Annotated in this window: 42 protein-coding genes and 1 pseudogene; 34 read left to right on the top strand and 9 right to left on the bottom strand. The window is 45.0% G+C overall.

The annotated features are described in order from the left end of the window. The 8 genes from J7I83_RS06080 to J7I83_RS06045 all read left to right on the top strand — a co-directional run. Positions 1-606: TIGR00282 family metallophosphoesterase (locus J7I83_RS06080; protein WP_215099804.1), on the top strand; the 606-nt coding region annotated here is incomplete at its 5' end. 379 nt (positions 607-985) lie between these two features. After that, entirely contained in the window at positions 986-1,414 is a 429-nt protein-coding gene (locus J7I83_RS06075; RefSeq protein ID WP_215099803.1) for a YlbF/YmcA family competence regulator, read from the top strand. 162 nt (positions 1,415-1,576) lie between these two features. Continuing rightward, positions 1,577-4,102 carry a DNA mismatch repair protein MutS gene (mutS, locus tag J7I83_RS06070; protein WP_251047491.1) on the top strand — a complete coding sequence of 842 codons (2,526 nt, stop codon included), beginning with the start codon at positions 1,577-1,579 and terminating at the stop codon, positions 4,100-4,102. A 4-nt stretch (positions 4,103-4,106) separates the two neighbouring features. After that, a complete protein-coding gene (gene mutL, locus J7I83_RS06065) occupies positions 4,107-5,912 on the top strand; it encodes a DNA mismatch repair endonuclease MutL (RefSeq protein ID WP_215099802.1) in 1,806 nt (601 codons plus the stop codon). Positions 5,913-5,992: 80 nt separating this feature from the next. Continuing rightward, positions 5,993-6,913 (top strand): alpha/beta hydrolase, encoded by a 921-nt coding sequence (locus J7I83_RS06060; RefSeq protein WP_215099801.1) that lies wholly within the window; start codon positions 5,993-5,995, stop codon positions 6,911-6,913. Further along, positions 6,906-7,865 carry a tRNA (adenosine(37)-N6)-dimethylallyltransferase MiaA gene (miaA, locus tag J7I83_RS06055; protein ID WP_215099800.1) on the top strand — a complete coding sequence of 320 codons (960 nt, stop codon included), beginning with the start codon at positions 6,906-6,908 and terminating at the stop codon, positions 7,863-7,865. Before J7I83_RS06060 ends, miaA begins: the two co-directional genes overlap by 8 nt. A gap of 10 nt (positions 7,866-7,875) precedes the next feature. Beyond that, positions 7,876-8,100, top strand: coding sequence for an RNA chaperone Hfq (gene hfq / locus J7I83_RS06050; protein WP_146556690.1), 225 nt, complete (start codon positions 7,876-7,878; stop codon positions 8,098-8,100). A 391-nt stretch (positions 8,101-8,491) separates the two neighbouring features. After that, positions 8,492-8,791, top strand: a complete 300-nt coding sequence (locus J7I83_RS06045; RefSeq protein WP_215099799.1) for a rhodanese-like domain-containing protein — start codon at positions 8,492-8,494, stop codon at positions 8,789-8,791. A 99-nt stretch (positions 8,792-8,890) separates the two neighbouring features. On the opposite strand, the gene J7I83_RS06040 is transcribed toward J7I83_RS06045, so the two are convergent. After that, positions 8,891-9,496, bottom strand: coding sequence for a trimeric intracellular cation channel family protein (locus J7I83_RS06040; RefSeq protein ID WP_215099798.1), 606 nt, complete (start codon positions 9,494-9,496; stop codon positions 8,891-8,893). A gap of 107 nt (positions 9,497-9,603) precedes the next feature. On the opposite strand from J7I83_RS06040, the gene J7I83_RS06035 reads away from it, so the two are divergent. The 7 genes and pseudogenes from J7I83_RS06035 to J7I83_RS06005 all read left to right on the top strand — a co-directional run bounded on the left by J7I83_RS06035 (position 9,604) and on the right by J7I83_RS06005 (position 15,162). Next, positions 9,604-10,836, top strand: a complete 1,233-nt coding sequence (locus J7I83_RS06035; protein WP_215099797.1) for a methionine gamma-lyase family protein — start codon at positions 9,604-9,606, stop codon at positions 10,834-10,836. A 121-nt stretch (positions 10,837-10,957) separates the two neighbouring features. Continuing rightward, positions 10,958-11,344 (top strand): MerR family transcriptional regulator, encoded by a 387-nt coding sequence (locus J7I83_RS06030; protein ID WP_215099796.1) that lies wholly within the window; start codon positions 10,958-10,960, stop codon positions 11,342-11,344. A gap of 41 nt (positions 11,345-11,385) precedes the next feature. After that, entirely contained in the window at positions 11,386-12,720 is a 1,335-nt protein-coding gene (gene glnA / locus J7I83_RS06025) for a type I glutamate--ammonia ligase (protein ID WP_215099795.1), read from the top strand. A 572-nt stretch (positions 12,721-13,292) separates the two neighbouring features. Then, entirely contained in the window at positions 13,293-13,484 is a 192-nt protein-coding gene (locus J7I83_RS06020) for a hypothetical protein (RefSeq protein WP_215099794.1), read from the top strand. Positions 13,485-13,640: 156 nt separating this feature from the next. Beyond that, positions 13,641-14,072 (top strand): hypothetical protein, encoded by a 432-nt coding sequence (locus J7I83_RS06015; protein WP_215099793.1) that lies wholly within the window; start codon positions 13,641-13,643, stop codon positions 14,070-14,072. 62 nt (positions 14,073-14,134) lie between these two features. Further along, the gene (locus J7I83_RS06010; protein WP_215099792.1) at positions 14,135-14,329 is read left to right on the top strand and encodes a hypothetical protein; all 195 of its coding nucleotides are present in this window, start codon (positions 14,135-14,137) and stop codon (positions 14,327-14,329) included. Positions 14,330-14,427: 98 nt separating this feature from the next. After that, positions 14,428-15,162, top strand: a pseudogene (locus tag J7I83_RS06005) (class I SAM-dependent methyltransferase). A 67-nt stretch (positions 15,163-15,229) separates the two neighbouring features. Here J7I83_RS06005 and lexA read toward each other — a convergent pair. Further along, entirely contained in the window at positions 15,230-15,850 is a 621-nt protein-coding gene (gene lexA, locus J7I83_RS06000) for a transcriptional repressor LexA (RefSeq protein ID WP_215099791.1), read from the bottom strand. 165 nt (positions 15,851-16,015) lie between these two features. On the opposite strand from lexA, the gene yneA reads away from it, so the two are divergent. The 6 genes from yneA to J7I83_RS05970 all read left to right on the top strand — a co-directional run bounded on the left by yneA (position 16,016) and on the right by J7I83_RS05970 (position 20,233). Continuing rightward, complete coding sequence (gene yneA / locus J7I83_RS05995; protein ID WP_215099790.1) at positions 16,016-16,333, top strand: cell division suppressor protein YneA; 318 nt, start codon at positions 16,016-16,018, stop codon at positions 16,331-16,333. Further along, positions 16,330-16,983 carry a YneB family resolvase-like protein gene (locus J7I83_RS05990; RefSeq protein ID WP_215099789.1) on the top strand — a complete coding sequence of 218 codons (654 nt, stop codon included), beginning with the start codon at positions 16,330-16,332 and terminating at the stop codon, positions 16,981-16,983. The genes yneA and J7I83_RS05990 overlap by 4 nt, the downstream gene beginning before the upstream one ends. 58 nt (positions 16,984-17,041) lie before the next feature. Further along, the gene (locus J7I83_RS05985) at positions 17,042-17,275 is read left to right on the top strand and encodes a DUF896 domain-containing protein (RefSeq protein ID WP_215100107.1); all 234 of its coding nucleotides are present in this window, start codon (positions 17,042-17,044) and stop codon (positions 17,273-17,275) included. Between the two features lie 87 nt (positions 17,276-17,362). Beyond that, positions 17,363-19,366, top strand: coding sequence for a transketolase (gene tkt / locus J7I83_RS05980; protein WP_215099788.1), 2,004 nt, complete (start codon positions 17,363-17,365; stop codon positions 19,364-19,366). Positions 19,367-19,575: 209 nt separating this feature from the next. Next, a complete protein-coding gene (locus J7I83_RS05975) occupies positions 19,576-19,818 on the top strand; it encodes a YneF family protein (protein WP_058384996.1) in 243 nt (80 codons plus the stop codon). Positions 19,819-19,951: 133 nt separating this feature from the next. Next, complete coding sequence (locus J7I83_RS05970) at positions 19,952-20,233, top strand: hypothetical protein (RefSeq protein WP_215099787.1); 282 nt, start codon at positions 19,952-19,954, stop codon at positions 20,231-20,233. A gap of 25 nt (positions 20,234-20,258) precedes the next feature. On the opposite strand, the gene J7I83_RS05965 is transcribed toward J7I83_RS05970, so the two are convergent. Then, positions 20,259-21,239, bottom strand: a complete 981-nt coding sequence (locus J7I83_RS05965) for an alpha/beta hydrolase (RefSeq protein WP_215099786.1) — start codon at positions 21,237-21,239, stop codon at positions 20,259-20,261. Between the two features lie 12 nt (positions 21,240-21,251). Continuing rightward, the gene (locus J7I83_RS05960; protein WP_215099785.1) at positions 21,252-22,151 is read right to left on the bottom strand and encodes a hydroxymethylglutaryl-CoA lyase; all 900 of its coding nucleotides are present in this window, start codon (positions 22,149-22,151) and stop codon (positions 21,252-21,254) included. Positions 22,152-22,232: 81 nt separating this feature from the next. Here J7I83_RS05960 and J7I83_RS05955 point away from each other — a divergent pair, with 81 nt between their 5' ends. Next, a complete protein-coding gene (locus J7I83_RS05955; RefSeq protein ID WP_215099784.1) occupies positions 22,233-23,417 on the top strand; it encodes an acetyl-CoA C-acetyltransferase in 1,185 nt (394 codons plus the stop codon). A gap of 13 nt (positions 23,418-23,430) precedes the next feature. Further along, positions 23,431-23,640: a DUF3886 domain-containing protein gene (locus tag J7I83_RS05950; RefSeq protein WP_215099783.1), complete on the top strand. Its 210-nt coding sequence runs from the start codon at positions 23,431-23,433 to the stop codon at positions 23,638-23,640. Positions 23,641-23,726: 86 nt separating this feature from the next. Here the strand turns inward: J7I83_RS05950 and J7I83_RS05945 are convergent, their stop codons facing one another. From J7I83_RS05945 to J7I83_RS05935, 3 genes are all read right to left on the bottom strand, one after another. Further along, a complete protein-coding gene (locus J7I83_RS05945; RefSeq protein WP_215099782.1) occupies positions 23,727-23,876 on the bottom strand; it encodes a hypothetical protein in 150 nt (49 codons plus the stop codon). A gap of 32 nt (positions 23,877-23,908) precedes the next feature. After that, positions 23,909-25,105, bottom strand: a complete 1,197-nt coding sequence (locus tag J7I83_RS05940) for an MFS transporter (RefSeq protein WP_215099781.1) — start codon at positions 25,103-25,105, stop codon at positions 23,909-23,911. A gap of 137 nt (positions 25,106-25,242) precedes the next feature. Continuing rightward, a complete protein-coding gene (locus J7I83_RS05935; RefSeq protein WP_215099780.1) occupies positions 25,243-27,564 on the bottom strand; it encodes an S-layer homology domain-containing protein in 2,322 nt (773 codons plus the stop codon). 320 nt (positions 27,565-27,884) lie between these two features. On the opposite strand from J7I83_RS05935, the gene J7I83_RS17785 reads away from it, so the two are divergent. The 3 genes from J7I83_RS17785 (at position 27,885) to J7I83_RS05925 (ending at position 29,231) form a co-directional block, all read left to right on the top strand. Next, positions 27,885-28,487 (top strand): alcohol dehydrogenase catalytic domain-containing protein, encoded by a 603-nt coding sequence (locus J7I83_RS17785; RefSeq protein ID WP_251047490.1) that lies wholly within the window; start codon positions 27,885-27,887, stop codon positions 28,485-28,487. Positions 28,488-28,504: 17 nt separating this feature from the next. Next, complete coding sequence (locus J7I83_RS17780; RefSeq protein WP_483313430.1) at positions 28,505-28,810, top strand: zinc-binding dehydrogenase; 306 nt, start codon at positions 28,505-28,507, stop codon at positions 28,808-28,810. A gap of 178 nt (positions 28,811-28,988) precedes the next feature. Next, positions 28,989-29,231, top strand: a complete 243-nt coding sequence (locus J7I83_RS05925) for a hypothetical protein (RefSeq protein ID WP_215099779.1) — start codon at positions 28,989-28,991, stop codon at positions 29,229-29,231. An 86-nt stretch (positions 29,232-29,317) separates the two neighbouring features. On the opposite strand, the gene J7I83_RS05920 is transcribed toward J7I83_RS05925, so the two are convergent. Beyond that, positions 29,318-31,162 (bottom strand): tetratricopeptide repeat protein, encoded by a 1,845-nt coding sequence (locus J7I83_RS05920; RefSeq protein ID WP_215099778.1) that lies wholly within the window; start codon positions 31,160-31,162, stop codon positions 29,318-29,320. Continuing rightward, positions 31,159-31,584 (bottom strand): hemerythrin domain-containing protein, encoded by a 426-nt coding sequence (locus J7I83_RS05915; protein WP_215100106.1) that lies wholly within the window; start codon positions 31,582-31,584, stop codon positions 31,159-31,161. Before J7I83_RS05915 ends, J7I83_RS05920 begins: the two co-directional genes overlap by 4 nt. A gap of 465 nt (positions 31,585-32,049) precedes the next feature. Between J7I83_RS05915 and J7I83_RS05910 the strand changes: the two genes are divergently transcribed. From J7I83_RS05910 to J7I83_RS05875, 8 genes are read left to right on the top strand one after another with little or no spacing between them, the layout of a single operon-like run. Further along, on the top strand, positions 32,050-35,724 hold the full coding sequence (locus tag J7I83_RS05910; protein WP_215099777.1) for a nitrate reductase subunit alpha: 3,675 nt from the start codon (positions 32,050-32,052) through the stop codon (positions 35,722-35,724). Continuing rightward, positions 35,714-37,300 (top strand): nitrate reductase subunit beta, encoded by a 1,587-nt coding sequence (gene narH / locus J7I83_RS05905; RefSeq protein WP_215099776.1) that lies wholly within the window; start codon positions 35,714-35,716, stop codon positions 37,298-37,300. Before J7I83_RS05910 ends, narH begins: the two co-directional genes overlap by 11 nt. Next, on the top strand, positions 37,293-37,871 hold the full coding sequence (gene narJ / locus J7I83_RS05900) for a nitrate reductase molybdenum cofactor assembly chaperone (RefSeq protein WP_215099775.1): 579 nt from the start codon (positions 37,293-37,295) through the stop codon (positions 37,869-37,871). Before narH ends, narJ begins: the two co-directional genes overlap by 8 nt. Continuing rightward, positions 37,855-38,544, top strand: coding sequence for a respiratory nitrate reductase subunit gamma (gene narI / locus J7I83_RS05895; RefSeq protein ID WP_215099774.1), 690 nt, complete (start codon positions 37,855-37,857; stop codon positions 38,542-38,544). Before narJ ends, narI begins: the two co-directional genes overlap by 17 nt. Positions 38,545-38,582: 38 nt before the next feature. Beyond that, the gene (locus tag J7I83_RS05890; protein WP_215099773.1) at positions 38,583-39,041 is read left to right on the top strand and encodes a GAF domain-containing protein; all 459 of its coding nucleotides are present in this window, start codon (positions 38,583-38,585) and stop codon (positions 39,039-39,041) included. A 32-nt stretch (positions 39,042-39,073) separates the two neighbouring features. Beyond that, entirely contained in the window at positions 39,074-40,108 is a 1,035-nt protein-coding gene (locus J7I83_RS05885; RefSeq protein ID WP_215100105.1) for a sensor histidine kinase, read from the top strand. Then, positions 40,105-40,752 (top strand): response regulator transcription factor, encoded by a 648-nt coding sequence (locus J7I83_RS05880; protein ID WP_191714192.1) that lies wholly within the window; start codon positions 40,105-40,107, stop codon positions 40,750-40,752. Before J7I83_RS05885 ends, J7I83_RS05880 begins: the two co-directional genes overlap by 4 nt. Before the next feature lie 25 nt (positions 40,753-40,777). Continuing rightward, entirely contained in the window at positions 40,778-41,305 is a 528-nt protein-coding gene (locus tag J7I83_RS05875) for a hemerythrin domain-containing protein (protein WP_215099772.1), read from the top strand. Positions 41,306-41,395: the final 90 nt, after the last annotated feature.

The following is a 41,395-nucleotide window of genomic DNA, read 5'->3' as shown; positions in this document are numbered from 1 at the left end:
ATGGGAAATCATACATGGGACCAGAAAGAGATTTTTGATTTTATCGATGAAGTGGATTATTTGATCCGTCCCGCAAACTTTTCGGATGAAGCGCCAGGGCGCGGCATGGCCACTGTGACCAAAAATGACAAAACCTTATCGGTTATTAATCTGCACGGCCGTGTTTTCCTGCCGCCGCATGAGGATCCATTCCAGAAAGCAGACGAGCTTATAGCAGAAGCCAAAGCAATTTCACCATTGGTGTTTGTGGATTTCCATGCGGAAGCCACCAGTGAAAAAATCGCCATGGGCTGGCATTTGGATGGCCGGGCTTCTGTCGTAGTCGGAACCCATACACATGTTCAAACAGCCGATGCGCGTATTTTGCCAAATGGCACAGCGTACATCTCGGACGTCGGAATGACGGGACCTTATGATGAAATTCTCGGAATGAACAAAGAAGCCGTGTTATACCGGTTCAAGACAAATATGCCGACACGTTTTGAAGTGCCTAAGCGTGGCCGTTCTGTGGTCAGTGGGTTTTTCACCGAAGTGGACGACCAAACTGGAAAAGCAATAGCTTTTGAACGGGTTTACATCAATGAGGATTACCCATTCCAAGGTTAAAAGGGAAGCTTTTTGACGAAACTTCGACAATTAGGACTGACGCCTTGTAGAACATGTACGGTTTTCAGTATAATGAAGTATCGTTTGAAAGGTTTTCATGAATGAACTTCAGAGGAATTGATATTCTATGCAACTGATTTATCATCAGCCCGACACAATTATCCGTGGATGGATTGATTCCAGTGCTTGTGCAAGGCGGAAATCTTGTCGATGATATCCATTTACCTGTACAATCAGGTTCGGTAGCAACATGAAACCACGGTGAGCAGCTATTTACGTGTGCACTTTATCGAGCAGTCAGATTTACTGAAACTAAAAAATGGTCGTTGAACGGTGAACTTATAGAAGTCGTCTCAGACCAAGAAGTGGGTGTCGAAAAATGACGTATACAAAACAAGAAATCGTCGCAAAAGCGCGCGAAGTAGCAGATATGATCGCAGCAACAGAAGAAGTGGATTTCTTTAAGCGTGCAGAAGCACAAATTAATGAAAATCAGCAAATCCGCGAAAAAATCGCCAGCTTGAAGAGCCTGCAAAAGCAAGCAGTCAACTTCCAGGCATACGGCAAAGAACGGGCATTAACTTTGATTGAAGGCAAAATCGCCAAAATCGAAGAAGAAATCGACGCTGTTCCGATCGTCCAGGAATTCAAGCAATCCCAGAGCGATGTCAATTCCCTATTGCAGATGGTTTCAACAGCCATTGCCAATCAGGTAACGAACAACATCATCAACGAAACAGGCGGCGACTTGCTGCGCGGCGAAACCGGATCAAAAGTCCGCAACGACAAACCAGGAAGCTGCGGATAAATAGAAAAGCGGAAACGGCCGCTCAGCTGAATAAAAAGCAAAAACTAAAATGTTCCCAACAGCATTAAACTGAAAGAGCCAAAGCTCTTTCAGTTTTTTCTTTTCCGCTTTGATGTTTGGTATAATGGAGAAACGACGAATCGATTTGAAAGAGGTTTTATAATGGCACCGACACCGATGATGCAACAATATTTTCAAGTAAAGTCCGAATACTTGGACGCGTTTCTATTTTTCCGGATGGGCGATTTTTATGAGTTGTTTTATGATGATGCGGTCAACGCATCGCAAATTTTAGAAATTACGTTGACGAGCCGTGGTGGAACTGGGGATGACCGGATTCCAATGTGCGGTGTTCCCCATCATGCAGCGAAAAACTATATCGATCAATTGATCTTAAAAGGCCATAAAGTGGCCATCTGTGAACAAGTAGAAGATCCGAAAACGGCCAAAGGCGTCGTCAAGCGTGAAGTAGTGCGCCTCGTTACTCCAGGGACGCATACGGAAGGCAAAAGCGTCGATTCCAAATCGAATGTATTTTTAGCGGCTGCCGACGAACTAGCAGATGGATTTGGGTTATCCTACATTGATATCAGCACGGGGGAAGCGACAGCGACATACATAATGGGAACGGAAAAGGCCCTGCTGCAGGAGCTGCAATCTTTGAATATCCGAGAGCTGGTAGTTTCGGAGCAATTGTTTTTATTGCTGACTGAAGAAGAACAGGATTTGGTGTTGTCCATCGAAACGATGGAAAATGCCTATCCAGTAGCGCCGGCGCAAGTCGCGGCCTGCCCTGAAGATCTGCAGGTGAGCTGCCAGCGTTTGTTGACGTATATTTCCCGTACACAAAAGCAATCACTGGACCATATCCAGGCCTTTGCCTATAAGGAAAACAATCAGCTATTGAGCATTGATTTCCATTCGAAGCGCAACCTGGAATTGCTGCAGTCGATTCGCGGTGCCGAAACAAAAGGGACGCTACTGTGGCTTTTGGATGAAACCGTAACGGCGATGGGCAGCCGGAAACTAAAGCAATGGCTGCATCAACCCTTGGCGAACAAGCGCATGATCGAAGAACGCCAACAAATGGTGGCGGCTTTGATCGATCAGTATTTCGTGCGTGTGGAGCTTCAAGGGCTGTTGAAGGAAGTCTATGACCTTGAACGCCTATCCGGGCGCATCGCCTTTGGCAGCGCCAGTGGACGCGATTTAGCGCAGCTTCGGAGTTCGCTGTTGAAAGTACCGGTGCTCATTGAAGAACTGGCCAATTCCGGCCATCCGGCATTGCTGGAATTCAGCGGAAAACTGGACCGCTGTATCGAGGTCTGTGAGTTGCTGCAGGCCATCAGTGAAAACCCTCCACTGTCTTCGAAAGAAGGCGGCGTCATCCGTGATGGATTCCATCAGCAGCTGGATGAATACCGGGATGCTTCACGCAACGGCAAAGACTGGATTGCGGAGCTTGAACAGAAAGAGCGCAAATTGACCGGCGTCAAAACCTTGAAAATCGGCTATAACCGCATTTTTGGCTATTATATTGAAATGTCTAAAGCAAACATGCATTTAGCGGATTTAGAGCGCTATGACCGGAAGCAGACTTTGGCCAATGCCGAACGTTATACCACACCGGAGCTGAAGGAAAAAGAAGCGTTGATCTTAACAGCTGAAGAAGAAAGCTTGTCGCTTGAATACGATTTGTTTGTAGCCATCAGGGACGAAGTCAAGCAGTATATTTCTCGTATTCAGCGCCTGGCTTCATCGCTCAGCGGACTGGATGTCTTTTTGAGTTTTGCCAACGTGGCGGAAAAATACCGGTTTGTGAAACCCGAGTTTAACGATCTAAATGAAATAACGATTATAGAAGGACGTCATCCGGTCGTGGAAAAAATGCTCAATAAGCAGCATTACGTACCGAATGACTGTGTCCTCGCGGAAGGCCAGAACATGCTGTTGATCACCGGGCCGAACATGTCCGGTAAAAGTACGTATATGCGGCAAGTGGCGTTGACGATTGTGCTGGCGCAAATCGGCAGTTACGTGCCTGCAGAATCGGCGAACCTGCCGATTGTCGACCAGATATTCACCCGCATCGGAGCAGCCGATGACCTGGTTTCTGGACAAAGTACGTTTATGGTCGAAATGCTCGAGTCGCAGTATGCCATTACCCACGCAACCAAAAACAGCTTATTATTATTTGATGAAATTGGCCGCGGAACTTCGACTTATGACGGCATGGCGCTCGCCCAGTCGATGATCGAATACATCCATAAAGAGATCGGTGCCAACACGCTGTTTTCAACACATTACCATGAGCTGACGGCATTGGAAGGCTCACTCGACAACCTTCACAATGTCCACGTAGCGGCAATGGAACAATCGGGAAAAGTGGTCTTTTTGCATAAAGTGAAAAAAGGCCCAGCTGATAAAAGCTACGGAATACACGTCGCCGAGCTGGCGAATTTGCCGGAACCGATATTGGCGCGTGCGCGTGAATTGCTAAAAACCTTTGAAGAAGATAAAAAGCAGCAGCCTAAAACGATTGAACAGTTATCGTTTTTTGATGAAACAGACACGGAAAAAGATGAAATCCTGCAGGCCATCACGGATGTTGAAGTATCCGCGATGACTCCGCTTCAAGCGTTGCAGATGCTTAACGACCTGCAGCAAAAGCTAACCAATAAGGAGTGAGACCATGGGCATCATTCGATTGATGGACGAACCTCTATCCAATAAAATAGCCGCTGGTGAAGTGGTGGAACGGCCGACGTCAGTCGTCAAAGAATTGGTGGAAAATGCCATCGATGCTGGAAGCACGGCAATCGAAGTGCTGCTGATTGAAGCCGGATTGACATCCATCCAAATCATCGATAATGGTGCTGGCATGGATGCCGACGATGCGTTGTTGTCATTTTCCCGCCACGCCACCAGTAAAATCGCCAATGAACACGATCTGTTCCGGATCCGAACGCTTGGGTTCCGCGGAGAAGCACTGGCCAGTATCGCCTCGGTCTCCAAAGTGACCTTGCACACATCAGATGGGGAGAGTGGCACATTTGTGCAGATGGAAGGCGGGCGCATGACTGAGCATCGTGCCGGATCTCTTAGAAAAGGGACGGATATCAAAATCGATCAATTGTTCTTCAACACACCCGCGCGCTTGAAATACATGAAAACGCTGCAGACGGAGCTTGGCCATACGATTGATCTGTTGAATCGGTTTGCGCTGAGTTATCCTGGCACCGCTTTTAAATTGACCCACGATGGCAGAACCATTCTGCAAACATCCGGCAGCGGAGAAATCAAACGTGTGCTGGCGGATATATACGGAGTGGCGATAGCTAAGAAAATGATCCCTTTTGAAGGGCAGTCGCATGATTATAAGGTTTCGGGTTATGCATCGCTTCCTGAAATCACCCGGGCCAATAAAAACTACATTTCCCTATTCGTCAACGGCCGTTGGGTCAAGCATTATGCCATTGCCAATACGGTGCATAAGGCCTACCATACCTTTTTGCCGCTCGAGCGGCAGCCAATTGTCGTATTGAATATCAAAGGCGATCCCTACTTGACGGACGTTAACGTGCATCCGTCCAAACAGCAGATCCGTTTAAGCAAAGAAAAAGAATTGATGGCATTGATCCATGAGACCATCAGGCAGACCATCAGCACGGTGGTTCGTGCCCCCATCATCGATAAGCCAAAGCCGGTCAAGCAAGCGCCGACCAAACAATTGGATCTGTGGAAAAGCTCGTTCACGGTCCAGGAACCAAAGCAGCCATTGCCAGATGATTCGGCAGAAGACTGGCACGAGCAGCCGGTTGAAAAGGGGCTGGAACCTGGTCAGTCCAATCCAGTGCCATTTGATGAGGGTCTGCCGCGTATTGAACAGCCGGAAAGGGATGACAGTCCGCAATTCCCAGAACTGGAAGTAGTGGGCCAAATTCACGGCACCTATATTGTGGCGCAAAGCAATGATGGCTTTTACCTGGTTGATCAGCACGCAGCACAAGAGCGCATCAAATACGAGTATTTTCGTGAAAAAGTTGGGGACATCGACGGCAATGAACGGCAATCCCTACTCTTGCCATTGACCTTTCATTACAGCCGAGACGAAGCGCTAAGGCTAAAAGATAATCTGGATGTTTTGTCTGACAGCGGCGTATTTCTTGAAGAATTCGGTGATACTTCATTTATTGTCCGGGAATATCCGACTTGGTTTCCAAAAGGCTTTGAACAGGAAGTTGTCGAGGATTTGATCGAGCAAGTTCTGAATGAACGAAAAGTGGATATCAAAAAACTGCGCGAAGATGCGGCCATTATGATGAGCTGCAAGCGGTCGATCAAAGCCAACCATTTCCTGCAGAAGCAGGACATGGAACAGCTGCTGGCGGATTTAAAAAAAGCGGAACAGCCTTTCACTTGTCCGCATGGACGCCCAGTTATCATTCATTTTAAAACTTATGATGTTGAAAAGATGTTCAAACGCGTGATGAATTAACCTTTCGATGGCTTAGCCCAAAGAGTTTTGGGTATTAGTATAGAATAGGTGAATCGACTCAGTAGGGAGGGGTATGGAGAATGCAGGTGAGCAAAGATTATATGCGTGTCTCTGATGGACACAAACTCTATTATGAACGCTACGAGCCGCCAAGCCCGATTGGACATGTCCATATCATCCATGGAATGGCGGAGCATATTGGCCGATATACAGAATTCGTGGAGTATTTGACATCACTCGGCTTTATTGTATCTGCCCATGACCAGCGAGGACATGGCAAAACAGCAGAACGCAACGGTATGCTGGGCTATTTCGCAGATCATGACGGCTTTAAACGGGTGGTCGAGGATGCCCACACAGTCATTACGGAAGCGCAGCAGGCGACCGGCAAACTGCCGCTAATTTTATTCGGCCACAGCATGGGGTCATTCATAGCCCGCCGCTATATGCAATTGCACAGCGAAGACATCAGCCGTGTGGTTTTATCCGGCACAAGCGGAGATCCCGGCACTTCAGGGAAACTTGGTTTGGCTATAGCTGTCGCATCAGCGAAAACGCAGGGCAAGCAGCAAACCAGTAAAACACTTAGACTACTGACTTTTGGCCGCTTTAGCAAATCCTTCATGGAGGAGGGTTCCTCCTATGCCTGGCTGACTAGGGATAAAGAGGAAGTCGCGAAATATGAAGCCGATCCGTGGTGCGGTTTTGAGTCGACTAACCAATTTTACATCGATTTGTTCTCAGGGCTTGCCGTCATCAATAAATCGGCGGAAATCGCCAAAATACGGAAAAACTTGCCGGTCCTGCTGATTAGTGGGTCCATGGATCCTGTTGGCAATAATGGCAAAGGGGTATTCAGTTCTGCTAACCAGTTTGCTGATGCCGGAATGGAACATGTCAAAGTCCATCTTGCAGAACAGGGACGGCACGAATTGTTGAATGAAATCGATCGCCAGTCCCATTTTGAGCGAATCGGCGATTGGATGTGCGGAAATGATTGATGTAGTGGCCATTGTTGGCCCGACTGCCTCCGGCAAAACAGCATTGAGCCTCGAATTAGCCAAACGGTTGGATGGTGAAATCATCAATGGCGATTCCATGCAGATTTACCGGGACATGACAATTGGGACGGCAAAAATCTTGCCGGAAGAAATGGCGGGGATACCCCATCATCTATTGGACATTAAAGAACCGGATGAAAGTTTTTCGGTAGCTGAATACCAGAAGCTGGTACGGGAGAAAATAACCGACATCCGTTCCCGCGGCAAGCTGCCGATCATTGTTGGCGGATCAGGTCTTTATGTCCAGGCAGTGCTGTTCGATTACCGCTTCTCGGTCGAACCTGTTGACCAATATTTGCGTGACAGCTTGCATAAAGAGCTGGATGAATTCGGTCCTGAGCGGATGCACCAAAAATTGATGGAGCTGGATCCAAAATCGGAGATCCACCCCAATAACACGAGGCGGGTCGTACGTGCAGTTGAAATTCTGATGAGCAGCGACCAGGAAAAAGGCGACCGGGAGCTTGCGTTATCGCCAATGTATAATGAAGTGATCATCGGATTGGATATTCCAAGAGGAATTCTATATGAACGCATCAATCAGCGTGTAGATGCCATGATTGAACGCGGTTTGATCGAAGAAGCAGAGGCCTTGCGGCAAAGGGGCATCCGAGAAGTGCAGTCAATCCAGGCCATTGGGTATAGAGAGATTTATGCCTATCTCGATGGATCGGGGAGCCTTGAGGAAGCGGTCGCAAAGCTCAAACAGAACTCGCGGAAATACGCAAAAAGGCAGTTTACCTATTTTAAGAACAAACTGCCGATTTTTTGGATTGATGCACTTGCGGATCCGGAAAAGAATCTCCAGAAAATAACCGACTTCATGCAGGGAAATGACAGAAACTGTCGAATTGGTAAACTGATGGCAAATCAAACACAAGTAGAGAAATAGGGGGATTTATATGAAACCGATCAATATCCAGGATGTCTATTTAAATCAGCTTCGTAAAAATAATATTTATGTTACTGTCTTTTTACTTAATGGCTTCCAACTAAAAGGAACCATTAAATCCTATGATAATTTTACGGTGCTGGTCGAGACTGAAGGCAAGCAGCAATTAATCTATAAGCATGCCATTTCGACATTTTCTCCGGCAAAAGCTGTGGCGATCGAGCACGAAGAATAAACAGGTTCCGGACTGCAAATGCAGTCCGGTTTTTTAAATGGATCTGACCGGAAGCACGGCGCGTCTTATGCCCGTCAAATCTAAACGGGTGCTTGCGCTTTTCTGTGTCCAGCTCCGCCGCCCAATCCCTCGAGTCGCTTCAGCCATTGCCGGCACGGCTTCCAGCGCTTGTCGGGACAAACACGAGCGCTTGCGCTTTTCTGTGTCCAGCTCCAGCAGCCAGATTCTAGGGTCATAAGCCACTCTGGCTGTGCGGCAAAAAATGCCGCTTCGCCAGTGTGTCTTATGCCCGTCAAATCTAAACGGCTGCTTGCGCTTTTCTAGTTGACAGTTGGCTTTGGGCGGTATAGCATTTTCAGGTGAATAGGATTTAAATTCAGGAGGGGTATTCATGAAAACTATTACAGCAGATGAACTGCAAAAACGAGTAGAAGCTGGAGAAGAATTGAACATCATCGACGTTCGCGAGGAGGATGAGGTGGCTGCAGGGATGATTCCTGGAGCTAAACACATCCCTCTTGGTGAAGTGGGAGAACGCATCGGGGAACTGGATGCAGGAAAAGAATATCATATGGTCTGTCGCGCGGGCCGCCGCAGTGAAATGGCCTGTGGTATTTTAGAGTCAAATAGCATCAATACAGTCAATGTCGAGGGTGGCATGACTGCCTGGAACGGCGAAACAATCGCATAAGTATAAAAAAACAGACCACTTGGAAGAAAACTCCGAGTGGTCTGTTTTTAGCTTTAAGGTGTTGACTTTTTAACTATTATTCGAGCTTCAGCGCTCCTCCTAAGATATCTGGATTTTGCGGATCGGCAATCTCCAGTTGAAGGTATAGGATAAAATTCGCAGGATCGTAATCAGAATGAACAAGGAATATAGCATGAAATCGGAGTCAGCTAAATCATAGCTGATAAACAACCCTGCCAGTGCGGCCCAGACAGCATAGATTTCCGATTTCAAAACAAGCGGTTTACGCCCAGCCAGCAGGTCGCGGATGATTCCTCCGCCTGAACCTGTTAATACCGCTGCCACAATAATTGCAAAGAGCGGCAACTCCAATTCAACGGCAAAGATGGCACCTTGGACCGCAAATGCCGACAAACCGATGGCATCAAAAAAGTAGCCCCAGCGATTCCAATGGCCAAGCAATTTATGTGGAAACAGGAAGACGACCGTAATCGAGATGAAGGCAAGCTGAAACATGAATTCTTGTTCCCACAGCGCCGAAACAGGGACTCCAATCAATAAATTTCTTATAGCACCGCCGCCAAAGGCGGTGACAACGCCGAGAAGGTACACGCCAAAAATATCGTATTCTTCTTCCATGGCGATGATCGCGCCAGATACTGCAAAAGCAATCGTACCGATGGCGCTCAGTACTTCCCAAGCCATGGCCTATTCCTCCTTAACATACAACTCTATGAATTGTATCAGAATTTGACGCTATTTCAAGTCATGGCGCATAATAGGAAGAGAAGTTCAAGAGAATGGAGAATTACATGTTTACTACGATAAAAACAATAGAAGAAACCATTCAGGAGCAATTGCAGCTGGCGGATGAAATTGCATATGTAAACCAGAAGAAAGTATTAGATGCTTTCCAAAACCAGCGGGTCAGCGACCACCATTTCAACCCATCGACGGGCTATGGCTATGATGACGAAGGGCGCGATACGCTTGAACGCGTTTATGCTGATGTTTTTAAAGCTGAGGCTGCACTCGTGCGTCCGCAGATCATCTCTGGAACCCACGCAATCACGATTTCTTTGTTTGGTTTGCTGCGCCCGGGGGATGAATTGCTGTACCTTACAGGAAAACCCTATGACACACTCGATTCTATCGTGTCCGGTGGCGAAAAGGATACCGGATCGCTAAAGGATTTCGGCATCAGTTACCAGCACACGGAGTTGAATGCTGATAATAACATCGATTGGCCTGCAGCTGAACAGGCAATCAGCAGCAAAACAAAAGTCATTGCCATTCAGCGCTCAAGAGGCTACGACACACGTCCTTCCTTTACGGTGGCAGAAATCGGAGAGATGGTCACAAAGATTCGCCTCCTGAAACCGGACGCCATCATTTTTGTGGACAATTGCTACGGCGAGTTTGTAGAAAAACAAGAGCCGATCGAAGTGGGGGCAGATCTGATTGCCGGCTCACTTATAAAAAATCCCGGCGGCGGCCTGGCGAAAATCGGCGGCTACATAGCTGGCAGAAAAGATTTAATCGAAAAATGTGGTTACCGCATGACCTCGCCGGGTATAGGAGGAGAAGCAGGAGCTTCGCTTAATGCACTGCCTGATATGTACCAGGGATTTTTTATGGCTCCGCATATTGTTTCTCAAGCATTAAAAGGGGCGATTTTCACTTCGGCACTCCTGGAAGATACCGGAATGGCAACTACTCCTCATTGGAGCGACAAGCGAACAGATTTGATTCAATCCGTGTCGTTTCAAACCGCTGAACAAATGATTGCTTTTTGCCAAACAATACAGGCAAGCTCACCAGTCAATGCACAATTCAAGCCTGAACCCGCATATATGCCTGGCTATGAGGACGATGTCATCATGGCTGCCGGAACATTTGTGCAAGGGTCCAGCATTGAGCTGACAGCTGATGGCCCAATCCGTCCGCCTTACACAGCATTTGTCCAAGGCGGCCTTACGTATGAGCATGTGAAAATTGCTGTACTGAATTCGATTGATACCTTAAAAAAAATGAAATTAATTTAAACTTCTCCCCGCATTTATTGTGCGGGATTTTTTAATGTTAGAAAACTTAACATGTGTTTGACAAAGAACCTGACATTAGATATAATGTAATAGTAGCAATTATTTGAAATGGGTGAAACTTATGACGAACCGGGTGCGACGGACAATGCCGCTTCTTCCAATCAGCATTGTGATGCAGCTGACGGAATTGACTGCAAGACAAATTCGTTATTACGAAGAGCATGATTTAATCAGCCCTGCCCGAACAGAAGGCAATAAGCGTATGTTTTCGTTGAATGATGTCGATACCCTGCTCGAAATCAAGGATTACCTAGATCAAGGGCTCAACATGGCTGGCATTAAGAAAATATACGACTTAAGAGAAACACCAGAAAATGAAAAAGCAGAGCCAAAAAGCTTAAGTGACGCTGAACTGCGCAAGCTGCTCCACGAAGAGTTGAAACACCAGGCCCGTCCACTTGAAAAGGGCGGCTTCAGACAAAGTGATTTATCCCGTTTCTTTAATTGAAATGGGCTTACATACAATTATAATAGGAGAGTGAAGAGAACATGGGCAAGTATTCAAAAGAAGATATTCAACGATTAGTAAAAGAAGAGAACGTAAATTTTATCCGTCTACAGTTTACAGATATTCTTGGGGTCATTAAAAACGTTGAAATACCGACATCCCAGTTGGACAAAGCACTCGATAATAAAATGATGTTTGATGGATCTTCTATCGATGGGTTTGTACGCATCGAAGAATCTGATATGTATTTATTCCCTGACCTTGATACATGGGTTGTATTCCCATGGATTACTGGTAAAGGGAAAGTCGCTCGTTTAATCTGTGATATCTACAGCCCAGATGGTACGCCATTTGCTGGAGATCCACGTACAAACTTGAAGCGTGTATTGAAGGAAATGGAAGAGCTTGGATTTACACATTTCAACCTTGGACCAGAGCCTGAATTCTTCTTGTTCAAACTTGATGAAAGAGGCGAACCGTCTCTAGAGTTGAATGACCACGGCGGCTATTTTGACTTGGCACCGATGGACCTTGGCGAAAACTGCCGACGCGACATCGTACTTGAGTTGGAGGAAATGGGCTTTGAAATCGAAGCTTCCCACCACGAAGTAGCACCAGGACAACACGAAATCGACTTTAAATACGCAGATGCGATCAAAGCATGTGACGATATCCAAACCTTTAAATTGGTTGTTAAAACGATTGCCCGCAAACACGGCCTTCACGCAACCTTCATGCCGAAGCCATTATTCGGCGTCAACGGTTCAGGAATGCACATGAACCTTTCCTTGTTTGACGGAGACCGCAATACATTCCTTGATGAAGACGGCGACATGAAATTGAGTGAAACAGCTTACCAATTCATCGCGGGCATCATTGAGCACGCACAAGGCTTTACAGCTGTTACAAATCCGCTTGTCAACTCGTATAAGCGTTTGGTTCCAGGTTACGAAGCTCCTTGTTACATCGCTTGGTCTGGCCAAAACAGAAGCCCATTGATCCGCATTCCGGCATCACGCGGTTTGTCAACACGTGTTGAAGTGCGTTCTGTCGATCCAGCAGCCAACCCATACTTAGCAATGGCTGTACTACTTGGTGCAGGTCTTGACGGAATCAGAAGAAAATTGACTCCGCCAAATGCTGTAGACCGCAACATCTATGCAATGAAAAGAAAAGAACGCGAAGCAGTCGGCATCAAAGACTTGCCAGGCACTTTGTATTCGGCTCTTCAGGAATTGCAGGAAGATGAAGTGATGACTAAAGCGTTAGGCGAACATATTTTGAACAACTTCGTCGAAGCGAAAGAAATTGAGTGGGACATGTTCCGCACAAGCGTCCACCCTTGGGAACGTGAGCAATACTTGAAAATGTATTAATAGTCAAACCGTTGAAGCTTCTGAGCTTCAACGGTTTTTTAAATGGTCGGAAGAAATGATCAGTGAGAAGCGAAAAAAACTGGAAGAGCGGCAGCCAGTTCTATTTTATAGAATTGTCTTGAGAACAAGAACTCTTGAAATACAAGAGTTAGCTAAGTGGAAGATTTACATAACCTGAATGAGAGAAGATACTGAAATGGCTCGTAAATGAGCTTTATGGTGACTTGCACTTCAGTGAAGATCAAGGATATGCCATTCTGGCTCTGCAAAATAATAAGGATAGACGAAAGCGCCTTTTTAAGAGTGCTTTTTTGATTTGAAAAAAAACAGAAGGGTAGGGAAAAAGAGAATTGTTAATAATGGACTATATATGTGTACTCTACCTGCGTCTCGAGCAATATAATTTCAACCACAGATAATAAGTATCAGCAGTGCAGATTAAAATAATCTGCCGGAAAATGGTTTACAGCAGTAAATTTTGGGTTATAATTAAGTGCAGCCTAAATATTTAATAACTCATACTGAATTTTCCTTTGTATTTTTAAAGGAAGATTTTGTGGGAGGCGATTAAATTGAGGAAAATTCAAGGTCTTGCTAGTCTGATCGATTATTTGGAATCAGTAAATTATCCGTTGGCTGCAGAGCAGATTACAGATTTGATGTCAAGAAGAAAAATTCCGCACCGCAAAGCATATCAGGACATTGTGATCTTTAACTTGGAACACATAGACTGGTGGATTGCTGAGCAGCAGAAACAACGATGAAGTAAATGAATTTACTTAAACAAGGAAGAGCCTCGGCTCCCGTTCTGCAAAGAATTGGGAACGGGGTTTTCTTTTTTTTTTTTTTTTTTTTGGTAACATTATACACATTTATACGTCTACTGTTATACTAATCTGAAAACATAGGAGGGATCGGCTATGCGCTTTTTAATGACAATACTTATCTTCCTCATCCTCTTTTCATTCGTGGGAATTGGTGTATATGTCGTAGGTCCGGATTTTTCGGCAGATCGTTTGGTTGCGGGAGCGACGGAAGAACTGCGGAATAATGGCAAGATGGAAAAAATCGTGGAGTATGTAGAAAATGATCCGCAGATGCTTGAATACATAGAACAAGCCCAGGTTGCGGAACAGGAGAGCGAAGCATTGCCGTTCCAAACAACCGCTGATGCTGCAGGTACAGTGATCAAAAAGGTAGGAATAACGGATTTGGCTAAAATGAAGTCCGGAGTTGAGGACGGTACAATGTCCCCAGAAGAAGTAATTCAAAAACTAGAAGAGGATTTGACAGAAGAAGAACTGCTGGCTCTTAAAGTGATCGCCTATAAGGAATTATACAAACAGCAATAAAGCCTTAAATATGGTAGACTGATTCACGAAGACAAAGCAAATAGAATGAAGGAGGCCATTGCATGAAATCGTTTCAAGTAGAATTTAGTTTTGATCAGGGCAATACCATTATTCATAATGTCCAGGCTGTGGACAAGGAGTCGGCATTAAGCAAAATCCCTTCCAATGGCACATATGAAATTTCCGATACGGAAACAGGCGATATATATCGAATTACAATCAATTTAGTTAAATATATAAAAGTCAGCGAATTGTAGAAGGCTTCTTCTCAATAAGCTGCACGAAAGGTGCTGCTTATGCAGCCCTTTTTTTAGTCCGAATTATTAATTGATAAATCTGACTTTGGAGGGGTTACATGAAATTCACGGGTCCAAGTGCATATAACGAAAAAGATTTTTTGGAGAACTTTCTGCGCAGAAGGAATCGAACTGAAAGCCCCAATAACAGCATTGAAAAGCCGATGATCTATGAACTGCTGGGAGCGTTTTAAAACCAGCGCATACTGGATTTGGGATGTGGAGATGCCCAATTCGGAAAAGAGCTTCTAGAGTCCGGCGCGCTCTATTACCATGGAGTCGAAGGGTCTGAAGGGATGGGCAGGCTGGCAGCTCAAAACCTAGAGGGCTTGGATGGATGCATCACTTTAGCCACGATGGAATCATTCGATTATCCTGAGAAATGCTATGACATGGTTACTTCCTGTTTAGCAATTCATTATTTGCCCGAAGTGGAAGAGCTCTTCAAAAATATCTACAAAACATTAAAGTCCCAAGGAAAGTTCGTCTTCAGTGTTCAGCACCCACTGACGACATCCTCTTTTGAAAGTAAAAAATCCAGGGAGAAAAGGGGCAGCTGGATTGTAGATGATTACTTTGAAGAAGGAGAAAGGCAGGAACCGTGGATCGAGAAAATAGTGGTTAAGTACCACCGGACTATTGAAACCTATTTTACGGCTTTAACCAATGCAGGATTCACTGTCACAGGACTCCAGGAAGGCATGCCGAAACGGCAATATTTCGAGGATGATGAGGAATACAAAAGAAGAAAACGAATTCCGGTAATTTTAGCTTTTAGTTGCAGCAAACAATAACCAAACGATTTTGTTTACATAATAAAAATATAATCAAAAAACACCAGGAAATTTTCCCGGTGTTTTTTTAGTGGATTTGGCGGTAAACTCCAACGACTTTCCCAAGAATGGAAACCTGGTCGACGATGATTGGGTCCATTGATGAGTTTTCAGGCTGCAGACGGAAATAATTTTCTTCACGGAAGAAACGTTTCACCGTTGCTTCATCTTCAGCTGTCATCGCTACAACGATATCACCATTATTAGCGGTTTGCTGCTGTTTAACAATTACATAATCACCGTTTAGAATTCCAGCCTCAATCATACTCTCGCCCATGATCTCCAACATGAAGATATGGTCATCCTCTGTGCCGTAGCTTTGAGGAAGAGGAAAGTATTCTTCTACATTTTCGATTGCGGTAATTGGAATACCGGCAGTTACTTTACCGATCAACGGTACATGTAAAACTGGACTTTTATCAATAAGCGCTTCATCAGTGCTGATTACTTCAATTGCTCTCGGTTTTGTTGGATCGCGGCGGATCAGGCCTTTGCTTTCAAGGCGTGCCAAGTGGCCGTGTACAGTCGAGCTGGATGCAAGACCAACTGCTTCGCCAATTTCACGAACGGACGGTGGATAACCTTTTAAGCGAACTTCTTCTTTTATGAACGTCAGGATATCTTCTTGGCGTTTCGATACTTTTTTCAACAGGTTCACCTCATTTGAGTAATTCTACTTAATTTCTACCAATAGTATACCAACTCGGGCAATGAAATGCAAACATAGGTTCGAATTTTATTCTTGACAAAAACACCTGTTCGCATTAGTATGAGAACATACATTCCGAACACTTATTCTTAGGAGGAGATCTACTTGACAATCATCCGACAAAATTCTTACTTAATCGTGTTTTTTGCCTTAATCGTGGTATTTACTTTTTATGCAATTCTGTCCCATAATACAAAAAGTGCACAGATGAGCCAAGTTGAAATAGAAGAAGGTGACACACTCTGGACTTTAGCTGAATCGTTCAGCGGCACAACCCCCCATCATGAATGGATAGAGGAAATCATGAAAGAGAATAATCTTTCAACTTCTAAAATTATCGCGGGGCAATCCCTTAAGATTCCCAGCGACCAATTAAAATTTGCTCCTGATGAGACGATTAAATTTGCAGGTGATGCCGAATGAAGAAAAATGCATTAATTTATTGCCGTGTCAGCACGACCAAAGATACACAGGAATCTTCTCTTGAGAGACAGGAAGAAGAGCTGATGAAATTTGCGTTTGAACAATCCTATAAAGTGGGCGGCATTTTTGCTGATCAGCACAGTGGTTACGAAATGGACCGCGAAGGGCTGCTTGAAATGCTGAACAGCATCAAGGCAGAAAAAGTCGATGCCGTTTTTATTCAGGATGAAACACGTTTAGGCAGGGGGCATGCCCGGATTGCGCTTTTGCACGTAATGAAGAAATACGGCGTAGAGGTCTATACTTTGTCAGATCGAGGGCCTATCGCGCTGAACGACATGGATGACATGGTCCTTGAAATTTTGGCGATTGTGGAAGAATACCAACGTAAAATACATAATGCCAAAATTAAACGGGGCATGAAACGTGCTGTAGAAAATGGCTACAAACCGGAGAAGAACTTAAAAGGCAAAGGCAATCCGGATGGCCGGGAACGTTTGGATTTGCCCATTGACCAGATTGTGAGCTTGAAGACCAATGGCCTGACTTTCAGCGAAATCGCTGTTACGCTGCAAGGATTCGGCTATCAGGCAAGCAAAGCGACAGTCCATCGTCGGTACAAGGAATATGAAAAGCTGATGAAAGACTAAAACATTGCAGAAACCCGACTTTTTTTGTACCATATGAAAGGAAGAAAGGTGGATGTCTATGTTACCTCCAGACAAATTAAGTCGAATAAATCAGCTGTCACGCAAATCAAAAACTGCTGGTTTATCGAAAGAAGAGGCGAAAGAGCAATCTTCTTTGCGCCAGGAATACTTGCAGACTTTCCGCAAAACAATGCGCGGCACAATTGAAAATGTAAAAGTGATTGATCCCAACGGAAATGATGTAACTCCGGAAAAGGTCAAAAATCTTCGAGAGAATAAGTATTTGAATTAAATACTTATTCTCTTTTTCATTGTATTCTTTTCTATAGTTGACTAAACTAGAAAGGGATTAAATTTTTGTTTGAGAGAGGATGTTACTATGTCAACCCACGCAGATCAACTTGCAGTGACTACAATTCGAACACTTTCTATCGATGCTATTGAAAAAGCAAATTCTGGTCATCCAGGATTGCCAATGGGCGCAGCTCCAATGGCGTATACATTGTGGACTAAACACATGAACCACAACCCGAAAAATCCGGATTGGTTTAACCGCGACCGTTTTGTGTTATCGGCAGGGCATGGTTCCATGCTTCTATACAGCTTGCTTCATTTGAGCGGCTATGGTTTGGAAATGGATGAAATCAAGAATTTCCGCCAATGGGATTCTAAAACACCAGGACATCCGGAATATGGCCACACTACAGGCGTCGAAGCAACAACCGGACCACTCGGCCAAGGAATTGGCATGGCAGTCGGCATGGCAATGGCTGAGCGTCATCTAGCGGCTACATATAATAAAGAAGGCTTGAACGTCGTCGATCACCATACGTTTTCTTTATGCGGTGATGGAGATTTGATGGAAGGCGTTGCTGGAGAAGCTATTTCTCTTGCAGGCCATTTGAAATTAAATAAATTGGTTGTGCTTTATGACAGCAATGACATTTCATTGGACGGGCCATTAGGCAAAAGTTTCTCTGAAAATGTTCAAAAGCGTTTTGAATCATATGGCTGGAACTACCTGCGCGTAGATGACGGCAATGTATTGGACGATTTGTCTGAAAAAATCGCACAAGCTAAAAACTCATCAGACAAACCGACATTGATTGAAGTGAAAACGGTGATCGGTTACGGAGCTCCTAACAAATCCGGTAAAGCGGACGCACACGGAGCACCACTCGGTGAAGATGAAATGAAATTGGTCAAAGAATATTATGAGTGGACTTTCGATACAGATTTTCACGTACCTGAAGAAGTATATGAAACTTTTGAGCAAGCAACGGAAGAGCTTGGTGAAAAAGCTGAATCCCAGTGGAACGAATTGTATGCACAGTACAAATCGGCACATCCGGAATTGGCTGAACAATTGCAAATGGCGATTCGCGGCGACCTTCCAGAAAACTTTGATGCTGAATTCCCAACATATGAATTTGGCAAGAAGCAGGCAACCCGTTCTTCTTCTGGAGATATGATCAATGCAATCGCAAAAACGGTTCCTTCATTCTTCGGCGGCAGTGCTGACCTTGCAGGATCCAATAAAACAAACATCAAAGGCGCTGGCGATTTTGATGCAGAACATCCTGAAGGGCGTAACATTTGGTTCGGCGTTCGTGAATTTGCAATGGGCGCTGCCTTGAACGGTATGGCTTTGCATGGCGGTTTGCATGTCTTCGGTGGAACTTTCTTCGTCTTCAGTGACTATGTCCGTCCGGCGATTCGCTTGGCTGCATTGATGGGGCTTCCTGTAACTTATGTCTTCACGCATGACAGTGTAGCAGTTGGGGAAGATGGTCCGACTCATGAACCGGTTGAACATTTGGCTTCTCTTCGTGCAATGCCGAACTTGAGCGTTGTCCGTCCTGCTGATGCCAACGAAACAAAAGCCGCATGGCGATTGGCTTTAACAGCTAAAACAACACCGACATTATTGGTTCTTTCACGTCAGGACTTGCCAATTTTGGAAAACAGTGCGGAACTTGCTGAAGCGGGAGTAGAGAAAGGTGCTTACGTCGTATCACCTGCTGAAAATCCGCAGGCGCTATTGCTGGCAACTGGCTCTGAAGTAAGCTTGGCTATCACTGCACAAAAACAATTGGCAGAAGAAGGAATTGCAGTTTCTGTTGTTTCTATGCCATCTTGGGACCGTTTCGAGAAACAGGACAAGGAATACAAGCAATCCGTTATTCCAAAAACGGTCAAAAAACGCTTGGCTATTGAAGTGGGTACATCGTTCGGCTGGGATCGCTACACAGGCGACGAAGGCGACATTCTTTCAATCGACCGTTTTGGCGCAAGTGCACCAGGCGATCGCATCATGGAAGAATTCGGTTTTACTGCTGATAACGTAGCAAGCAAAGTGAAAAGCTTGATCAACGAAAACTAAGTTGGAGAATGGAGGCAGCTGATGCCTCCATTTTTTTGTTCTGTTTAAGTGGATAGAACATCAATACCTGCTTGATGGAGTTCGAAAATAAGTTTTTCTAAGTGAAGTTTCTGTTTATTATTTACCTACTTATGGTCACAATTCTTTTTTTATAGTATAATCCATTGTGGTGCATTACTTATTTACGCAACACGAAGGAGGTAACAAGAATGGATACATGGATCTGGATCGTAATCGTTATCGTGGCTTTACTCGCAGGTGTTGCACTTGGATTCTTTATCGCACGTCGATATATGATGAAATATTTGCAAGACAACCCACCAATCAATGAAGAAATGCTGCGAATCATGATGATGCAAATGGGACAAAAACCGTCTCAAAAGAAAATCAATCAAATGATGTCTCAGATGAATAAAGCGTCAACCAAACCTGGCAAACCAGCTAAAAAATAAAAAGTACTCTGAGGAGTGCTTTTTTATTTTGTTTTCAACCAGCAATTAGAATTCCGCATAACGGGTATGATGCCAATAAGATCCCAGTTGTATTGCTCCAACTTCTAGGCAGTAATCAAAGGAGGAATTCTATATGGCGGATAACGAAGAGTTGCTGTTCTACTTGCCGGTTATTGAAGAAGATGAAAAGGAAAAAGGAAAGTTCCATCTGGAGAGCACTAGTTTGAAAAAAGCATTTCCGGTCTCGCTGGACAAAATACAGGAATTGGTAAAGGACATGACCGATTACAATTTGGATACCATCGAACTGCATGTCACTGGCATTGTGAAAAGTGGGCCGATTACCGAATTGTTTATCGGAGCAGAAGGGCAGGCGGGCATGAAGCTGGTTCTCAACAAGAAGAAAACGCCATAAGAAAAAGCACTCCACGGAGTGCTTTTTATTTTATGCCACTCGGCATAGCTTCTGCAGATGCCCGGTGCGTTTCTTGCTGCCCGGCTGTCAGCAGTCCATATTTCATGAGGAATTCGGCGACTGTCTCTTCATATTCCTCAGGATTCCTGTTGAAGGACTGTGCGTGTGCACCTTCGGCAAACAGCTTCAATTCTTTTGGCCCTCGCTTTAAGGCATAGAGCTCCTCACTCATTTTCGGCAGGACAAAATCATCATTGACACTGTGGATAAAAAGAACAGGCTTCTGAATGTTTTTGACGATTTCCCTTGGTGATACAGTAGAGATGAAGTAGCCATCCCGCATTTTCATGAAAAGGCTGGCGAGACGCAGTGCCAACGTGGTGCGCAGCGGCGTTGTCGTTTTCATGACATGGAGAACCTGGTCGTAAATATCGGAATATGCACAATCGGAAATATAGAAGTCTGCAGTATCTTCCATACCGGCGTATAGAAGCGTTGTCGCGGCTCCCATCGATTCACCATGAATACCGTAAAACAAATCCGCTCCGGCATGCAGTTTCAGTGCCTGTACGACAGCCTTGAGATCAATCTTTTCAAAATGGCCGAAACTGGTCGTTTTCCCTCCGGAATCGCCGTGGCGCCGATGGTCGTAGACGACCGTATTAAACCCCATTCGCTCAAACATCCGCGCAAACTTGAAAGAGTTGACTTTAGACTCCGTGACTCCGTGGCAAATGATGACATAGCGGTTGGTTTCATGCGGCTCAAGGAAAATGGCTTTAATTGGATACCCATTTTCCGATTCGATCCATTGTTCGCTTTTCGGTACATTGGCGTACCATACTTCATCATAGCGTTTTGCGCTGGTTTCCCGTTCCAGGATCAGCTGTTCATCTTTTTTCTTTACGTACATCAGCCGGTTGCTGGCGATAAATCCTACAACTGCGGCCGATGCTGTAAGGACACTGGAAACAATGGCGGAAGTCCAGATCAATTTTTTCTTCATGCTGTAAACTCCTTATACCTGATTTTTGTAGAGCGTGTACATGCCGGTCGCAACTGGATTTGTCACATGAGGTTCAATTTTTTCAATCGCCTGGCAAAGAAGGTCCAAGTCAATTCCTGTCTGGACATCCATACGGTGAAGCATGTTGACGACATCCTCTGTCGCAACATTGCCAGTAGCACCAGGTGCAAAAGGACACCCACCCAATCCGCCTGCAGAGGCATCAAAGCGGGTCACACCTGCCTGAAGCGCTGCTGTGATATTGGCTAAGGCCATCCTGCGTGTGTCATGGAAATGGGCGGTCATCAATACCTCTGGAAAGGCTTGGAGCAGCTTAGTGAATAACTCATAGCTTTCCTTCGGGTTCGCCATGCCGATTGTATCGGCGACACTCAATTCGTCAACTCCCCAATCCACGAATTGGCGGCAAAGCGCAATGGTGGCTTCTGGTGATATAGCACCTTCAAAGGGACAGTAGAATGCCGTCGATATGCAGGCGCGGACAAAAACACCTTGGGCTTTCAAGTTAAGGATCAGCGGTTTTAACGCGTCCATACTTTCTTCAGTGGTTTTATTGATGTTTTTCTTATTAAAGCTGTTGGAAACACCGACAAAAACGGCAAGTGATTGCGCGCCTGAATCAAGAGCTGCAGTGATGCCGCGTTCATTTGGCGTCAATACGAACTGGCGCCCGGTCTTGTTCGTCTGAGCCACAATCTCCTTCGCATCAGCCATTTGAGGCACCCATTTTGGCGACACAAAGGACGTTATCTCCATTTCCTGGATTCCGGCTTGCTGTAAAGCAGTTATAAATTGAAGTTTATCTTCGGTTTTGACAAGTTTTCCCTCGTTTTGTAGGCCATCTCGTGGCCCGACCTCGATAATCGTTGCATTTTTTGGTAAACTGAACATAATATCCCCCCTGCTTTCCATTGTATAGAGGGAAGGGATAAAAGAGCAACTGACAAACAATCAACCAAGGGGGAAAAGTACATGTCACAGGCAATCGTTATTGTAAGCGCTGTCCGTACAGCGGTAGGTTCATTCCAGGGAGCGCTCAAGGATGTGCCGGCTACACAATTAGGGGCAATCGTCATCAAAGAGGCAATTGAACGTGCAGGCGTTCAACCGAAACAAGTTTCTGAAGTCATTATGGGGAATGTGCTTCAAGCAGGACTTGGCCAAAATCCAGCGAGGCAGGCATCTATCCATGCTGGACTGCCGGAAACCGTTCCAGCTATGACCATCAATAAAGTATGCGGGTCCGGATTAAAATCCATTCAGTTGGCTTACCAAGCGATTTACGCTGGAGATGCGGAAATCGTCGTGGCAGGCGGAATGGAAAACATGAGCCGGGCACCTTACCTGATGGAGAATGCACGCAGCGGTTTCCGCATGGGTGACCAAAAAGTGGTCGACAGCATGTTGGTGGATGGATTGACTTGCGCATTCAACGATTACCATATGGGTGTTACAGCGGAGAATCTATGCGACCGCTATGACATTACACGCGAAGAACAGGACAAGTTTGCAGCCCGTTCACAGGCTCGTGCGACAGCAGCAATTGAAGCCGGCAGATTTGACGATGAAATTGTGCCAGTGGAGATTCCGCAGCGCAAAGGAGATCCAATCATTTTCAAGGTGGACGAGTACGTCAAAAGTGATTCAAATGAAGAACGGCTAGGGAAGCTGCGTCCAGCTTTTAAAAAAGATGGCAGCGTGACAGCAGGAAACGCCTCAGGAATTAATGACGGGGCAGCGGCAGTTGTTGTCATGTCGAAAGCAAAAGCCGATGAGCTGGGCCTTACACCACTTGCGACAGTAGTAGCAAACGGCAATGCCGGCGTCGATCCGGCTGTCATGGGAATCGGTCCTGTGCAAGCGGTGAAAAATGCCTTGCAGAAAGCTGAGATGTCTCTTGCAGATATTGAACTGATCGAGGCGAACGAAGCTTTTGCGGCTCAATCGATTGCAGTTGACCGTGAATTAGAGTTCAACCATGATATCTTGAATGTCAATGGAGGGGCGATTGCGATCGGCCATCCAATTGGAGCGAGCGGAACACGCATTTTCGTCACTTTGCTGCATGAAATGATCAAACGGGATGCCAAGACCGGTCTTGCGACGCTTTGCATCGGCGGCGGCCAGGGCATTGCGACTGTTATCAAACGTCCTTAAGGAGAGAAAATCTATGGCTAAAAGAAAAGAAGAATCCAACAGTGTGCTGTCAGAAGACATATTGGCGAAACTGAAAGAAACCAAAAAAGACTTGCTGAAAGAAGAGCAGATGAAGGAAGAAGAAAAAGAAGCGCAGCACTTATTCGAACGCAAGGAGCGCGAGAAGAACCTGTCGTTCGCTGAATTGCTGGAGCGCCATGGAGACAAAGGCGATAAGTTTTAATGAAGTATCTGCTGTCAAAGCTAAATAGGCACCTGCATTACTAAATAGCCAGCCCCCTTTCTTGAGGGGACTGGCTATTTATATTTCTATCGATTTATTTTTCTTAAGAATACCGATACTTCCTCTTTCCGAATACAACGATCCGTATCAATCAATAAACCGTTTTCTTGTGCGCTCATAAATGGTGCTAACGTGTTCTTTCCGGTGCCGAACCCGCCGATGATTTGGATTTTCATTCGTCTTTTCCCCTTGAAAGGATGCCATTGCCCTATTCTTTGGCTGCAGCGGGATGGTATCTTGATTTTAGCACCAGCGATAGGGCAAATATAATAAACGCCAAGACAGTGGAAATGATAAGTGCTGTCTGTTCTCCGAAGTGATGGATAATGTAGGTGTAGACGATGGGGGAAATTGCCGACAGCAGGAAACCGGGTACCAACAGCTTTCCCACAAGCGTTCCGTAAGTGTTAGGGTCAAACAAGACGAGCGGCAGCGTTCCCCTTGTAATTGTCATCAGCCCATTGCCTGCTCCGAAGAGAAAGGCGAACAGAAGGGCAGCTGTAAGAAACTGGCCGCTGAAAAGACCGATAGCAAAGCCGAGGGGCAAAAGCATGGATGCCAGAATCGTTAATGAAGTAGGGTGAAGGTGAGCGCCGAACAACACTTCACAGACACGTGCCAAAGATTGTCCGATTCCCCTGAACGTTGAAACCCAAACCGAAAGAGCGGCAGTAAGCCCAAGTCCTGCTAGAAGGGTGATCATGTGGGTGGACATGGCCGAATTCAAAAAGTTCAATAGCGTAAAAACCAATGCATACAAACTGGCGGCGATCCATTGCTCTTTTGTAGTCACTGTAGCAGGGGAAAAGGACGTTACTGTATTATTTCCAACCGCCTTGGCCTGGTCATCAAATCGACCGGTGGGGAGCGACAGGTGAAGAGGGATCGTCAATAGGGCGAAGCCGGCATAAATCAAGAGAGCCGCCCGCCATCCGAAAGTTTCTGCTAAAAAGAACCCAATCGGCCAAAAAATGGTGGAAGCCAATCCTCCTAAAAGAGTGATCTGTGAAATGGGGCGCTTTGCATGAACGCCTCCTATGCGTGCCAATGCAGCAAAAGCGGCGTCATAAAGACAGAGGCGCATGGCCAATCCTAACAGCATCCAAGATGCATAATATACTCCGGTAGAATAGGACAACGCAATCCCCCCGCAGCCCAGCGCGAGCAGCACCGAACCTGCAGTCATCACAACCTTGCCGCCGAACCGGTCGATCAACTGGCCAGTGAGTGGAGATGTAAAGGCCATGATTACCAAAGCGGCTGAAAAGCCTCCATAGACAATGGATTCGCTCCAGGCAAGATCTTCGGCAATTCTTACTCCGAAAGCGGCAATCAAGTAATAGGAGATTCCCCAGCATATTAGCTGAGACACGCCCAGGGAAATGACTGTGTAGCGGGTAATCATGAATTCACCTCCTAGTATGGGCTGGATTCGATTATTAGCTTTTAGTAACTCCATTATAGATTTTTTACAGGATTTAGTGTTGTTTTATGTAAAAAAAGAAAAGGAGACCGCGGCTGCGGTCTCCTCTTCTTTTGGGTTTACTGTTTTTCAGAATACTCGAGTGCTCGGTCCATAAAGACTGCAAATTCAGCTCTCGTTACATCAGCCTTCGGATTGAATTTTCCACCAGACGAACCGACTGTGATTCCAGCGGCATAAAGTGTGTCGATATACTCATCGGCCCAGCCAGTTGTATCGACGTCTGGGAAGTTGTGTGAACCTTCTTCTTCGATTCCAAAGGCTGTTACTAACACTTTAGCCATTTCCTGGCGGGTCAATTTTCCTTTTGGACGGAATTTATTTTGATAACCTTCAACAATTCCGGCTTGCTGAGCTGCCATAATTTCCTCGAAATAAACATGTGTTTCGGGAACATCATCAAACATTTCGTAAGGTGCAGCGCTTTCCAGTTCCGGCAGTGCTCGAGTAAACATCAAAGCGACGTGCTGTCTTTCGATGCTGTTTCTCCACCCGAAAGTTCCATCGGGATTACCTATAATAATCCCTTTGCCAGCCATTTTTTCGATTGATTCATAAGCCCATTTTGGCTCATCAGGACTGACATCAGAGAAGGTCGGATTCGCAGGCACTGGATCAGGTTCCGTTGATCCTGTTGTAAATTGATAAATTGGTGATTTTTCACTTTCATCTGCAGCATTGGTAATATTCATGTACCAATGATATTCAGTGTTTTTGCTGAGTCCTTCCCATTCGACCGAAGCGGCATCTCCTGATTTAAGGTCTTTATCCTGGCCGATCAGTTGATCGGTATAGATATTGACGGCCATGTAATCCGTTTCGATTTGTCTAGGGTTTTCTTTGGCTTCTACATCCTCTAAATCAAAGCTTGCTGTAAAGCTTTCTTTTTCAGGATCAAATTGATCAAAATCAAAATCATCGAGGTAAGGAGAGTACGATACTAAATCCAGTGTTTCATCAGTTGGATCGAATGTCAGCATCTTCAAATACCCTTGTCCGCGATCATCAGGTAGATTTCCTTGATGATTCGCCAATACTTCCAGTACTTCCCGGTCTGTGCCATCTTCATTTGTGAGTTGTTTCACACGATAGTTTGCGCCATGATGATGTCCGCTGAGGACCATCTTGACGTTTTCATTCGGAACGACGATTTCTCTGTTGACCACTCTTGCTTCAGCCGTCACATATTGTGCCAGAGAATTGATGTTTTCATGCATGCCGACAATCGCATTGCGGTCAGCATGCTGCTCAAGGACTTTATTTGCCCATTCGACAGTTTCAGCTGATCCGTCTCTTCCAAAACCGAGGTAAAGGAAAATGAAATCATGATCGCCAAATGAGAACAAATCATAATGGTTTTGATTTTCGTCATTCATTGCCTCGCCAAACCAAGGATTATCCTTAAAGCGGTCAATTCCGGCATATCTTGCGTAAATTGTATAGTCATAGGTTTTGTTAAGTTTGTCTATGACGACATCGTGGTTTCCGGCCAGCACACCGTATGGAATATTGGCCGCATCCATGCGGTCCAGATTTTCCTCAGCAACTTTCCATTGTTCCTCATCGAGTACATCATCGACAAGGTCACCGGTATTCATGGCATATTCATAGCTTCCTTTTTTGAATTCATCGATCATCCAGTCTGTCATGGAAGTCCAGACTTCCGGATAGTCAGCTGCGTAATATTGCGTATCTGTAAACCATAGCATAGAGAAGTCTTGGTCTGTGGAATCTGTCAGCGTTCCGGAATCATGGACCATCGCCTGAACCTTGCCGTCTTTGACAAACCGCTCTTTGTCAATTTCTGCTGTCAGGACAATTTCCTCGTTATTGGCGTTTCCTTCCATTTGGCTCAAAGCTACCCAGTTGCCGGCTTTAAAATCCCATGCAGACAAATTGGCTAGCCCGCTTGCCAATGTTTTGCCTTTCCAGTAAAGTTCAATCGAATTGCCCGCTGCCAAATCCTTTGACACGTCGACTTCAAAACGCTGGGAAGGGAAGTCGTTGTCACTTTTTGTAATGGCTGTTTCGTCATCATCTGCTGCCATCGCATCCATCTGTTCGTTTGTTAACGCGGTTGCATCTTGTTGAATCGGAACGGAAATGGGATTGTCGACTGTGTCGTTCTCAAAGCCGGATATGCTGTTGCCGCCGGCAAAGTCATATGTAAACCCTTTTTTGAAATCCACCGTTTTGATCCCTGCTCCAGTAGAATCTTTTACGATTGCTTCCAAAGTGGTGTTGAGGCTGACGTCTGTTGCGTAATTAGCCGGTTTGACATTTGTTGGTTCTTCCAGGCTGGTTGCTGCAAGGGGCGCTAATGAAGCATTTGTTAATACCAAAGCTAGTGCGGCTGTAGTGGCAAAAATTTTCTTTATCATTTTTCGTCCTCCTTTGATGGGTGTTACATGTCTTATAAAAAATTCTCGGGTCTCCCTGGAAAAAGAGCATATAGTACTACTTGTATAGGCATATATATTCTTTTTAAATATAAACGATGAACCTATTTATTCATAATAACAGAAATTAAATAAAAAACAACTTAATTTTCCATATTTTTTGAATATTTAATAATTAAGAGTAAATTCTTTTCTTGTGGATCCTAGGCACATATATAGTCGAGCGAAAAAACTAAAACATAGACTCTAATGAAAAAAACAAATTTTTGTGCCTGTGTTAATAGATAGTTAGGATGAGTGTATTGGGCTTTTATAAACCGGGTTCGAAAAAAGAAGCACCTAATTTTGAACGAGTTGAAATTGAACGAACAAAAGCAACAGGCAAAAACCTATTGGTGGAGGTACGGGAGATATCGGTCAATCCGACAGATTTGCGAACGTGTGATGGCAAGCGGGAAGATGACCATTCTGTTACTATTGTTGGGCGCGTTGCCGCGGGAGTCGTACTGGAAGCGGGAAATGATTGCAGTTTATTCCAGGCGGAGGATGAGGTATTCTATGCGGGAACCAGCAACATTCCAGGAAGCCTCAGCAAAGTCCAGCTGGTGGATGAACGGATTGTCGGCAGGAAGCCGAAGGATATCGGTTTTCCAGAAGCGGCAGCTTTGCCTTTGACCAGCATCACGGCCTGCGAAGCGCTTTTTGATCGGCTTGGTGCTTCCAGAAAAGCAGCTGGTAACAATGGGAAAGTAATTTTGATCATTGGAGCGGCCGGAGGAGTAGTTTCGGTTGCTACCCAGATTGCGAAACTTGTTGGGGTGACCATGTCATCAATCACCATGAGCCTTTTGAAGCGCAATTGGAGGCACTTGGAATTCACGGAGTTCATTATATTTTTTGTTTGACGAATGTGGATGACCATATGGAGAACATGGCGAAAACTATCCTGCCAGCCTTCAAGCCGCTTCATCTTGAGCTGTTCTATAAATCCGTCACTTTTTCCTATGAACTCATGTATACGCGTTCGGTGTTTCAGACAGAAGATATGGCATCCCAGCACGCTATTTTGATGCAATTGTCTGACTGGGTGGAAGAAGGGAAAGTCCGATCGACCATGACTAAACACTTATCGCCACTTAGTCCGGTAACCTTGAAAGAAGCTTATGAAAACCTGCTGACAGGGCGCACAATCGAGAAAATCGTTGTTGAAGGACCGATTCAATTATAGATTCATATAAACGAGTAAGAGAAATTATTTCTTCAGCTTATTAGTATGCTTCCAGAAACCTTGTTAAGTTTTGAATAATCTGAAAAATTTGGCATGATAATTATATATCCACTCGTTTTTCGGATTGAAAAGTTTGCTGTTAAAAATTACAGGGAAATCATAAGAAGGAGTGATTTTAATGGCTGTTGAAAAAAAACCAGAAGAAACTTATTCAAGCAGGGCTGAGAGAGAGCGGATCGGGCGTGAAACGGATTCAGGCTTTGCACGCGTTGAACGCGCTGAAACTGAAGATAGTTCCACTGAAATCCCGACAGGACCCATCGGTAGAAAGTTAACTGAAGAAGAAATACGACGCAGAGTCGGTCAAGGGAATTTTGATTCCGCCAAAGACGACAATCAAACAAATTCAATCAATAGCTGAGTTTTTAAAGACATATTTAAAAGGCTGCATCTTCTATTACAGAAGATGCAGCCTTTTTTTAGTTTTTCATCTGTTCCAAATCATGCTTACCGATTATCAAGAGTCGGTGCCAAAAACGTCCAGATTAATCCTGCTTCTTCAGGGGAACGGGGAGTGATGACAGCCGATTTTGGATAAGGCAAAGCAGTATTCCATTTTTCAACATGTTTTTTCACATATGGATTTTGATCGATAGCTTCTACATAAAGAGTTTGAACGGTTTGGGAAAGCATACCTTTTTGTCGTTCAATAGACCATCTAAACCAGGCATAGAATGCATTGTCGCTGAGTTCTTCCTCATAATGCCTGATCAGGCTTTCTGCTTCTTCAAGACGGCCCAATGCAATTAACGCCGAAACCGCTAAATATCGTACCCCTTGATGATCACCGGGGTTCAAACGCAGCACTTCATAATATATAGGAAAAGCTTCTTCGAAGCGAGCTTGCTCCCAATAGAAATTCCCGAGCAAAAACAGGGAGCGCAGGTATGGACGGTTTGGCACGTACAACCAGGCTACATCCATTTCCGGTTCAAAGCGTTCTTTGCCGCTGGCGATTGCCTGTTGGAGCAATTGTTCTTTTACTGGCTTATTCATTTCCACTTCAGCTGCCAATAGGAAGGCATCTGTATTTTTGGGGTCCAGTTGCTGAATCTGCTCTAGCTGGCTTGTCCGATCCGTGTTTGTGTGTGCACTGTAGGCTAGGAGTTGAGCGGTTTCAGCTTTGGTTTTCGGTTCATAGGATTTGCTGTGATAATACTCCATTTGGCGTTTTAATTCATTTTCGCTTGTAATGGTCGCATTTTTCAAATGCATATACAATTGCCAATTCTGAAGTTCGTTGCCCTTAGGATCCGTTCCTACTTCAAATGCATAAACTGCTTCTTTTTCTGTGTCTTCGAGGCCCATGGCAGCGTGATAAAAAGAACCGAGTTCATTCTTGAATAGGGTGAGTCTGTCTGTATCCACCGCAAAATGCTGTGCTGTTTGTTCAATATCCCAGTCCAGCTTTACCAATTGGTGGTCGATGGCAAACTGAATCGCGCCAGCGACTGCTTCTTTGGGAATCATGGCCAGGGGTTCTGCATAATGAAAGAAGGCTTCGATTAATTCGTCGCTTTTCAAATCATGGGCAATGAGGAAATTCTCTAATTCCTCCACGGTTTCAAGAACTGCAGAAGAGACTTGCTCGGTGCTGAGAATGCCACTGCTCAGGATTTGATAAACAGCCAGCATGTTCTGGCTGTAAAACTCCTGTGCGCTTGCAGTTTCTGATGACTGATACATTTCCTGGAGTTTCCGGACACTGTCCTGGTTTACTTCAACTGCAACTGTCAGGCTGTTCAGGACCATCATGAAATGGTTTCCGATCCGGACATCAGGCAAATAGAAGCCGGTTGCGATATTTCCAACTTCAACAGGGAAAGATTCATTGACTTCAATTTCAGTGATTTCTTCAGACAGCAAATCACGGACCTGTGCACGGTAATTGGAGACGGAAAGAACTTCGCCTGCCATAAACAAGGGATTTAGCCAAGAGCCAAGAACCTGCCTGATTTGTGTTCGTTCTTCTTTGGTGATTTTCTGTTCGATAAAAGCATTCCATACATCGACGCGTTCAGAAAAGAAAAAGAGGTCGCCAATAATACCGTTTGATTTATCCTCACCGTAAAGAGGAACGAGCAGGTTTTCGACTTTATCTTTCCATTTCACCAATTCTTTTTGTTGGGACGGGCGGGGATGATTTTCGAAAAATTCCTGAAGCAGCCCTTGAAGCACTTTATTTTGTTCTTCCATCATCAGTTTAGTGGAATCGTCCGCTCCACAGCATTTTTTGTATTTTTTGCCGCTTTCACATTGGCATAGGTCGTTTCTTCCGATGGCATTTATCATAGCGAAGGCCCCTCAAGCAGCAACCGCTCTTCCTCGCGGCTATGGATGGCGTTCACTACTAGCAGCGCATGAAACTGTTTCATCACTTCATAGCTGACGCCTTCTTCCACAAGCAACTTTTTAATGTCAGAAGCAACGATGCGCATAATATCATGATCACGTGTCAAATCAGCTACTGTTTGCTTGAGTTCAGGTTTCTGCTCAATCATTTCCTTGTAAAATCCTTCTTCTTCCGCATCAGCATGGCTGATGATCCGTGTTTCCCAATACTCCAGCAAATGATCCGCCGCCTGACGGGCAACTTCGTATTCTTTGGCTCTCAATAGGTCTTCCACTTCTTCGGTTTTGGTTAATGCTCCAGATAAGGCGCCTTCATGGATTGCATGATGGGCATGCAATTGGCGCAAAGATGGTCCTGACATAATCATTCATTCCCCTCATTTTTTTTCAGTATAACATGTCAAAAACCGCTGATTTTCCAGCTAGGGCATTTCCTTTAGCGAAAGAGGGAACTCCCTTATTCGCTGAGGAGTAAGGGAATTCAATGTAGTAGAGAAGGATGTGGAAATCGACAATTCCTTGTGGGATTTTTAATCACTGCAAGCTTACAGGCTGGTGGAAATTACTGTCTCTTAGCATCTGCCGAGCAAAAAGACGGCATATTGCATGGAACGGTGTATCCGAATCCCTATAATAATGAGTTAATGAGGACATTGTCTGACGGACAAAATTTTAGATTTTCAATGAACAAGGGAATTCCACTGGTTCTATAGGACATTCCCTAATGGGAACTTCTATAGGTGGCTAACATAATAAGGCTATACGAATGAATTTGTAATTGATTCCCTTCAATGTTTTTCATTCATGAGAAGGAGTGGGTATACGCGATGAAGAAAAAATTTGGATTGAATTTCTTTAAACCAGTCGAGAGTTATTCGGGCAGTTGGTCTATCCTCGAAGAAAAAAGTCGGGACTGGGAAAACATGTACCGCCAAAGATGGTCACATGATAAAGTAGTCCGCACTACGCACGGAGTAAACTGTACAGGATCATGCAGCTGGAAAGTCTTTGTGAAGAACGGAATCATCACTTGGGAAAATCAGCAAATTGATTACCCTTCCTGCGGCCCCGATATGCCGGAATTTGAACCGCGTGGCTGTCCGAGGGGAGCCACATTCTCCTGGTATGAATACAGTCCGCTGCGTGTGAAATATCCTTATATGCGCGGCAAACTGTGGCGTCTCTGGAAAGCAGCGCGTGCCAGCCATGCGAATCCGGTGGATGCTTGGGCAAGTATTGTAGAAGATCCTGAGAAAGCGATGTTCTATAAATCGGCCCGCGGAAAAGGTGGCCATATCCGTGTCAACTGGGAAGATGCTTTGGAATTGATCGCAGCACAATTGATCTATACCATCCAGAAATACGGTCCGGACCGCGTGGCTGGCTTTACGCCAATTCCTGCGATGTCGATGGTCAGCTACGCTTCAGGAGCACGTTTCATCTCGCTTCTTGGTGGACAGATGTTGAGTTTTTATGACTGGTACGCCGATCTTCCTCCTGCTTCTCCACAGATTTGGGGCGAGCAGACAGACGTACCGGAATCTTCAGATTGGTATAACGCCGGGTATTTGATGATGTGGGGCTCGAATGTTCCAATGACCCGTACGCCTGATGCACATTTCATGACAGAAGTCCGCTATAAAGGGACAAAAGTGGTATCTGTAGCTCCTGACTACGCAGAAAACGTGAAATTTGCCGATAACTGGCTGGCTCCTCATCCTGGAACAGATGCTGCATTGGCACAAGCCATGACACACGTCATTTTAGATGAGTTCTACCAAAAACGACAAGAACCGATGTTCATCAATTATGCGAAACAATTTACGGATATGCCATTCATGATTCTTTTGGATCCGCACGAAGATACATTAAAAGGCGGTCGATTCCTGCGCGCCAGCGATTTAGGCGACACTTCAGAACATGCAGAGTGGAAGCCGGTCATTTTTGACGAAGCAGCAGATAAATTGATGGTCCCGAACGGCACGATGGGGCAGCGCTGGGAAGAAGATAAAAAATGGAACCTAATTCTTGAAAATGAAGATGGCTCCAAAGTGGAACCTGCAATGAGTGTCGTTGACCATGATGAAGAATGGAAAGAAATTGTCTTTCCTTATTTCGATAACCAGGGAAATGGCGTCTTTAAGCGTGTGATTCCTGCAAGAAAAGTGGTATTGGCAGATGGCACAGAACGCTATGCTGCAACTGTATACGATCTGATGATGAGCCAATACGGAATTATTCGTACAGAAAGTGAATATAACGCAAAAGGCTACGACGATGAAACTTCATTTTATACCCCTGCATGGCAGGAAAAAGTGACATCTGTCAAAGCATCGATCGTCGTTCAGATTGCGCGTGAATTTGCACAAAACTCGATTGATACAGAAGGACGCTCGATGATCATCATGGGCGCCGGCATCAACCACTGGTTTAATAGTGATACGATCTACCGTACCATCTTGAACCTGGTCATCCTGACAGCTTCACAAGGTGTCAACGGCGGTGGATGGGCCCATTACGTCGGACAGGAAAAATGCCGTCCGATCGAAGGCTGGTCAACTGTCGCTTTTGCTAAAGATTGGCAAGGCCCTGCAAGACTGCAGAATGCAACTTCCTTCTTCTATTTTGCAACTGAGCAATGGAGATATGAGGAAAGTGGCATAGATGCATTGACGTCACCTCTGGCAGAAGATGTCGCCTATCAGCACCCGGCTGACTATAATGTGTTGGCAGCACGATTGGGCTGGCTTCCTTCTTATCCACAATTCAATAAAAACAGCCTGCTGTTTGCAGAAGAAGCTGCAGAAAAAGGCGCAAAGACCAATAAAGAGATTATTGATCACGCAGTGGAAGAGGTTATTTCCCGTAAGACAAAATTTGCGGTGGAAGATCCAGGTGCACCTGAAAACTTCCCAAGAACCTTGTTTATCTGGCGCTCTAACTTGATTTCAAGTTCTGCTAAAGGCCAGGAATATTTCATGAAGCATTTGTTAGGCGCTAAGGATGGCTTGTTGGCTGAACCGAACGTCGATGAAAAACCGGAAGAAATCGTTTGGCGGGAAGACGTCGAAGGCAAGCTGGACCTTATGGTTGCACTTGACTTCCGTATGACTTCGACTCCTCTATACGCGGATATCGTCTTGCCGGCAGCGACTTGGTATGAAAAGACCGATCTGTCTTCAACTGATATGCATCCTTTTGTCCATCCGTTTAATCCGGCGGTCAACCCGCTTTGGGAATCCCGTTCTGATTGGGACATCTACGCTAAATTGGCTGAAAGATTCTCAGAGATGGCGAAAACGCATTTGCCTGGAGTCTATAAAGATGTAGTCATTACACCTCTTGCACATGACACGAAAAGCGAAATTTCGCAGCCGATGGGTGTCGTCAAGGATTGGACTAAAGGGGAAATTGAAGCGATCCCTGGCAAGACAATGCCGAATTTCAGTATTGTTGAGCGGGATTACACCAAAATCCATGATAAATACATTACCTTGGGACCGAATTTAGCAGTCGGTAAAACCGGTGCGCACGGCGTCAGCTTCTCAGTAGCGGAAGAGTATGAGGAATTGAAGCACATAAACGGCACTTTCTTTGATGAAACCATCAAGAACGGTTTGCCGAAAATCCAGACGGCCCGACAAGTGGCGGATGCTATGCTGAATCTCTCGTCAGCAACAAACGGCCGGGTTTCACAAAAAGCATATATTGAAGCAGAAAAAGACACAGGCGTCCAACTGAAGGATATTTCTGCAGATCGCGCAGCAGAAAAAATCGCTTTCCAAAGCATCACTGTCCAACCACGTGAAGTCATCCCAACGCCAGTGTTCAGTGGATCCAATAAAATGGGACGACGTTACTCTCCATTCACAACGAATATAGAGCGTTTAGTGCCATTCCGGACATTGACAGGCAGACAGCATTTCTATATCGACCATGAAATTTTCCAACAGTTCGGTGAAGCTTTGCCGGTCTATAAACCGACATTGCCACCGATGGTTTTCGGCAAGAATGATAAGAAGATAAAAGGAGGCGTAGATTCGCTTGTGCTTCGTTATTTGACGCCTCACGGCAAATGGAATATCCATTCCACTTATCAGGATAATCAGCACATGCTGACTTTATTCCGTGGAGGTCCGACTGTCTGGATCAACAACGAAGACGCAAAAGCGCACGATATCGACGATAATGCATGGCTCGAAGTTTATAACCGAAACGGCGTTGTCACAGCACGCGCGGTCGTAAGCCACCGGATGCCAAGAGGCACGATGTTCATGTATCATGCCCAGGATAAACACATTCAGGTGCCGGGTTCTGAAATTACGGATACCCGCGGCGGCAGCCATAATGCGCCGACCCGCATCCACATGAAACCGACTCAAATGGTCGGCGGATATGCTCAGCTCAGCTATGGCTTCAACTACTATGGACCCATCGGCAATCAGCGTGATGAATACGTAGCAGTTCGGAAAATTAAGGAGGTTGACTGGCTTGAAGATTAAAGCACAAGTAGCAATGGTAATGAATCTGGATAAATGTATCGGATGCCATACCTGCAGTGTCACGTGTAAGACCACTTGGACCAACCGTAAAGGTGCAGAGTATATGTGGTTCAACAACGTTGAGACTAAACCAGGCATCGGGTATCCGAAGCGCTGGGAAGACCAGGAACTTTATAAAGGCGGCTGGCAGCTCCGCAAAGGGAAACTGGAATTGAAGTCAGGCAATAAATTATCAAAAGTCGCATTGGGGAAAATCTTTTATAATCCGGATATGCCGGAAATGAAGGATTATTACGAACCTTGGACATATAACTACGAGCACTTGACCAACGCCGATGAATTGGAACACTCGCCGGTTGCGCGTGCACACTCGGTCATCACTGGGAAAAAGATGGACCTCGAATGGGGTCCGAACTGGGAAGATGATTTAGCTGGAGCCCATATTACGGGTCCGCTGGATCCAAATATCCAAAAAATCGAAGAGGAAATCAAGTTCAATTTCGATAAGGCTTTTATGGTTTATTTGCCAAGGCTCTGCGAACACTGCCTGAATCCAAGCTGTGTAGCATCATGTCCTTCCGGAGCTATCTACAAACGTGAAGAAGACGGCATCGTCCTGGTCGATCAGGAAGCTTGCCGAGGCTGGCGCTATTGCATGACAGGCTGTCCTTACAAAAAAGTTTACTTTAACTGGCAGACCAATAAAGCAGAGAAATGCACATTCTGCTTCCCACGGATCGAAGCGGGACTGCCGACGGTATGCTCGGAAACCTGTACGGGCCGCATCCGTTATTTAGGAGTGCTTCTATATGATGCAGACCGTGTTCTGGAAGTGGCTTCTACACCGGATGAAAAAGATTTATACAAAGCGCAATGTGATTTATTCATCGACCCATTTGATCCTGAGATGATCGCAATAGCACGAAAAGACGGAATATCAGAGGACTGGATAGAAGCGGCACAGAATTCGCCTGTCTACAAGCTGGCGATTGAGCATCAACTTGCTTTCCCACTCCATCCGGAATACCGCACTTTGCCGATGGTTTGGTATGTGCCACCGCTTAGTCCAATCATGAACTATTTCGAAGGCAAAGATTCCATTAAGAATCCGGATATGATTTTCCCGGCTATCGAAGAAATGCGGACACCGATACAGTATTTGGCAAATATGCTGACTGCTGGTGATACGGAAACAGTCAAGAAGTCGCTGCAGCGTATGGCAATGATGCGTTCTTTCATGCGTGCTAAGACCACTGGCAAAGAATTCGATGAAAGCCGCCTGGAACGAATTGGCATGACAGCCCATCAGACAGAACAAATGTACCGGCTTTTGGCGATAGCCAAATACGAAGATCGTTTTGTTATTCCAAGCACGCATCGTGAAGGGCGGGTCAATCCGTACCGTGCGCAAGGAATGGAAGGCTTTGATACAGAAGGTATGGGAGGATGGGGAACCGACTCCGGTGGATCCTGTGACAGTTGTGGCCCTGCGACACCAAGTCCAACAGGAACAGCTACGAAAACAGGCAAAGAAATCTATGAAGAAAACTTCTACGGAGGTATATGGCGTGATTAATTTAGAAAAATTATATCGTTATAAGCTGTCATTCGGTTTTTTTGCCCATCACCTGACCTATCCGCAAAAGCTGGATTTTCATCCCTCGCTGATTGAGGAATCATTTGACGAGGATCATCCGGCATATGAGCATGTTCAGCGGTATTGGGAACAAATGCATGAATTGAGTTTGGATCAAATACAGGAAATGTATACCGAGATTTTTGATTTTGATAAAGACAGCACACTGTTCATGACGTACTTCAAGTTTGAGGATGCCAAGGAACGGGGCCAGATGCTTGCTAAGCTGAAGGTGTCATATGAAATGTTCGGCCTTGAAATGCCGGATACCGAATTGTCTGATTTTTTGCCACTAATCTGCGAGTTTCTTTATGCAGCTGAGTGGCTGGGGGATCCCCGGGGACCTCAGAGTTTCCAGATGCTGATTGCTGTGCTGGAGGATGGAACCTATCATTTGCTGAAATCTTTAGAGAAAAAAAATAGTCCGTACTTCCATCTCGTAAAAGGATTACGTGAAACGTTTAAAGTCTGTATTGAACAGGAGGCGCCTGTCGATGGAAACGGTAAGTAAATTTATCTGGGTAGTCTTCCCTTATATATGTATGGCAATATTCATTTTTGGACATATTTACCGATACCGGGTCGATAAGTTTCATTGGACGGCAAAATCCAGTGAGTTTATTGAAAAAAAACAGCTAATGATCGGCAGTTTATTGTTTCATCTGGGAATCATTCCGGTGATTTTCGGCCATATTGGAGGTTTAGTAATCCCAATCTCCTGGATGAATGCAGTAGGCGTCAACGATCATTTGTATCATATCGGTGCTATCTACATCGGCGGGATTTTCGGTTTCATGACTTTGATCGGCATGATCATTCTTACATTCCGCCGCTTTTCCATCTCAAGTGTCCGCAAATTGAGCTCTTTTTCTGATCTGGCAGTCAACTCTCTTCTTTTGTTTATTGTTTTTATAGGAATGTACGCTACATTGGTGACCAATGTGGTTCAACCGGATTTTGATTACCGGATGACGGTCTCAGTTTGGTTCCGTGATTTATTTCTATTTAAGGCAAACCCAGCAATCATGGCGAATGTACCTCTATCTTTCAAAATCCATGTTTTGACAGGGTTCGCAATATTCGCCTTCTGGCCATTCTCCCGTCTTGTGCATGTTTGGAGTGTACCGTTGAATTATGTAGGCAGAAGTTATATTCTGTATAGAAGACATAAACCAACAAATTAAAAAGGGTCTTTCTTTTTAGTTTGATAGGAGACAAAAGTATGGATTATACAGAAGAATACCAATTGCAGATTGAAAAAATCCGGGAAGCTCTTGGTTGTGATATTATTGCGCTTGCTCTAGTCGAGCCAGCGGAAAACCTGCATGTATTAAAATGGCAATATATTTCGGGCAATATAAGCGAGCGCATTAAAAAAGTAGTGCTGCAATCAGGCAAGGGAATTGCGGGAGGCGTTTTTAAGAATGGCAAGCCTTTATTGGTTTCAGATGTAAGCGAATTTGCTGCAAGAGATGATTTATTTAATTATCCTATATTAAGGCTAGAGAAATTGAAGAGTATAGGCGCTACTCCTTTATGGCATGGCGGAAGAGTGGTCGGAGTGCTTTTGGGAGGCTTTCGGGAACCTCATCTGATGACACCGGAAAAATTGCAGATGCTGATCAGCATGTCGAAATCTGGTATGGGCACGCTGGATGGGAAGGAAATGATGCGGAATTGATTTCTGACAAAAAAGAACAATTAGTTGATATGATGCTGCAAATGTATGAAAACAGCACAGAGGCGATTTTCTTTTTTTCGAGTGAAGGCAAGACCATTTCAATGAATCCTGCGGCAGAAAATATAATGGATGTATATGCATTGGAACAACTCAAAAAAGGGGCAGAAAATGCTTTATGCAATGTTTGCAGAGGGTATACCAGCGAAAGTGATTTGACAACATGCAGGGACTGCTACTTCACCAGTTCCAATCATGGAAATTTCTCCTCTTTCCAGGTGTTTTTGGAAACAGTCGGGAAAGGCCTTGTTCCCTATTCTGCCACGTTCCATGTCATTGATGATGAAAAAGGCACGAGGGTTTTCATTTTAAGAGATCTGTCGATTCAATTCGAAACGCAGACTAAACTGCAGCAAAATACGATGATGAAAAATATCATTAAAGCGCAGGAAAATGAACGCAAAAGAATTTCAAGGGAATTGCATGACAGCGTCGCTCAAGAACTATTAAGTGCGGTCGTTGATTTGCGCGCCCTTAAATACATGACGGATGACAAAGAAGTCTTGAAAAAAACCGGCGAAAGTACGGCAACATTGATCCGGCTGATGGATGATATCCGTAATCTGTCTGTCGAACTGCGTCCCTCGGCATTGGATGATTTTGGTCTAGAGGCGGCTTTTCGCTCCCATTTTAAGCGGGTGGAGGAAAGTTATGGCTTGACCATTGATTTTAGATCAACAGTCAAACGTGCTCGTTATGAAAACGAAGTGGAAACCGTGTTGTATAGAATCTGTCAGGAAGCTGTTTTGAACGCCATAAAATATGCACAAGTGGAAACCGTTCAAGTCCATTTGTTGGAAGATGGCAACACCCTGCAATTAATTGTAAAGGATGAAGGTATCGGATTTATCCCTGGAGAAAATCCTATAGGATCCGGGCTTGGGCTGTATGGCATGAACGAACGGGCTGAATTGGTGCTGGGCAATGTAACCATCAATTCTGAAATCGGCAAAGGAACGACCGTGCATTTGCGTGTGCCTTTGGACGAAAATCGGGAGGTGGCAAAGTGAAGATAGTCATAGCGGATGATCATGCGATTGTGCGAAGCGGGTTTTCGATGATCCTCAATTTTCAGGAGGATATGGAAGTGATTGCCATGGCCGCAGACGGAATTGAAGCTTATCAAATGGTAGCCAAGCATCAGCCGGATGTATTGCTGCTGGACTTAAGCATGCCGCCAGGAGAGAGTGGATTAGTGGCGACAGGGAAGATTAAAGAAGATTTTCCTGAAACCAAAATTCTTGTGTTGACTATGCATGATGACGAAGAATATTTGTTCCATGTCTTGAAGAATGGTGCTTCAGGCTATATGCTGAAAAGTGCTCCGGATGAAGAGCTGCTACAGGCTATTCGGGTCATCTACAATGGCGGAACCTATATACATCCGAAAATGGCTACTTCATTGGTTCGTGAATTAGTCAATAAAGATCATAAAGTAAAAGAATCGGATCCTTTTGAATTATTGTCCAAACGGGAAATTGAAGTTCTTCCGTTGGTTGCGAAAGGTTACGGCAATAAAGAAATTGCCCAAAAGCTTTTTATCTCTGTGAAGACAGTGGAAGCGCATAAGGCGAAAATTATGGAAAAGCTCCAGTTGAAGAGCAGACCTGAATTAGTGGAATATGTACTAAAGAAAAAACTATTAAATTTTTAACGAATAGCTGGGAGTTGAACTTTTGATGACAGAAAAATCAGAGCTTCGTTTTAAGGAACCCGGTATGAGGCTATTGGAAAATGAGCATGTTTATTTAACGTTCTTGATGAATGAATGGCATGCGCTTGTCTTGTTTTTTGAAGATGAAACCCTGAGCTTGGAAGCTGGCCGAGAAAACATGAAGCTTTTACGCCAAAAGCTCTTTGAGTTTATTGAGCCCTTCAAAAATCATACCGATAAAGAAGAAGAATTTTTTTTTCCGGCACTTGGAAATTATATTGGGTTCGAGCAGGGGCCACTCGTCGGCATACAGGATGAGCACCAGGAAATTGATGCATATATCGGGCATTTTTTTCATCATACCCGTGATAATATCGACTTATTGACATTAGAACAGATGAAGGCAGTCGCTCAGGATGCGGCAGAAGCATTTGAAGTCTTGACGGTCCATTTCATGAAAGAGGAAACCGTATTGTTTCCGATGGCTGAAAAAGCTATGAAAGCGGTCGATCAAGATGAATTATACAAAAAACTGAATACCCTTATCACCTGAATTGTTTGAGCCGCTTCCAAGAGAAGCGGCTTTTTTTGTTTAAAAAGTTTGATATGTCAGCTTCTGCTGTCGGGCGCTTCCGCTTTTCTT

This window comes from Planococcus sp. ISL-110, assembly GCF_018613575.1.
Taxonomy (GTDB): domain Bacteria; phylum Bacillota; class Bacilli; order Bacillales_A; family Planococcaceae; genus Planococcus.
This window is presented reverse-complemented; position numbering and strand designations above follow the sequence as displayed.

Bases quoted from the DNA above. Each gene is read 5' to 3' on its own strand.
- J7I83_RS05890 (WP_215099773.1), top strand. From the start codon at position 38,583: ATGGATTATACAGAAGAATACCAATTGCAGATTGAAAAAATCCGGGAA.
- J7I83_RS05975 (WP_058384996.1), top strand. From the start codon at position 19,576: ATGGATACATGGATCTGGATCGTAATCGTTATCGTGGCTTTACTCGCA.
- J7I83_RS05985 (WP_215100107.1), top strand. From the start codon at position 17,042: ATGTTACCTCCAGACAAATTAAGTCGAATAAATCAGCTGTCACGCAAA.
- J7I83_RS05915 (WP_215100106.1), bottom strand. From the start codon at position 31,584: ATGTCAGGACCATCTTTGCGCCAATTGCATGCCCATCATGCAATCCAT.
- J7I83_RS06060 (WP_215099801.1), top strand. From the start codon at position 5,993: ATGCAGGTGAGCAAAGATTATATGCGTGTCTCTGATGGACACAAACTC.
- tkt (WP_215099788.1), top strand. From the start codon at position 17,363: ATGTCAACCCACGCAGATCAACTTGCAGTGACTACAATTCGAACACTT.
- J7I83_RS05875 (WP_215099772.1), top strand. From the start codon at position 40,778: ATGACAGAAAAATCAGAGCTTCGTTTTAAGGAACCCGGTATGAGGCTA.
- J7I83_RS06030 (WP_215099796.1), top strand. From the start codon at position 10,958: ATGACGAACCGGGTGCGACGGACAATGCCGCTTCTTCCAATCAGCATT.
- narI (WP_215099774.1), top strand. From the start codon at position 37,855: ATGGAAACGGTAAGTAAATTTATCTGGGTAGTCTTCCCTTATATATGT.
- J7I83_RS06015 (WP_215099793.1), top strand. From the start codon at position 13,641: ATGCGCTTTTTAATGACAATACTTATCTTCCTCATCCTCTTTTCATTC.
- J7I83_RS05885 (WP_215100105.1), top strand. From the start codon at position 39,074: ATGCTGCAAATGTATGAAAACAGCACAGAGGCGATTTTCTTTTTTTCG.
- J7I83_RS06045 (WP_215099799.1), top strand. From the start codon at position 8,492: ATGAAAACTATTACAGCAGATGAACTGCAAAAACGAGTAGAAGCTGGA.
- J7I83_RS06010 (WP_215099792.1), top strand. From the start codon at position 14,135: ATGAAATCGTTTCAAGTAGAATTTAGTTTTGATCAGGGCAATACCATT.
- J7I83_RS05965 (WP_215099786.1), bottom strand. From the start codon at position 21,239: ATGAAGAAAAAATTGATCTGGACTTCCGCCATTGTTTCCAGTGTCCTT.
- J7I83_RS05935 (WP_215099780.1), bottom strand. From the start codon at position 27,564: ATGATAAAGAAAATTTTTGCCACTACAGCCGCACTAGCTTTGGTATTA.
- J7I83_RS05960 (WP_215099785.1), bottom strand. From the start codon at position 22,151: ATGTTCAGTTTACCAAAAAATGCAACGATTATCGAGGTCGGGCCACGA.
- hfq (WP_146556690.1), top strand. From the start codon at position 7,876: ATGAAACCGATCAATATCCAGGATGTCTATTTAAATCAGCTTCGTAAA.
- J7I83_RS05920 (WP_215099778.1), bottom strand. From the start codon at position 31,162: ATGATAAATGCCATCGGAAGAAACGACCTATGCCAATGTGAAAGCGGC.
- J7I83_RS17780 (WP_483313430.1), top strand. From the start codon at position 28,505: ATGGAGAACATGGCGAAAACTATCCTGCCAGCCTTCAAGCCGCTTCAT.
- J7I83_RS06075 (WP_215099803.1), top strand. From the start codon at position 986: ATGACGTATACAAAACAAGAAATCGTCGCAAAAGCGCGCGAAGTAGCA.
- mutS (WP_251047491.1), top strand. From the start codon at position 1,577: ATGGCACCGACACCGATGATGCAACAATATTTTCAAGTAAAGTCCGAA.
- J7I83_RS06040 (WP_215099798.1), bottom strand. From the start codon at position 9,496: ATGGCTTGGGAAGTACTGAGCGCCATCGGTACGATTGCTTTTGCAGTA.
- J7I83_RS05945 (WP_215099782.1), bottom strand. From the start codon at position 23,876: ATGAAAATCCAAATCATCGGCGGGTTCGGCACCGGAAAGAACACGTTA.
- J7I83_RS06035 (WP_215099797.1), top strand. From the start codon at position 9,604: ATGTTTACTACGATAAAAACAATAGAAGAAACCATTCAGGAGCAATTG.
- J7I83_RS05955 (WP_215099784.1), top strand. From the start codon at position 22,233: ATGTCACAGGCAATCGTTATTGTAAGCGCTGTCCGTACAGCGGTAGGT.
- J7I83_RS05940 (WP_215099781.1), bottom strand. From the start codon at position 25,105: ATGATTACCCGCTACACAGTCATTTCCCTGGGCGTGTCTCAGCTAATA.
- J7I83_RS05990 (WP_215099789.1), top strand. From the start codon at position 16,330: ATGAAGAAAAATGCATTAATTTATTGCCGTGTCAGCACGACCAAAGAT.
- J7I83_RS05950 (WP_215099783.1), top strand. From the start codon at position 23,431: ATGGCTAAAAGAAAAGAAGAATCCAACAGTGTGCTGTCAGAAGACATA.
- J7I83_RS05910 (WP_215099777.1), top strand. From the start codon at position 32,050: ATGAAGAAAAAATTTGGATTGAATTTCTTTAAACCAGTCGAGAGTTAT.
- J7I83_RS05925 (WP_215099779.1), top strand. From the start codon at position 28,989: ATGGCTGTTGAAAAAAAACCAGAAGAAACTTATTCAAGCAGGGCTGAG.
- J7I83_RS05970 (WP_215099787.1), top strand. From the start codon at position 19,952: ATGGCGGATAACGAAGAGTTGCTGTTCTACTTGCCGGTTATTGAAGAA.
- glnA (WP_215099795.1), top strand. From the start codon at position 11,386: ATGGGCAAGTATTCAAAAGAAGATATTCAACGATTAGTAAAAGAAGAG.
- miaA (WP_215099800.1), top strand. From the start codon at position 6,906: ATGATTGATGTAGTGGCCATTGTTGGCCCGACTGCCTCCGGCAAAACA.
- mutL (WP_215099802.1), top strand. From the start codon at position 4,107: ATGGGCATCATTCGATTGATGGACGAACCTCTATCCAATAAAATAGCC.